We start from the raw sequence: 56,726 nt of genomic DNA on the forward strand, positions 1-56,726 counted from the left end.
ACTCGCCACATTTCAACTGCATCAGCTTCTACAAAACTTGCAAAGTCTATATGTGGATACCGCCTAGCTTTTCTTGTTGTCATTCCCGTAGGGAATCTGCTGTTGCTCTTGCTCTTGCTCTTGCTTTTCTAGTTGTCATTCCGAGGCGCAGCCGAGGAACCTGCTTCCTCCCGCTTTTCCCCCTATAGCGGCAACAATGCCAGGCCAAACAAAGGGTCTCAACACAAAGCTTTTGAAAACACACCAACCCGTACCGCAACCCACTGGGACTTTCCCCACCGGGGCTCCATCGCAAACCAGGAGCTCTAACTCGCCGTACCAGGCCCAGCGAGACGGGCACATCAGGTTGTGAACTACTCGAGAACTACTATGCCACATGCGGGATAGCAGTCCAAGCAAATACCAGTTAGAAATCTCTACGAAGGCATTCCTGAGCTTCAGCTCTAAATAGACCGTTCGTACCCGGTATCTATCCTGCGACAGGCTTTGCTTTGAAGGGTACGGCCTTCAGGCCGTACGTCAGGGCTCAATAAAAGCGGCTTCAGCCGCGGAGGGAACGATGCTTGTCTCGGCGAAAACCTTGCCACTGAAGCATCTACAGCCAGTGGATCAAAGGTCTACCCGCTTTCCATTGCGGATGCCCACTTGGCATTGCCCGCTCAGTGGCTAAAGTCACGGCATAGAGCGATCTTTATCGAAGGTTACATCGCTCAAGACAGGGGATCATCCGTTCATTTCGCAAATATCCCATAGCCAATCAAGATCAGGAGGGCCACTAAAATCAATACCCCATAAGCTACACGCAGCCTTCTGAACGTTCCGATGAATGTTTGATTCTTTGTGCCCCGGGATTGCATCTTATCCAGAACCGCCCCGAGCCGCTTCCAGTCCGCCTCGTAAAATCCGCGAGTTGCCGTATTCTCTGCAAAATGTCGTAACTCAAAATCGTAGAAGCGGCGAATCGTCTCGACATCCATCTCTCGAATCATGTCCGGCACGTCGTGAAGACGATCGGCTTCCGCGGCACATTCCTCTACTCTTCCGTTCCATCCCCATACACGGATACGAAGCAAGCCAACCTGAAGCAAGTCAAGTAAGATCGATCTGAGTTCCTCTTTATCTGACATTAGCAATCTCAGCAGGCATCATGCGCTTTTCCATCCCCAATCAAAATCGCGCCATGCTCCAGCGGGCTAAATCCCTCCGGCCAAACCGTATGCTTATCAAATTTAGCGCCAGCGAAATGTGCGCTGTCTAGGTTTTCCGCCAGCATAATGGCTCCCCGCAAATCGCAATCTTCAAAATGGGTGTCTTTTACTGCTGCCCCACTGAAGTCGGCTCCCGACAAATCGGCGTGATCGAAGTTGGCATAATAAAGCAGGCAATGAAACGTTGACTTCCGTAACTTTGCTCGTTGCAGATCCGCCATAACCAATGATGCATTACTAAAATCGCACCCTATCGCATCAGCATCCATTAGGTAGGCATTGCGAAGATCGGTTGCAACAAAGGATGCACCATTCAAAAACGCATTCCGGAGATCGACACGATGTAAATTCATACCATCGAAATGAAAACCTTCCAGCGTGGTCGCATCCACATTGACTTCTAAAGCATTATTCTCGTTTGGAACATAGTAGGAGATTTTCACATTACACCTTATGCTTTGGCATTCATTCAACGGTTAGCTCCTGTGGTTAGATCCGTGACATGCTGAAAGCCGGCCCATTACCAATCTTCAGGGTCAACATAGATCTCCTTAAACGGCTTTGTCGGAATTCCCTTCGAGGACGACCAACGCTGCTCGCGCGGCGGCTTACCCTCCATCTCGCCAGCCGCAACCCGATGACTCCCATCAACAAGCAAATCTTGATCTACATGGACTGCGGGGGCCTCCTCTCCTGCGCGTAGTTTATCAATATACTGATTGACTCTAGGGGCCGAAATACTTTTCTGAGAGGTCAGGTACCGTAAGTCTGAATTTCGTAACGCATTCTGTATCTGCTCCGACGTATAGTTGGCCTTAAGCAAATCAGGGGGCGCTGGAGAGAGGGACACAGGAGCACCACCAGAGATGCTTGAGACATTGTCTGGAGGTAGGCCAACACCTAAATTTCTGGCAGACGTATATTGCCTAACCGGCTCAAAACCACTGTTCCCCACCTTCGCTGGCCCACTCACCTCCAGTGGCTTAAGGATGACACCGCGAGCCGCACCAAGCGGCCTAGAAACCGCGTCGCCAATTGCATTCAGCGGCCCGTCCCAACCAGCCGCCTTGAGCCTTTCCGCTGCAGCCGGAGCGGCCTGCAATGCCATACCCGTCAACGTCCCCATCGCTTTAGGGCTGCTCCACACCTTACCTACGTTCTGCCAGTAGGAGTTCCCTGGATCGCCCATGCCGTTCTGCGAGGCATACTCGATCCCTTTCTCGAGACCTGCGCCAAGAACAGGAATAGCCCTGAAGGCATGGACACCTGCTCCGGCATAATTCGGTCCGTATTGCGGGGTCTGATACCCATAAGGAGTGATCCCCAAATCGTTGAAGGCTTGCCCAGTCTCCATTAAACTGTTCTTCGCCGTCCCAGCCAGACCCCTAAGTTCGGGAACCCCGAGCATTGGGTTATCGATCGTCGCCCGTTTCAAGGCAGTCTGAAACGGATGCTGATCCGCCGCGGCCTGCTGCTGCATCTCGGACATGGCCTGAATAGGATGAGCGACCTGATGCGCGATCGACGCGACTCCCAGGTTATCGGCCAACGCATGAGCATATCCCCTGACACCGCCCTGCCCAGCACCATGCACTTGTGGATTTTGCAAGGGTGCTACCTGCGGCTGTGGCTGCTGTGCACCCGAAGCTGCAGCACCACCAGGAACAGATGGCCTCATCGCAGGCGGGAGCGGCAAAAGTGGATACACCTGCGCATCCGCTCTAAATCCATCACCATGCAATAAATTGATAGACCGCTGTTCCAGCTGATTGCCCGCTTGCCCTAATAAGGAACTCAGCGGATGCAGGTTCTGGGCCTTCTGCGTATACATGTCCCAAAAGGACGGCTGTTGCGGCGGCGCACTCGCCCCATTCGTACCGGCCGGATTGAATCCATAACCACCCATCGTCGCCTCCTGCTCTTTGCAATTGAACCGGCATCTCTTACTTCTGCCACCGCGACCACCCTAAGGGTTAGTCAGCTCCCAGTCCTCGGTTTACTATTTTTCTGTTTCCTGTTTCCTGTTTCCTGTTTGCTGTTTCCTATTTCGCCCTACCACCGCACCTGCTCCGCTCTCCCTTTCACATACGCCTTGCCATCGAGCACATCGCGCCGCGACGTCCGCGTCCAATCGATAGCATTGGAATCCGGCTGCCTACCCGGCTGCGCCGCGCGCCCTGTACCTATATCCACAGGAGCTTTAGCCACCGGCCTCGTCGCCCCATAGAACTCGCGATGCACCTTCTTCACAATCTCCGGCAGCCGCTTACTAACCTCAGCCTTGTAGTTCGTAAGGATTTTGTTGCGATCCCCTTCGGCCAGCAAACGGTCACGCTTCTGAAGAAAGGCAGCATCCCCACGCAGAGCCGCATCGAGCTCAGAAGTAATCACGCCCTTGAGGCGAAACTTCGCCTCGGACGAAAGCTTGCTCCCCGAAAGTTGATCGATGATCTTATCCGCCTGCGCTCCACCATCCACTTCGATCTCTTTCACAATGCCGCGCTGAAACTCCGCCGTCTTCCCTGCCTCAAACTGCTGGCGGTCAGCTTCCAACCGTCTACGCTCCGGCTCGACTCTCCGCTGTGGCGCGTTGTGCAGCGTCTGGACCAACGGGTTGTACCAGTTCGCCAGATGTTGCGCGAGCCCCGCAGTCGTCTCATGCCCCGCCAGCACCTGATGAATCGCCTCCATCAGGCCACCTGGCATGTTCCCCGCAATCATCACGCCAGCAATATGCTCGAAGTGCTCAGGACTCGTCTCCGCCAGCTTTGCAATCGCAGACGGCACCAGCTTCGCGAAGCCCTCAGGAGCCACGCTCGCAAAATGTTCCAGCACCTTTGCATCGCCCGCGACTAACTGCTGGTCGAGATTCTGAAAGTACTGCCGCTCCTGCTCGATCTGTTGAATCCCATCGTCACCGCCGAGCCGCTCCTTGAACTCCCGCAGCGCCCGCGCCTCATTCAGCCCGCCAGGAAACTCCTTCTTCAAAGCCAGGTCCGCGAACCAAACATTCTTCAACCGGCTAGCCAACTTCGGATCGGTCAACCGCAGATCATTGAGCGCCGAACGCAACGCCGGAGGAATCTGCCGCCCATCACCTGCTACATCGACGTCTGCATCCACAGCGGCTTTATCGCCAGGATCGGAAGTATCGTCGCGCCCCTCTTCATTCGAAGCAACCTCCGGCGCCACATCTTCTGTGCCAGCCACCGTCGCATCATCATGGCTAACATCTGCCCCAACGTCCACCCCATCTACATCAACCGGCTCTACTACCGTTTCATTCATTGCCATCTAGCTCTTCTCCCCGGCAACCTCAATCACTGTCGCCAGCGTGAGAACGCCAATCACCTGCTTGTTGAGATCCAGTGCGAGTAACTCATTCACCGGAACCTTCTCATCAGCGAACAAGGCCTTGCCACCAATCGACAGCCCCACCGGCAACGCAGCTCCATTCGCAGCCTCGCTACTATCCACAACAATCCCCGCCGAGCGCAGCACAGCAAGATCTGCAGGAGCAATCTGCACATAAGCCAGCGAAGAACCCGTCCTTTGAAGAAAGGACTCCACGATCGCCAGCGTAAGCGCTCCATGTACTGTGTTTTCGACCATAACTCTCCTAGGCCACCACCTTAAAAGCTGTGACAAGTGACATATTTTCTGTAGTTTTGTCATTCTTAGGACTTACGCAAGAACCTCGAAGCAACAAGGAGGCAGCCCTGAAGGGGCGGCATATCCCAGCCTGGGGCGCAAGCCCCAGGTGTGCCGTCCCATAACGAATCAAGGGCTGAAAGCCCGGTATATCTCGCCGGTGCAGGCTAGATATACCGGGTTTTCAGCCTTTGATCCATCGTTAGTTTTCTTACCTGGGACTTAAACGCAAAGCGCGCCACGGACATTGGCATCGTGCTCTGCATCAGGTGCTTGCTGCGTCGAACACACCATCTAACGCTATCTCTGGCATTCCAACGTCAAGAAATAAGAAGGGAGAATCCAGAGACCTTCAGGCCCAGAGATTCACCCCCTCCACGAAACACAATGCCAGCAGCATAAAATGTCTTAGGGCTAAATCACCTTCTTTGCCTTCGTAACAGACGATATCTACCCCCTGCAAAGTGGAAAATCTCGTCTCGCATGGTTGTCTCAATATAACTAGTGGTTATTCGCGGATAACCTGAAGCGTCAGGCTCTCCAATCTGGAACCAATCTGCTGTAACTTCTAAGATCACTTCAGGCTTGCGCTCCCCTCCGTGATTATCTACCAGCCAGAATGTAGTCCCATGCGCTCCTTCAAGTGGAACCTGTCCAACCAGCAAATAAAGCTTATCGTCCGAGTTGGCCCTCGATACGCGATTGCCAATGAACCATTCCTTGGGAACCGGCTTTGCAGGATGAACGGCCTCTTCCAAATTTTGCCGGATAAATTCTTCTTTCGATAAAAGAGTGAGAATTGCCAATGGAACAGGAACCGGATTGTGTGTTTTAACAAACTCGATCGCAAAGATCTTCTGTTCTTTGGGATAACGCGCGAGCGTGCCCTGATGGAACAACACGTACTTCCCCGCAACAAAGTGGAAGATCGTCTGCGTCACCACAGTCTGCTTCTGTTCAACAGTGGTCAGCACCGGATAACCAGAGGCATCAAAATCTCCGATCTCCAGCATATCTGTAGTGCCTTTGAAGATCTCTGCAGGCTTACCGTCTCCGCCATCGTTCTGCACCAGCCAGAACTTAATCTCAGTTGCATCGTCGACGATCGCACTACCGATGATCAAATAAAGTTTATCTTCGGAATTGCCTCTCGATACGAGACTGGCTGAGTACGAAGCTCTCACATTGTGGTACTTGATAGAACCACGAACATCTTCGTCTTCCTTCGCTAAAAGACTAAGAACCGAAGGAGGAATAGGCACCTTGTGAGTCACTTTCTCCTCGGTGTCGAACAACTTTTGTTCAGGCTGTGCCACCGGTTGGGACTGACAGAATAGAGCGCCCCCTGATAGGGCCACAATAACGGCAAGAACTCCCAGAACTCTGCAATATGTCCTCATTTGCACTCCGGAGCAGATTGTATCGCACGGTCAAACGCAGCTTTTGTTTCGTCTGGATCTTTTCCACCCTGATGATGGTAGTCGCCTGGGAGACTTGCCCATGTCTTCCTCCCATTGGCAAATACGGCTCCCCAATCTCCTCGCATTGCAGGATTCACCATATTTAGTTCCCCCAGCATCTTGTTCATTGCTGCGTCCTGGCCCGCTGGAGAGAAATCGGTAAAGTGGTGCCTGGGATCGTCAGCCGTTACATCCAGAATCTGGTATCGGCCAAAGGCCGTTGTGGGTGGAATCACCTTGCCATCTCTGCGGTTTAGCTTAACCGCAACACCTGGGTGACCGGTGAGGGATGCAGGGTCAGCTATCCTCGCATCATTGGACTTCATATTGACTGCTATGCCGTTCAGATTCCGAGGGTTCGCGACAACCCTCCCATTAGCTGCGAAGCTGCCATAGCCGCCATTAGGCAAGAGATCCATACCCTCGTCGTGCGCGACCATCCCCCGCAAACCTGCCAGCACACAGGCTCTGCTATAAGGACTCATCTGCCCCGGAGTCTGGCTGTGCCCCTGATCATTGGGCACCGGGTTTTGCACCAACCCACCTCCCGCCGTTATACCTCCACGAACCGGCGGAGGCGGCGGGGGCCGTGCAGCAAGCGCCTGCGGCGGAGGCGGCGGTGGATAGGCCTGGGCATCCGTTCTAAACCCATCACCGTGCAGCATATTAAGAGAGCGCTGCTCAAGGTTATTGCCGGCCTGCTGAAGGGTACTACCCAGCGGACGCAAACTATAGGCCTTTTGTGTCCACGTATCCCATAAGGAGGGCTTTGTGGCAGGCGCACCTTGCTGCGGCGTTGCTCCTGCCGGGTTCGTCCCTGTTGGATCGAAACTAGTACCACCCATCATTTCCTCCTTGTGCCACTGTAATGATTCGCCCTACCCAGCCGACTGCTGTTGTTGCGCAGGCAGCGCAATCCCAGCCTGCGCCGCCATCTGCGCCTGTCCTTCCGGAGGCATGTCCTTGAAATTGATGCTCTCCTGCGGAGGCTTCTTCACCGGCGGCTGCTGTTGCTGGGCCTGTTGGACCTCCATAGCCTTCTTATGCTCCAACCCATGCAACCGCACATTCGCAAACCCCAGCGGATTCTGCGCCTTCGCCTTTTGCCCATCAGGACTATTCACAAACGTCTGCACCTCGGCAAACTCCACCTCATGCATATCGAAGTCCGCATCCACCGGAATCGAACTAGACTGAAACTGCTGTTGCGACGGCGGCTGCGGACCCTGCTGTCCTGTAGCCTGAGCCTGCTGCGCGGTTACCTTCCACTGCTGCAGGGCAGCCGCATACCCCTGAATATCCGGAATAGGCGTAGCAGCCAGTAACTCATTGATCTCAACCAACTGCTTATCCCGCGAATCCGCTCCAGGAATGACTAACTCTTCCAATCCCAGCAGGTTCTTAGCAAACGCCTGGTTATCGGGCTGCTGCAAAATAGCCTGCCCTGCCGCCGAGCTCCCAAACTGCTGCACAAAGGCATTAAATTTATTCACCTTCTCCGCATAGGAGTCGGGAAAGTTCTCATCCGTCTCCGGAGTCCACTTAGCTTTCCCCTCGCGCAGCGCATCGAAGTCCACCGAGACCGTCTCACTCTGCCCCTTCTTCCCGCCTGAAGGCACCAGCGCCGAAAGAACTCCCGTCCTCACCTCAGCCGCCGCGCGCACCGCCTGCCCCATCACGGTCGACCAGAACTGCACATACGGCATCCAATTCAATCCCATCACTCCCATCGCCTGGTTACGCGCCATCGAATAACCCGACGCCGTCTGCTGCGCATCCATCTCCGCCCCGAACAGCGAAGGCTGCTGCCCCGTAAGAAACTGGCACAGCGGCCCCTGCACATCCTGCATAAACGACATCATCGAAGGCGAAGGCTCCGCCGCAGCCTCCTGAAAGAAGTGGCTCTCTGCTGAGGCATCATTCTGCCGCTCGAACGGCAGATACATCTTCGGCTTCGACTCCTGCTCCGTAATCGCATCGATGTCGATCGCATCCTGATCCACCCACGTCGAAGGAACGCCATACTCAAACGTCTCCTGCGCCAGGTTCATCATGTCGTTGAACGCTTCCTGCGCACTCATCATCGACTTACCCACCGACGGCCGATGCATCCCATCCCCCGGCAGCGCATGGCACAGCGCCAGGTGGTCATCCATCGACTCATTGCGGCTCTCGCAGTAAGTCTCCCCGGCAAAGCCCACATAGCAGCCATCCGGAAACGCCTCCTTCAGCGCATCCTTGTCATCGCCATCGGGTAACTCCTCAAACACCCACGGCCGCAGCCACGTCCGGCTGAACGTCGCCAGGTAGGCATTGGAGTTCCCACTATTCGACTGCTGCTGATTCATCCCCTGCGCCACCGACAGCCGCGAGATCCGATCGAACTCATCGCCACTATCACTGGCAGTAATCCTGCTCGCCGCCTCCGGAAACTTCGACTTCAGAAACGCAACATCGTGCTCCGTGTTGATCTGTCCATAGCCACACTCCGCAATCGTGGCAGCCGTCATCGGGAACCGCGTCTCGAGCACACCAAACAGATCGATCTTCTCTCCCGGCTTGCCCTCCCTATCCGTAACCGAGCGCGTATAGGTGACGATCAAACCATCAGTCCACAGCAACCGCGCCGCATCGATCTGCAACGACTTCGGAGGATTCTGCTTCTCGATAATGCGCCGCGCCTTATTCGCCTCAGCCGCAGCCGCAATATCCAACGGACTCTTCGGATCATCCGCCTCGGCCCGCGAGTTAGGAGAGTTCTGGCTAAACACCGCCATAAAACTCTTCGCATAAGCCTGGTAGATATTAAACGTCTGCCGGTAACTAGCCGAAGTATCGGCATCCCCTGTCACCGTAGCCAGGCCGTTGATTGACACCAGTGCCTGGTCCTTCGCATCCCAGGCCAGATACTGCAAGCCACGATAAAAGAATCGCTGTGTCCGCGCATCCAGCACCTGCACACGCCGCGCGGTAGAGTCCCGCGTCGCCTGCTTACGCACCAGCGAAAGCAAAACGCCTTGCAAATGCTGATCGATATTCCCCTGCTGCTGTTCTTCGCCCACTTAGTCCTCCAGGAAAGCCCGGAACAGGCACAAGCCCGCCCAAACTCACAACTACTCATGCTGCTGTTTCACTTTTGCTTTTCTTTTTGTCATTCCCGAAGGGAATCTGCTTCTGTTCTTGCTGTTGCTCTTCTGGTTTGTCATTCCGAGCGCAGCGAGCGAACCTGCTGTCTCCCGTTCTTCGTTAGTACAGCAACAAGCGTTATGCGCCAGCTCAAGCGCGACCGTTGCAGTTTAGACCTATACATTTCTGCACGACACAAGCAAAGAATGGACTTTAGCCCCTAGGACATGCCTTCCTCTGCCATGGCAAAATGTCAAAGAAAGGCCCAACCCTGCGTCTTTACTCACAATGCCTACAACCGATTCAAACCCTTCGGGACATGTTCCTCTTCCAAATCGTCCTCATCATCATCACTCCCCAACACCTCACGCAGATGCTCCATCACACTCCGCAGGTCAGGATGCTCCCGCTCCTCCGTCCCATCCGGCCCATGATGCACGCACTTATACCCATCGAGCATCTTCTCGACCTCGCACTTCCCGTCACAGCCACCACGATCATCCCAACAATCGCGATCCTCATCCGATACATCCGAGCTGCTCTTTTCCCTGGGCCAATCCCCCATGCTTCGGGCAATATGCCCACTCCGGTAATACTTGCCTGATTCACCGACCATTTGCGTCTCTCCTCTCTGTTGCTTTTGTCTTTCTTTCTGTCGCGCACAAAAGAAAACGCCAAGACCCTTGCGGGCTTGGCGTTCATTGTTATCTTTTGCTTTGAAAGAGCGGGGGCTTCAGCCTCACCGCTCATGCGCTACTACCTACCGGAAACGCACCTTATGGCTACTGACTCCCCACAAACGACTTGCAGATAACACCAGGAGACGAAGCGGATAGCTCTTTTACATCGAATAGAACTTCCGGCCGCCGTTCCGCTCGCCTAATAGCCCTTATAAGATGCCGCTGTGTCCAAACCCCTCCAAGCGGAGGATCTACAAAATCGATCTTGTTTCCCGATCTCAGAAAGCTGCTATTGTTTTGTACATCGAATATCGTCTTTCGGCCCCTTTGGTGGTAGATCAGATCGAATATTTTCCCGCTGGCACGGCCACTATCGGCATAAGCCACAACATAGATGGTGCGCTCTCCCGGATAAGATACTGTGTCGATTGCATAGCTGACACGGACAGACTTCGCGTGAGATTTTTGGACTGAGAGCCAATCTGTATCTTCGACAACCAGGCAGTGTGAAGCGCCACGCAACAACTCAGAGCTATTGCTTTGAGAATGGGCAGCAAGGCCACTCCACAATATCAACGGAAATAAAATCGAGATCTTGAGCATCATTGTTCTTTATCTACTTTTATGCCATTCATCTTGGGCTGCCTTTTCTATTTCGCGTAGATATTCAATATGCAACTCAGTTGGAAGCGGAGCCTCTGAAAAGAATTTGTTGTCATCGAATTTGATGCCAGCGCGTTGCTGGATTGAGAAGGGAGCAATCCCATACTTTCGCGTCCGAGGATCATGCCCAACAACAAAGTTCATGGGGTGGTAAACAATCTCTTCGCCAAAAAGCTCAGACACTTTCTTTCCAGTCTTCTCTGCGATTTTGTCGAGGGGAGAACTAAGAGCCTTAATCAGAGGAAAGTCTGTGTTGAAGCTGATGTGACTGACATATGCCCAGTGGCGAATCATCCCATCGGTATAAGTCAGCCCTAAATTCTCAGCGCCCCACTCCAAAAGATCAATTAGAATCTTATGGGAATCTTCAGTTGTGCTGAGGGATTCAACGTAGATAAGTCCCGAATAAATCTTGAGTTCGTCAATGACGATGCCACCTAGGCGTCCAGAAGCAAACACAACGCCCTTATCGTTCAGGTCGAAGTCTTCTATCTTTGTTGGAAAGATCTTAAAGTCATACCGTTTTGCGATCTCTGGCACGATATCGGCCAAGCGTACTCGGCCGCTTGTGTTAAGTTCGTCGATTTCGATAAACCCAAGCGTTCTTGCCTTGACGATTGCTGCTAGATTCATGCTAAAGCTCCCTGATTAAACCACTGATTCCCGCCACCTTGAAGAGAACCATACCCCTTCTCGTGCTGGTCTGTGCTGCCTATGAGGGCAGTCTCTTGGAGATCACGAACAACCTGTGAAGGTGTAGGCACAGGAAGCGAAGTTGGAGGTATGGTGATTGAATTAGATTTGTGCATGAGGGGGACAAAATCAACTCCCACTCCCACAGCGGACAACACTGAAACCAAGGTGCCCCATGTGGGGTTTCCTTGCTCTGAAAATGAGCGATACAGTGTTTCTCGCTGCACGCCAGAATCTCTAGCCACCGTAGCCATCTTTCTAGCCTGCGCTACCTGCTTGAGAGCAGAAAGGAAGTTCTCTGGCGAGTTCTTTTGCGTCGCACTAAGGTACGCGGCTGCAACTTCCGGGTTTGCCAGCCGTTCCGTGCGAATCTCTCGAAATGATCTTGTTTTTCTAGTCGTGCTCATTCCATAACCTCTGGGCCGCGAAAATGTCTTGTTGTTGCCGCTTCTTCTGGCCCCCACTGATTAGATGAATGACAAGGCCCACCTGTCCGAAATATATGCGGTATCCAGGCCCGTAATCGATTCGCAATTCTGACACTCCACCTCCGACCGAGGAACAGTCCCCCAATAAGCCTCTCTCGACCCGATCAATTCGTTCAATCACGATACCTTCCGTTGCGGGATCAAGCGTGTTAAGCCATTCAGTGAACGGCTCTCGTCCATCATCGGCTTGGCATACGACAACTTCACGGGGGAAAGCTTCCAATGGCGCAACGCGGCTATTTATGTGACGTAAAAATCACAGCAAGGATAGCACACGCCCTCATCTCTCTCAGACTGACGCCCTATTATGCTATAAAGACGGAAGCGGAAGCGGAGGGAGTCGAACCCTCAAAACCCTGCTAGGGAGTTCGCGGTTTATAAGACCGCTGGGCTTGGCCGATGCCCAACGCTTCCGTGTGACTTTTATATCACACATATGCGTAAGTTAGCTGCCCGCAACAGATACGGCTCCCCGCCGGGAGCCGCTGTTGCAAAAATTTATGTTGGCCTGTTACTGCAATTCCAGCCCGCCTAAGTTGGTATCTCCTTGTAAAAGTTATACTTACCCGATTTACCGATCATCTGGCCCTTGCTTCGCAAACCTCTCCACCCGCGCAGAGGAGACCCGCCGAGGATCGTGCGCATCCTCAAACTCCCGCCTCACCTCACGAAATCCCTTGCGAGCACGAAACGGCTTCGGCCTGCATGCCATCGTTCTTGCTTTTTGAATTGATTAGATCTTCGTCACCCACGTCCCGCCGGCACAGAACGACGCATGACCGTCCTGCGAGAAAACCCACGCGCCCTTCGTAGAACAGGAACCAGAAGGAGCGGCGGAGGGGCCGTAGTACAACGGTGAAGTAACCGACGAACCGAATGCAGCATCGCCCGTATGCTTAAGGCTCCACGCCGCCCCTTTACCGAGAGCAACATCCGTAACAGGAGTATTGCCAAAGAGGTCATCTGACGTATTGGAGTTCCAGATGAAGTGAGCATTCTTCTCGTCAATCAGCCCACAGACACCGGGTAATCCAGCTCCGTTCCCCGTCCCCCAGCAGCCGAGTGTCGTTGAATTCACGCCAGGTGCAATCAAATTGATCGCGATCCCTTGATCATTGCCTGTGGTCTTCAAGTTAAGTTGGGCAACACCATCGGTTACAACATTGACCGTCCCCGCATTAACCGCTCCACTAAACGTCCCATTCTTGGACGCCATGTTTATAAACGACATGGCTCTCCCCTTCGGATCGTATATTTGCGCAGGCACACCGGGGCCTTCAGAACCCTCTTCATTTAACCCTGGCATCGAGAAAACCGTAAAGGGCGCTCCATTCCCTTGCGCCGTGTGCTCCACGTTTATCACGGATGGATATTCGTCAATGGGATCACCATCCGCAAATGGGCCACTTTGGATGCGTATAAATTCACCAAAGGGCCCAATGAGGTTCATAGCATTAGGAAGCATGATCGGACTGGCAGTTCCTGCATTGTGATACATCGACAGGGGATTAGTATTTTCGAGTACAAACGGTAAGTATCCTCTGTCAATTCCGGTACCTTCGGCCTGGAGAAGCATCAGGTCAGGTCTTAAATTTCCATTACTCGGGGTATATTGGTGATCCGTAAACCAGAAGGCATGACCTCCGCCAAATGGATAATGAGGATTTTCTACAACGTCTCCCACAGCCCAATTCACTGAATTGGGTTCCAGTGTGGGGTCAGCGCCAATTGAGTTATTCCTGACAACCTCTGCTCCAGGGAAGAGATGAAACCCGGTACCGTATCCAGATAGCCCATATTGATGGGCTTGACCACCAAGAAGATTGGTACCGCCAATCAAGTCGGAGCCCGTCAAAGAGCCATAGGCATAATCCGACGTTCGCATCTTTGTGTAGACGAGGGAGTCGTCAAAACTGACATACTGTCCGCAGACGCCACCTTGAAAAATCGCAGATCCGGCACGGTTAGGGTTTCGCCTGCTGATGGTAATGTCCTGTGACGTGCCCGAAGGCTTTGAGACCGCGGTGATCGGCACTTGTTCCGGGTAATACACTCCCGCAACGCATACCGTTCCTCCTTCCGTGAATGCAGGCGTAGACGAGCCAATCGGCTGCAGGGTAACGGTCAAAGTTATAGGAACATTGATATCCGCAGACTGCCCTGTAGGAGGAATATTCGACTTTGTAATACCCCACGCCTTCGTCAGTGGCAGCTTTGCATTGGTGGGATAATCCTGCAAAACGGTCCCAGGAACGGTCTTCGATCTCCCCGTCAAACTCCCAGACACCGCACCTCGAGTGATATCAAGCAGAAAAGCTCCATCGGTGGTCCAGTTATTTCCCGAAGTAAACCTAAGTGCAGGCGTATAACTTCCGGCCGCGATGGAGGCAACCGTTCCGTGAAAGTAATTTTGATTCTCTCCACCCTGTGATGTGATTTGGGTATGACCTTCATCCGATTGCGCAGTAACGCCTTGGTCTCCGAAATTGTAAAGATAGATGCCAGCATCATCGCCGACGGCATGTTTGTTACTGCCGCTTGTTTTCAAGAAAGTTTGAGATATCCCGCGCGTAGCAACCAGCAATGTTTCGTTTTCCACCCCTAGCTGACGCCAAAGCCCGCTGTTTCCAAGGCTCAGACCGCCACCGTAGGCCGTGAAGCTGTTCGTGAAAAGGTCTTGCCGTTGAACGACAGAGCTATTGGGCTTTGAAGCCGTAGCATTGAATGCCGATGCTCCTCCAATCACCGAAACAAACGTTCCGACCTTCGAAGTCGACCCTCCGGCTGCCGTATTGTCTCCCGCCAGCACCGCGCCCGCCCCTCCTTCAAGAGCGACATCGCTGATTGTCGTCGTCGTCATTCCTGTCGCGCTCATCGTTATATCGTAGTGATTGGCCGTAGAGGCATAAAAGCTGATGAGCGCGTTCGACTGTGCCGTGAAGGGATTACTCAGGGGCGTACCAGAAGAGTTGGAGTAAAGCGTAGCCGGCATGGTCGTACCGGTGAGGTAGACATGCACCATACAGCCAGGAAAGGCTGATATCTGTTGGTTGCTTGAAGATACTCCCGATACGACAGCTCCCGTAGCACCCTGCGTGCAGACGCCGTGATACGCAGCCGTCTGACCGTAGCAAATAGATGCTGAACACATCGTCATAAAGAGCAATATCTTCTTCATCACTCACCTTCCCCGTTGAGTGAAATCCGTAGGGCACAAACCCCTAATCCTGATTCCCCTCCCCTGTTGCTTGCTCCTTTATAAACCTCTCAACCCGAGCACGTGACAGCCTTTGTGGATCGTGCGCATCCTCAAACTCCCGCCTCACCTCACGAAACCCCTTCCGCGCACGAAACGGCTTCGGCCTGGACACCGGCTTAGGCTCTTCCACTGCGGCTACCTCAATCGGCACAGCTTCATCCCCCCGCCCCGGCCAAAGCACAAGCAGCACTGCATGAACAACCACCCCCACGCCCAGCAATAGATCGACCATCTATATATCCCCCCATCACTCCCAGGCTCACCACAGCAGCCGTCGCGAAACGTAGCGAACCTCAGCGCCCGTTGCGTCAAAGCTCTTCCCTCTCCCCGCCCTATCTTCCAACCCTGAACCCAACACCCTTCTTACGATTCCTCTTCTGAAAATCCAGATGAGCGAGATGCTTCGCCGTCATATCCTGAATCGGCGCCAGCGTCTCCCGCAGTCTCACTTCATAAGGTTTGGCACTCGGCCCCAGCATGGAAAACAACCCATACCGCACCTCATCCGCGATATCGTCCGAGACCTTATTGGTCTTCAACACGTCTTCGAGTTTTTTGTCGTCATAGATCAGCGAAGGAATCGCCGTTAGCGCCCCCTCGCATCGATCCGAGCAGAACCACCTGTCCTGTTCGATGAGCGTATGGATAAACCTCCACCCATTCACACGATCGTTGCGAGCCTCCTCCGGCTGCGGCAACCCATGATCCCGAAATATCTTGCGAAAGGTATCCGCCACAGCATTGCGCTGCCCAAAAGTTTCAGGCGACATAAAAAATCGCGAAAGCTCCCGCTTATCGTCCTCATCGCATCGGTCCACAAAGTCCTGCGCCAGTAACATCTCCGGACGCCCCGCCACAACATGCTCGCGATACGTAATCACCACCTCGCGAGCCTCGTCCCAGCTACGCCCCAGATACTTCCGCGCATCCTCCGGAGAAACCAGCCCCGAAGCATGCCAGTGGATCGACGCCGCATGCTGATAGCCCCAATCGCACGAGGCCCACCGCGTCCACCACGGCTGAATCAGTTGTCCCACCTGCGCAGCCTTCAACTCCCGCTGCACGCGAATGAAGTTCGGATAGTACTGTCCCTCGAACGTGTTCCAGTCGCCAAAAAGATGAGCCTTGCGCTCCTTCTCCGGCAATTGGTTCAACTTAGCGCCGTAGTTAGAGTGCGCAATAAAACACTGGAACCGTTCCTCGTCTGTCCAAACCTGGTAATACTCATCATCGGAGATGTCCTGCTCTTGCAGATAAGGCCGCACCCACTCGATGTTGTCCCAACCCTGAGCCTGCACAAAGGCAACTGAGTCAGGCTCTTCATGCTCGAGAAATCGTCCCTCTTTAAATTTCCTCTTGATGTAATCATGTCCCCGGCTGCCGGGATTGCAGGTATACAGCATCTTCGGAGTAATCCCAGAAGGCCCTGTCCAACGCAGCGCCGTAGGCAGAAAGACCAGCTCTTCCTCGTTGAAGTGCGTAGCCTCTTCCACAAAGATGTCCGCATACTCCGGCCCCTGCGCGATCTTCCGGATATCATCCATCGTGTCGGCCGACGCAAAGTATAGACGTGAGCCATTCGGAAAAGTAATGTGCTTCTTGTCGCCGCCAACATACCAGTCAGCCATAAAAGGGTACTCGCGAAACAAGGGCTCTAAGTGGTTTCGATAGAGCTGTCCCCACACCCGCATAAGAAAAAGGCCATTGGTCTGGCCATACTTGAGCCGGCGCATAAGCATAATCTTCCGCGCCCCAGCCGACTTGCCACCCCCACGCGCTCCGCCATAACCAATCTCAGTGGCACGCGAATTCTCCACTAGCCCAAAGACTTCCAGTTGCTTAGGCTGCAACCCAAGACCGCATTCGATCCCCGTCAATGGATTCCTCCTGAACTTAAACCCGTCTGGAAACCGGCGGGGACGAGGTCTTTGTTGCTGTATCTGTCACTGTCGATGCCTATCATGGCAGCCATTGCGGTTGACGTTGCTTTTCTTTTGCAGGCCGGGGTCCTCAGAGAGCGTTCTTTGCTCTCTGGGGTGGAAGCGAATCTGCTTTTGCTTTTCTGGTTTGTCATTCCCGTAGGGAATCTGCTGTTGCTTGTTTTTCGCCGTCATCCTGAGCCAAAGGCGAAGGACCCCCTGATGCAGAGCGCGATGCAGATGCTTGTGGCGCGCTTTGCGTCAAAGGACCCCCGCATTAAGTGGCGGCACAGATGCACCAGCGGCAACACAAATGCCGGGTCGCTACGACCTCTCAGGATGACGACGAAAAACAGACACCAACAAAACCTCTTACACCTTCAAAACACCCACCCCAGGACTCGAAGCCGCAGTCTCCACTGCTTTCAGCCTGATAATCTCGCCTTTAGCATCCCGGAGCTGGCCCCCACCCACCGCCACAATATTCACGCGCATCTCCGGCACCTCGCGCTCCTCTGCCGCATCAACGCTCATGATCTTGCACGCATGCTGGATATACTTCAGCCGCGTCTCGAAGTCCGCCACCAACTCCAGCGTCGCCGGCTTACCCTGACCACCGGACACCGACTGCACCTTCGTCGCATCCAGTCCTTCACCCATCTTCTCCGCCAGCCGACTCAGGGTAACTCCCGCATCCATCAGTGCCCGCAGAATCAACGCCTGTGTAATCGGCCCTTCGATACGGTTCTTTGCATCCTCCGCCTGGCTTACAGAGAACCCAGCATCCAACGCAGCCCGTCTCCTCGTCTTCCCATCCATCAGACCCTCCACATACCGCTCACGTCGACTTTTACAGGATTCTCCAGAAGGTCTCTGAGTCAACGCCTTACGAACTAACTCCTGACTCAACAGACCCTCAATACGGTTCTTCGGATTACTCGCGTGGCTCTTGGAAAACCCCGCATCCAGCGCAGCCTGCGTTCTGGACTTGCCTAGCATCAGCCCTTCTACATAGAGCTCATGCTGACTCTTATGCCCCGGCCTCTCGGCCTTCAGATCTGTCTTATCCATCACGCAAACCCCGCCCGCAACTGCCGAGTCTTGATCCGCAAACTCCCACCACCCGGTAGAAAGCTGCGATTCACACTCTGCCAGGTGTGCTGCAGAACATAACGCACCTGCTTGGGCCCCACCCACTCCGCAACCGGCTCAGAGGCCTTGCCATTGCGCTGCATATAGATCGGTGCGGTCATGCCGAAGGCTTCATCAGCGCTTACATGTTTGTGTTGATGGCAATAGACCGGACGTCCCGCCCGAAGCTCTTCCGCCTCTCCATCCGAAAGGATGCAAACACGACTCGAAGTAGCCATTTAACTTCTCCTTGGGGTTAGTTCTCGGTTGTCAGTTCTCAGCTCTCAAATTCTTCTGACAACTGAGAACTGATAACTACAACCGTGGAATGAGAGGGGAGCTAACAGAAGACAGCTATCCGTACCGCAACCCACTGGATTCTTCCACCGGGACTCCATCGCAAATCAGGAGCTCTAACTCGCCGTACAAGGCCCAGCGAGACGGGCACATCAGGTTGTAAGTACCGCTCGAAAACTACTATGTCACGCTGCCTGCAATAGACCAAGCGAATACCAGTTAGAAATCTCCAGCAAGCCCGCAACAATTACCCGGCAACTCGAAACGTCTTTGCCTTTGCTTTTCTTGTTGTCATTCCCGCAGGCCGGGGTCCCCAGAGAGCGTTCTTTGCTCTCTGGGGTGGAAGCGAATCTGCTTTTGTCGTTGTTTCTGCCGTTGCCCTTCAGGAGTAGCAGCGGCCTTTAGGCCGCGGAAAACAAGCCCCAACCCAAAAGGGCTTTAGCCCTGGGCCTCTCGCCTATGCCAGCGAAAAACCCATGGCTAAAGCCACATCATGCTGCGGATTCTCAGCGAATCATATTGTCTCTGGAAATTTGAGACGAAAACTCCTCTGCCGTGATCGCCCAACGTTGATGATCGCGCCACGCTCCATCAATGAAGAGATACCGCGGAGAAAAACCTTCAAGACGAAACCCGATTCTCTGAACAAGAGCAATGGACGGATGGTTTTCCGGTTGGACATTTGCTTCAACGCGATGAAGTTTGATCTCAGTAAAAACAATAGAGAGAACAGCAAAGAGAGCTTCCGTCATAAGCCCACGGCCGGTCTTACCAGCCATCGCGTAGTACCCAAGATAGGCGTTATGAAAGGCTCCCCGAACGATCTCGTTGAGATTGACGATACCGACGATGGAGTTGTCGTTCTGTTCGCGAACGACGAAGCCAAGATGAGTAGGACTTGCAAGCCTTTGCATCCAGGCGTCAAAGCCTTGATGGTCTGTAAAGGACTTAACCCACGGAAGATGCAAAGACTGGCTGCACAGGTTTGCGCGGATAAGCTCTTCAGCGTCGGCCTCAGAGGCCGGAGCCACAGAGACACGCGAGATGTTTTCGTCGATCATGGCCATCGTCTTTTGTCATAGGAGGAAAAGCGACCTACGCACCGGGGTTTTCCTCAATCGAACGAATGACCTTAGCGGGCACACCCCCAACCAGGCAGTTCGGAGGAACATCCTTCGTGACAACCGCTCCGGCCGCGACCACTGAATTTTCGCCCACAGTAACGCCGCCAAGAATGGTGACGCCTGTTGCAATCCAAACGTTCTTCTCAATCACAATTGGCTTTGATTCAACATAGGCGCGTCGCTGGGACGGTTCCAGCGGGTGACCCGCGGTGATAATGTTCACGTTTGGTCCGATCATCACTAAATCGCCAATGTCGACACCGCCCATGTCATAGATAGTGCAGCACTGGTTGATGAATACTTTACGTCCAACCCTGATATTAAGACCGCCTGATGTGTAGAAAGGTGGAATGAGCTTAAACGTCTCATCAACTTTTTGGCCGGTTAGCTCGCTGAATATTTCCTGCACGCGTGCAGCATCGTCAAATGAAAGCTTGTTCAGCTCTGCCGTCAACTTCATAGCTCGCGCGTAGGCATTAGCCTCCGCGTCCCATTCCGGGCTGCGGATTTGCACTCGTTTGGCAGCGAACGGCCTATCGGTATCCATGTAGCTTTTCTCCCAATCCCAGTGGAGAAATCTAACACAGGAGTCCCTTCGGAAATTCCAACCTATCGAAGCCGCAGATCTAGTTCTCCAAAGATCGTGCGGTCGACACCTAAAGCTTGTTAGTTCGGAGCGAGCCGGTGATGAGTATGTCGACGAGACGGCGGGCGCTTTGCTCCCAGCCCGGTAGGGCCGTGGTATGGAAGACGCCGATGAGCGCGCGCACGAAGTCGTTAGGGTCGGTATCAGCGCGCAGTTCCCCGCTAGCGATGGCGCGTTCCACCAGGGTAATAAAAGCAGTGTGAATGAGACTGCGCGCTCCTTCCATCAGCCGCATTGAACCGCCCGCTACAGTGTCCATCGCAGGGATGATGAGCTTTTTGCCGACCACATGGTCGATGAACAGGAGCATCCACGCGCGGAGGGCGTCAAGCGAAGACATCGTCGCGGAGAAGCGCTGTTCGGCTGCTGCAAGCTTTTCAACTTCGCTCCGGTAGACGGCTTCGATCAGAGCATCGCGAGTTGGAAAGTGGCGATAGAGCGTGCCGGCGCCGACGCCGGATCGGCGTGCAATGTCGTCGAGGCTCGCCGCTGCCCCATCGCGAGTGAAGACCTCCTTGGCGACCTCAAGGATACGCCCACGGTTGCGCTCCGCATCGGCGCGGGGTTTGCGTTCAGGCGGAGGTGGCGGAAGCTTCTTTTTCGGCATACGAAGAACAGGTGGAAAATTTTCTGCAACCGGAGACAGCCTCCGGTTATCTATCTATTCGGAGACTGCCTCCGTTTTATTCCGCGGAGACGCAAATGTCAATGAACGCGATCGTCACGGGGTCGCGTCGCAACCGCAGCAGGAGGATGAAAATGCGTGTATTTGTAACAGGATCAACGGGTTTTATCGGAACAGAACTGGTGAAGGAGCTGATTGCAGCAGGCCACCAGGTGCGCGGGCTTACGCGCAGTGATGCCGGCGTAGAACAACTGAAGGCGGTGGGCGCGGAGGTCCTTCGCGGCAACCTGGAGGACCTCGACGGTCTGCGCCGCGGCGCGACAGGGATGGATGTGGTCGTGAATCTAGCGTTCAACCATGACTTCTCGAAGTTTGAGCAGAACGCAGCGGACGAGATCAGCGCGATTGAGGCGCTGGGATCGGTGATGGAGCCGGGCAAGCTGCTGGTGGTGACCTCGGGGGTTGGATTAGCGAGCGGCAAGCCGGGCCACTTGCGCACGGAGACTGATCCTCCATTGGTTTTGCCGTCTATTCCCCGGAGACCCGAGGCAGCAGCGCGCTCTGTAGCGGAGAAAGGTGTGCACGTGGCGATTGTTCGCCTGCCCCAGGTGCATGACACGCGCAAGCAGGGTCTGGTGCAGTGGCTGTTGCAAGCGGCACGTGAGAAGAGTGTGTCGGCCTATATTGGCGAGGGTGCAAACCGCTGGGCTGCAGCTCCGCTAATGGACGTCGCGCACCTGTACCGGCTGGCCGTAGAGAAGACCGGACAAGGCGTGACAACCTACAACGCAGTGCAGGAAGAAGGTGTATCGATACGCAAGATCGCAGAGACCCTCGGCAAAGGACTGAAGGTGCCTATCGTTTCCCTTACCCCCGAGAAGGCTGGCGAGCACTTTGGATGGATGGCGCACTTTGTAGCGTTGGATATGCCGGCCTCCAGTGAGTGGACGCGTAAGGCATTGGGCTGGGAGCCCACTGGACCCGGGCTGATTGAAGACCTCACGAACATGAACTATTTCTAACCAGGCTTTGGGTGCCCACCCATAACGATAAGGCCGTCATGAATGGGTACCCAGCCTTTGTTGTTGTTGTCTTTGCACTTGCTGTTGCCTTTCTGGCTTGTCATTCCCGCAGGGAATCTGCTTCTGCTTCTGCTTCTGCCTTTGCTTTTGCCTTTGCTTTTCTGGTTGTCATTCCGAGCGCAGCGAGCGAACCTGCTTCCTCCCGTTCTTCGGTCGCGTCACCCAGAAGATCGTGTGCAACAACCAAGGCGAATAGCCCACACGCAACCGATCCGATGCAGCTTCGATCTACACCCGCCGCGAGGCTTCAATACCTCTGAGGATGAGATCGATCCCGGCTAGAAAATCCTTACGATCGTCATGATCGCGTAACTGTCCGGCCATGCTGCGTGTGAACGGATACTCCTCCGGATCGAGCTGAGACCAGGCAGTCGCCAACGCCTCCAGAAAGTCGGACCTATCGAGGCTTCGTGTCCGAGCGAGCTGCCCGTTGGCCGCATTCCGCCCACCAACGCCAAGGATGTAGTCCAGCAACGCAGACACTGTTGCCCGCTCTTCTTTCGCCGGCACACCAAGAGCGCGAACCTGCTGGCCTAGTCGTTCGAGGATACGCACAATGGGCAACTCCCCAGGAGCCTGTGTAAGCGCCGAGCCAACCCACGGATGCTCGTCGATCGCATCAAACATACCCAGCGCGAGGGCCCGAATCGTTGCCTTCGGCTTCGCGCCGGCCACGAGCGCCTCCATCGTGCGCGCCACGATAGCGTCGCAGGCCGCGGTCAACAGATCGCTCTTGTCGGCGATGTGCCAATAGATAGCACCAGGACCGGTCGCGAGCCGCTCGGACAGCGCGCGGAACGTCAGACCACCTTCCCCGCTACTATCCAAAAGCTCAATCGACGCCTCAATGATGTGCTCCCGTGAGAGCGATTCTTCCCGTCGCTGACTGGCACGCGCTTTTTTGGCCATGCTCTATCTTGACACATATGGAACGTCATTCCACAATAATGGAATGACGTTCCATTCCTCTCAATGGAGTTCCCTGCAACGATCCCCGACCATGAAGGCGTCAGGATGAATACTCCAGCCACACACGATGTCATTATTTCCGGCGCAGGGCCTGTAGGCTTATTTCTTGCCTGTGAACTGGCCTTGGCCAAATGTTCCGTCCTCATCCTGGAAAAGGCGCAGAATCCGCACTCGTCCTTGAAGCAACTTCCGTTCGGAATGCGGGGACTCTCGACACCCACGATCGAAGCGCTGTACCGTCGCGGCTTGCTAAAAGAACTTGAGATCCACAAACGCCTTAAAACCTCAACTCCCGTACAGGCGCCACGGCGTCAGGGAGGACACTTCGCCGGCATCCCCTTTCTTGACAGCAATATTGACACCTCACAGTGGAGCTATCGCCTGCCAAGCTCGACCGATACTAGTTTGATCTCTGAAATGGCGGAGCTTGAATCTGTGTTGGCTCGTCGCGCAGAAGCTCTGGGTGTCGCGATCAAACGCGGCCTTGCCATTACCGGCTTTCATCAAACCGAGGACGGAGTAACGGTTCAGTCCGGCGGCCAATCTTTTCAAGCGAAGTGGCTCGTGGGCTGCGACGGAAGCCGTAGTGTTGTTCGCAAGGTCGGTGGTTTTGAATTCGCCGGCACGGAGCCAGAATTTACCGGCTACTCTGCTCAGATTGACATTGCCGATCCGGAGAAACTCAGTCCAGGCCGCAACCTGACATCAACTGGCCTGTACTTCCAATCGCAGCCCGGTTATCTGGTGATGGTGGAGTTTGATGGCGGGGCCGCTCATCGTGCAGAACCACCCACGCTGGAACATATTCAAGGAGCGCTACGCCGCGTCTCGAACACCGACGTTACGATCAGCGCCTTGCATGCCGTAACCACCTGGACTGACCGGGCCCGGCAAGCCACAACCTATCGTAACGGGCGGGTATTTTTAGCCGGCGATGCCGCGCACATTCACGCGCCGCTGGGAGGCCAGGGATTAAACCTTGGTCTGGGCGATGCGACGAACCTGGGCTGGAAGCTCGCCGCAACCCTCCAAAAGAGAGCGCCGGAAGGCTTGTTGGACAGTTATCAAACGGAACGACACCCCTTGGGCGTTCAGGTTCTGGATTGGTCACGAGCCCAGGTTGCCATCATGAACCCAAGCCCACAGGCCCGCGCGCTGAATGCAATCATCCGCGACCTCATGAACACATGCGATGGTGCTACTTATATGGCAGCAAGGGTGTGGGGCGTCTTCACTCACTACGATCTTGGGGGCAATCACCCTCTCATTGGCCACAGCGTTCCCAACTTTGAGTTTGAAGACGGTGCAACCATCGGCGAACTCATGCACGATGGCCACGCGATACTGCTTGATTTCGAAGGGAACGCTTCCCTCAAAACTTTGGCGAGTGAATATGGCGGCCGAATCAAATACGTTTCAGGCCGCGCGAAAGAACAGTTCGGCTTAAGCTCTGCACTCATACGGCCTGATGGGTTTATCGCCTGGGCCTCTGACGGCACTCCGGACGGCAGCGAGTTCCAAAACGCTGCCGCACGCTGGTTGATGAAGGAGTCAGTATGAACACTCCAGTCACGATCATCGGCGCCGGGCTCGGCGGCCTCACGCTTGCACGCGTCCTACACGTCCACGGCATTGCCGCAACGGTCTACGAAGCCGAGGCCTCGGCGAACGCGCGCACGCAGGGCGGCATGCTCGACATCCACGAATACAACGGGCAGCTCGCCCTCAAGGCAGCGGGGCTATTCGATAAGTTCCTCGAGATCATCCACCCTGGCGGTCAGGCATCACGCATACTCGACAAGCACGGTAACATCCTGCACGACGATCCCGACGACGGCACCGGCGGTCGTCCCGAGGTGCCTCGCGGAGAGCTCCGTCGAATTCTCCTTGAATCACTTCCTGCCAACACAGTCCGCTGGGGACACAAACTCACAGCCGCATCCCCACTAGGAGACGGACGGCACATACTGACCTTTGCTAACGGCTCTACAACGACCACCGATCTCCTCGTAGGTGCCGCCGGCGCCTGGTCAAAAGTTCGCCCCCTTCTCTCCGACGCGAAGCCAACCTATATCGGCACGTCCTTCATCGAGACATACCTGTTTGATTGCGACACTCGTCACAAGCCAAGCGCAGAAGCCGTCGGTGGTGGCGCGATGTTTGCGCCGTCGCCAGGAAAAGGCATCTTCGCGCACCGCGAGCCCAATGGCATACTGCACACGTACATTCAGATGAACAAGCCAAAAGAATGGATAAACAGCATCCGCTTCATCGACCCTGCAACAGCCTTGGCCCGCGTCGCCGAGGAGTTCGACGGCTGGGCTCCAGCGCTGACAGCGCTCATCACCGACGGTGAGACTGCCCCTGTGCTCCGCCCTATCTATTCACTCCCGATCGAGCACAGATGGGATCGCATACCCGGGGTAACACTGCTCGGCGATGCAGCACACCTGATGGCGCCGTCTGGAGAAGGAGCCAACCTCGCCATGTTCGACGGCGCTGAACTCGCAAAGGCCATCGCCGCCAACCCCGGTAACGTTGAAGCCGCACTCCTCGCGTATGAAACGGACCTCTTTCCCCGCAGCGCCTCCGAGGCTGCGGACGCGGAAGAGATCCTCAACGTATGTATCGGCCCAAACGCCCCCCAAAGCCTGGTTGATTTCTTCACAACCCCCCAGCCCATCAAGTAACCACCCTGCACACCAGCAAATCGTGACGGATTTTTTTTGTCATTCCCGCAGGGAATCTGCTTTTGCTTTTGCTTTGTCGTTGCTGTTGCTCTTGGGAGTAGCAGCGGCCTTTAGGCCGCGGAAACAAGATCCAACCAGACCGGGCTTTAGCCCTGGGCCTTTTGCTCATGCCGGCGAAAAACCAAACCTAAAGCAATATCCGAAAGGCCCACCCAAGCCATTCCCTTTTCGCATCATCACAAAATCGTCATCCTGAGCGCAGTCGAAGGACCCCGAAGAGCTTTGCTGCACCGATACCTTCCACACCATTTCAACCCGTATGACTGCACCCGGTGGGCAGCCATACGTACCCTACATCATCTGGGCACCCAGCTACTGAACTCTAGGCTCGCTTTTCCCGGCTACCCAATAGCTGCTTCTTGCCGACACCTGTAGTTCTGGGTAATTCCTCAAGGTCACCTGGATAGTATGCAGCCCAGGCGCTGGCGAGCGAGGAGTAAAGCTGAGCATGTAGCGATTCGAAAGCTGGTTGGAGATCGTGAACAATCCGCTTTCCAGACTCTTTTCATCCTCAAACCGCATAGATTCCCCACCGGTAAGTCTCGCAACAGCTTCCGCGGTGTTGCGCCGCAAGCCATTCACTCCGAGACGTGCCCCAAGAACGATCAGAGGAGTAAAGCTCACGCAACTGCCTTGTCGTGGATTGCCACCCACGGCTTGAGCTCCATGCTGATCGCACGAACTCGTCCCAGTTGGAGGCGCCTTGTTAGCCATCGCCGCACCCGCCACTGCCTTGTCCGTAGAGAACGTCATGCTATAGATCGCAGTGTTGCTTTCACTCACATCACGCAGCGCCTCAGCGATTCCAGTCACACTTCCATGATCCACCGCTTCGCTGATGAGCAGGATAGCCCGGCGGAACGTTGGAGGCTCTCTCTGCAGTAGCCTGAGAGAAAAGGCAAGACCATCCAGAATCGCTGCGCCTTGATCACCCGTTCGGAGGCTCTGCATGTTGGTGCCGATCTGGTTCAGGTCCTGCGTGAAGTCCTGAACCAGATGAGGCTTGCTATCGAAGCTGACCACGGCAACATGGTGGGGAACGTCGCCGATCATTGTCTCCAGCATGGTCTCCACGCGGCGAAGATCAGGAAGATGTTGACTGGCCACGCCACCCGTCTGCACAGCGACAACAAGACTAAGAGGCTGCTCACTCGAATCCTCGTCCAGAATCGCCCTTTGTTCCACCCCGTTGTCTTCAATCTTGAAATCCTGAGCGTTCAAGGCGTAAACGACTTCACCCGTCTTATTCGTAACCAGGGTTGGAACCAACACCAGATTCGACTGCACCGGGAGCACAGGCGTACTGCTTTGCTCTACCGGTGAAGCGGCGCCCTGCGCATGCCCTAATGTGTTGGCGAATAGAGTCGCGCAAGCAAGCGCGAATTGAGGACTGGTTAGGCGCCCAACATTCATGAACACTAGACTATTCCGAAGAAGCGTCGCTGCCCATGGCGCTAGCGCATAGTGACATTTCTATCCGACGCCAACACGATTTCCATGCAAATTTCGGGACACCTCTTAGCATCTCCCGAATCATCGCTCCGATAGAAGTCCCTTGATATTTGTTTCAACATTGTCCTTGTCTATAACAACACCCACATAGGCCACCGCTACTTTGCCCGACTTGTCGATCAGATAGGTGGCCGGATACGCATTCAAGGCATAGGCTTTGGAGATCGCATCGTCACCCATGGCTATGGGGTAATTGATCCCTTTCTTGGCCATGAACGGCCTCACCCTGCCCCATGCCTCGTTAGCATCCTTCAGCCCTTCATAGGAGATATCCATCGCGACGCCAACAGCAGTAAACCCCTTATCCTTGTAAGCCTTCTCCAGCTCTATGAACGATGGGATCTCCAGCACGCAGCCCCCGCAATCCGTAGCCCAAAAGTTAAGCAGAAGCACCTTGCCCCGGTAGTCGGAGACGCGCATCTTCCTGCCGTCCTGACTCACAAGTTCAAAAGCTGGCGCAGCCTTCCGGCTTGCAGGCGGTATAAGCGAAGCGTGTTTATCCTGCTGACCATACAGAGCAGGCACAACCGACATGCTTACGAGCGCTAGACCGCAAACAACAAGCCTCAGTCCTACTCTGAAAAACTTAGTTGTAATCATGCTTGGAGCTTTTCTCCGCATACTTCCCTCCATGTCCCATCGACAGTTCGCCCCATAACCTCTACAATGTAACACTAATGATCGGTGAATTCGAATACCTGTTGATCGCAGCGACTCACCGCCTCGGCGAAGACGCCTATGGCGCGTCCATTCGTCGTGAAGTCGAGGAAGCAACGGAGAGACCCTGCTCGATCGGCTCACTCTACACAACACTGGATCGCCTGGAAGCGAAAGGCCTGGTAAGAACATGGATGGGCGAGGCAACGGCACAGCGCGGCGGCCGCGCAAAGCGTATGGTCTCGGTGACGGCCAAGGGAATCGAATCAGCCTCCGCCTTCTATCGCGCTATATCGAGAGTCAGCCGAGACATTTCCTGGGAGGCGCAATGCCCATAATGAATTCCCTGCTGCGGAGTTTGCTGGGAGCACTCGACAGCGATGAGAGAGAAGTCGTCGCCGGAGACTTGCTGGAAGCGCACGAGTCTCCGAGCGCATCGGTGTTGCAGGTTCTTAGCCTGGTCGTCAGGAGACAACTTATTCAATGGGCTGGGTGGCAACCTTGGCTTGTCCTCACCACCGCCGCATTCCCATTGGCTGTCGTGCTCGCTCAGACCGCCAGATACTTCGCAGGTTGGAGTGCGGTTTATAGCTGGATGTTGATCAACAATACGGATGCGGTTCTGTTGAGGAATCCTGGCTTCTGGTATGGAGCGCGCGAGTACAGCTGGGAGGCAGCAAAATTTGCCTTCGTACTCTTCTGCTGCTCATGGGCCTGCGGGCGATTGATCGCACAGCTATCCCGCAAGGCACGCCTTTCGATGGCAATCCTGTTTGTGGTCACGTCTCTCTTCGTGAACATTGTTGGCATCCCCTCCCATGTACCGGCACCTCTTTTCCATACAAAGGACAAATACTTTCCCAACGGGCCCGTCTTCTCCCACGTCTTCTATCGCGTTTGGTTTCCGCTGATCGTCTATGCGATCACCGTGCTTCTCCCCTTCATCTTGGGAATCCTCCAGACAAAGTCACGTGTCCGCCAATCCAGGACACTCAGCATCTTCTTTCGTTGTTCTATAGCCCTCGTTCTTCTTGGTCTGATCGAGCAACAGTGGCTGCTGATGGAGCTGTGGAGCTGGCAAATCATACCGATCCCTCTGGTGCACCTTCCAAATCTATTGCCATTCGCATCGATAGGACCAGCTTGTCTTCTACTCATCGAACTTGGAAAACGTTCAGCATTGCGCAGCAGGACATACGCGCCCTGAGGACACACACACAAGCCGCAGACTGCCACGATCTCCAGCCCCAAAGGGGCGGTATATCCCAGCCTGGGGCGCAAGCCCCAGGTAACGGACCTAACAAGGAATCAAGGGCTGAAAGCCCGATATATCTCGTCTGCACTGGCGATATATACGTCGGGCTTACAGCCCTTGATTCCTTGTGGACCTCGCACCTGCGGTTTAGACGAAAAGCGTAATTATCTGTACCATCGCCTCTGTTAGCCCGTCTGGCAGAAAGCGGAACGCAGAACATGAACAACAACGAAAAACGAACCAGATTAGCCGCCGCACCGTACTGAAGGGAGTAGCGCTCGTTGCCACAGCCGCCGCCTTCGGTCGCGTGGGATGGGCCTCCGACAAGGGGCAAGCTTCTATACCGCAGGTGCGGCTCGGCAACGGTGTGATGATGCCAGTCCTTGGCTTTGGAACCTACGGTCTACGCGGTGATGTGTGCATGGAGAGCGTCGCAGACGCCATCACAGCTGGCTATCGTCTGATCGACACGGCCAAGGTCTATCAAAATGAAGAGGCTGTGGGCGCTGGGATCAAGAAGAGCGGAATCGACCGCAAGTCTCTCTTTGTGACATCGAAGATTTGGGTGGAAGATGCCGGGTACGAACCGGCAAAGCGCGCCTTTCAAACGACTCTCGACAAGCTTCAGCTCGAATACCTCGATCTTTATCTCATCCATCGCCCGCGTGGAGATGTGAACGGATCGTGGCGGGCCATGGAAGAGCTCAACACCGCCGGAAAAATCAAGGCAATTGGCCTGAGCAACTTCGACCAGACACAGCTCTCCAGCCTGACCGCTGGAGCGAAGACAAAGCCTGCCATTAATCAGTTGGAAACACACCCCTTCCTTCAAGAGACGGGAGAACTTGAGTCGTTGCGTACTGCTGGTGTGCAGATGGAAGCATGGGCTCCCTTCGCAGAAGGACGCAACGGACTCTTCACGAACCCAGTGTTAGAGCAGATTGGCAAAAAGCATGGCAAAACTGTCGCGCAGACTGTTCTACGCTGGCACCACCAGCGCGGGGTCATCGCGATCCCTCGTTCGTCGAACCCGGAACATCGCCGCGAAAACCTGGCCATCTTCGATTTCAAGTTGGACGCTGACGATATGCATAAGATCTCAGCCCTGGACGAGAATCGATCTCAGTTCCCCGAGTGGACCTAACTGATCCTCATCCATAGCGTGAGCCAAGCGTGTGGCCACACGCACCCTACATCACCCACACGCACCCTACATCATTAGAGGACGTGCATAAAATTCGCAGAGTGGCACGATACCCAGCCCCAAAGGGGCGATATATCCCAGCCTGGGGCGCAAGCCCCAGGTAACGAGCCTAACAAGGTATCAAGGGCTGAAGGCCCGATATATCTCGGCTGCGCTGGCGAGATATACCGAGCTCTCAACCCTTGATTCCTTGTGGGCCTCTTAGACGCAAAGCGCACCACAAACATTGGCATCGCGCTCTGCGTAAGCTCTATGAATCAATCCGGAAACTTTATTCCTTCTTTATATGTTTAAAGTTCTACTAAGAGAAAAGAGAAGATTAAACCCTCGAGGAGAGGCCATCTCTAATCCAAGTCAAACGGAACCTGAAAGTACCTCAACCGCCCTGGCAGACAATCCTCGCGACGTCTCGGACTGCTTAGTTCGTCCTTCAACTCCTGCAGACATGCCCTACGTCACAGCGATCTACAGCAGGTTCGTCACAACCAGCACGGCGACCTTCGAAATCGTCGCGCCGGATGAGTCGGAGATGTTGAGAAGACGACAGGCCGTTCTGGACCGTGATCTTCCCTATCTCGTAGCCGAGCTCGAGGGCTATATCGTGGGCTATTGTTACGCCTCGCAATTCCGCCCTCGCGAAGGCTACCGCTATACGGTCGAAGACTCCATTTACGTGCGCCCGGACTGTATCGGCCACGGAGTCGGCAAAGCGCTCCTGTCTGAGTTGATCCTGCAATGTCAGGCCAGGGGTTGTCACTCCATGGTTGCCTGCATCTGCGGCGTGAATGTTCCCTCTGTCTCTCTGCATGCATCGTTGGGATTTCAGCAGGTCGGTTTGTTACCGGAAGCGGGATACAAATTCGGGGAATGGCTGCGCCTGCTAATCATGCAGTGTCCGTTATAGGTCTGAATAGCACATCGCGATGTCAGCTTCGAACCTCGTGCGAGGTGATCCCCAATATCACCGTTGAAGCAGCCACTCGCCCCCCAGAAAGTACTTGCTATTTCACTGCAGCAGGTGCAATGTTGACACCAGCAACACAAAATCAACGATGGAAAGGAAGACCTTACACTATGCCCTATAGTCCATTACTGGTTAAAGCTGCGAAGAAGGCCCCGGCAAAGAAAGCTGCAAAGAAGGCAGCGAAGAAAGCTGCAAAGAAGGCCCCGGCGAAGAAGGCCGCAAAGAAAGCCCCTGCAAAGAAGGCTGCGAAGAAGGCCCCAGCAAAGAAAGCCGCAAAGAAAGCGGTCAAGAAGGCTGCGAAGAAGTCTCCCGTAAAGGTACGCATCGAATCACACCAGCCCAGCTAAGAAGTAAGCCGTTCTAACCCGTGGTTCAGGCAAGCAAAAGCGCCCGGCAACCTCTCACGAGGCCCGGGCGTTTTTGCGTCTCACCCTGCCCACATGTAATAAGGTAGAGCCATGTGTGGCCGGTACTATAACAAGCGGAAGAAACAGAAGATCGCCGAAAAGCTCAATGCTTCCAAAGTCTTCGCTGACCCTCTACCACCGAACTACAACATAGCTCCGAGCACCTTTCAACCCATCGTCCGCCAGCAACGAGACAGCGACGAGCGCGAGATGGTTCTAGCCAGGTGGGGCATGATCCCGTTCTTCGCCACAAGCCTCGCTGACTTCAAGGGAATTTCAACATTCCTTGCCAAAGCCGAGACGCTTTCCAGTTCACCCACCTGGAAAGGGCCACTCAAGAGCCGACGCTGCCTCGTACCTGCGGACGGTTTCTATGAGTGGAAGGTGTTGGATGATTCCAGGAAGCCGAAGAAGCAGCCCTATGCCATCAGCCTCACGGACGGCGAGCCCATGGCGTTCGCTGGCCTCTGGGATGCGTGGAAAGAGCCTAAGTCGTCCCCTCAGTCCGTAGACAAATGGCTGCAAAGCTTTTCCATTGTCACCACGGAGGCAAACGAAATCATGTCTCAGATTCATACGCGAATGCCAGCCATCCTGCTCCAGCGTGACTGGGCAGAGTGGCTGGATCGTGACAGCGTTCGACCTGCACCTCTGCATTTGCTCAGGCCCTACGACTCTGAAGCAATGCAATTGAGTCCCTGTAATTCGGCTGTGGGCAACGTGAAGAACAATGGACCGGAAATGCTACTCAGCCCAGAGCAGAGCCCGAGATTGCCATTGAATAGCGCATGATCAAACCCGCCGCGTAACCCATTCGCACCTCGAATCATCTGGGCACTCGCCGTTGTCGCTGCTCTTGGGAGTAGCAGCGGCCTTTAGGCTGCGGCAACAATACCCAACCAGAGGGGCTCTAGCCTGGGCCTCTCGCTATGGCACCCGACATAACCACACAATCGTCATCCTGAGCGAAGTGCGAGTTACGCAGCCGAAGGACCCCGAGGATCTTCCTCCCCGTGACAAGGGGTTGAGTTAGATCGACTTGAATGAGCTTCAATCCTGCTGTGCTCCTGGCGTTCTCTCTTATCTGGTTGTTGTGGTTGCAGCGAAGAGCCGGTATCTGTATCCATGCGTGTCTCTGGAACGCCAAACCGTTCTCCACACAACCACCTTCCACGAAGGCGTAGCAGAAACTCTGAATCAGGGGGGTAGCCCATGTACCCTACATCGTTTGGGTGCCCATGCAGAACAGTGTCGGACCTTTGCATGCGAACCAACCTAGCAGAGCCGATAGAGCGGCAGATAGAGTTCAAGACATCGTGGTGTATCCGAAACACCCGGATAAAACGCCCACATCCACCGAAATTAAGGAAGGAATCAATCAATCGGGCAATAGAAGAGAGCCCCGGTGTTTCGTTTACGTCACAGGCAGAATAGCGCCTCTTTCAACTGCGATTTGTATTTCAATCCCCCAAACATCGTCATGAATGGGGATAGAGGCAAAGTTATGGGGGCGACTACCTGAAGCCAGCGTACGTGCATAATGCAGGAATGGAGAGTTCCTACACACTAAGGACAGCTGGTGTAGCTGATGCTGGTGAGATCGCCAGGCATCGCGGCCTGATGTTTCTGGATATGGGGCTGGTGATCCAGAGCGAGGCTGAAGCGCTTACCGTTGCATCTGCGCCGTGGTTTGCCGATGTGATGGAACGCGGTCAATACAAGGGTTGGGTGGTTGAACTGGAGGGTCAAATCGTTGCGGGAGGTGGTCTCCACCTCTCGGAGGTCGGGCCTCTACCCGGTTGTCTTCGAGTGGTGAGGTCCGCGCACATTGCGAATATCTATACCCATGCGCGGCATCGCAAGCAAGGCATTGCGCGATCCCTGCTGAACGAGATGCTGAACTGGTGCCGCGAGTCGAAGATCGATCAAGTGACGCTGACCTCGTCTAGCGAGGGGCGTGCTCTGTATACGTCCCTTGGGTTTGCGCCGCAGCCGGATGGCATGCTGCTGCAGCTGGAACAGAAGCGTTGAGTGAGCCTACTTTTCCATGGCTGGTAGCCCACGTACCCTGCACCTTGGGTGCCTCATTCATGACGGCCACCGTCATGAATGGGCCTACTCCGCAATCTGCACGAGACCGTTCCTAAACGCCTTAGTACAGCGCGAAACAGGTTCACGGCGCGTCGCTGTTTTCGCGCGGATCCGCTGATCCTCTCTCGTGGCGATAGAGGGAGATCTGATCTCTCACAACTTCAAGTGCCCTGCTTCCCCACTGGTTGGCTGGCTCGATATCGTCATTGGTGTTGGCGTCCCATCCCTCATCAGGCGAATTGAATTCATTGAACTGATGGAGGATCAAAAAAATCGGATCTAGCTTTCGAGCGTCGGCCATGAACGAATCGAACGTCTCATACGAGTCATCTTTGCCATAGCGCAGAGCATCGTCGGGACAGTACGGCAACTCATTCGAATTCGGGCAGCCCCATCCACTCTGTCCCGCCGTGGCAATCGAAGCGGTGAAGTTCTCCACGCGAGAACCAACTCTGTTGTAGGAAGGGTAATAAGGACAGGACACAAGCGTACATGTCGTATTGAGCCTGTCCACCCAGCTCCAGAACCCAAACTCCGGATCGATTTCTACTGGCTTATCGGGAGTGGCTTGGTTAGTCCACAGTTCTGGTTGGCTGTCGAGATATCCCGCCATCATCCTGATGGTATATTTATCGGCAACCTGCGGATGGGCTATCAGGAACTTGCGGATCTGGAACCAGAGAGGATTGTCGGAAGGCACCGGGTCTTGCGCCGCGCCCAGATAAATCACCATCAGGGGCTTCCCCTGGTAAATCACTTCAAGGTTGGGATGCTGGTGCATGAGCTCACCAAAGTATTCGACTTCCTTTTCTAATGCCGTCTTTCCGTCCTGATCCTTGTACAAAACATCCTGGTCGATGCCGCCAAGCAGAGGCACCAGCTTCAGTCGGGTACCGAGCCTCGTCCATGCAGGATAAAGATTGCCCGTATTGTCGCGGATCGTTTGATAGTCGCTACGAAAAGGAGGACATGAGTTCTGGAGGTACTTCTCCACGAACCACTCGCTATTGAAGATGCAGCTCACATTATTGGTTAAGTCGACCAGGGCAGCATCGACTCCCATATGTTCCATCCATTCAGTATGCTGTCTGATCACTACCGGATCTGCGCTGTCGTAACCACCACCGATCGATTGCATGTCCTCGGACTGCAATAGGGGTTTGGCGGCACTGGTTTGAAACGTGACAGCATTGGGGCCAAACCATGCCTCATACTCCATGACGACTACGTGGCTGTCTTCGTGTACAAGGAGCGGACGCCAGGGGCTCGGTGCTTCCGCAATAGCAGGTTGTAATTCAGACGACGAAGGTACTGTCTGGGCGGATAATGCGTGCCCCTGGTATCCCCGGATAAGCGTGATCAGTGTAAGCGCAGCAACCGCTAATGCCAGACGTCGGCGAAGTATGCGAGTTATGACAACACAGGACATCGTTCCTCCAGGCTCAGATATCATCGCCACCCACTCATGACAATCACGCCGTGATGAAGGGTGCACCCTGCTTACAAATACATGACTGAATATTCGTAACCCAAAGGCCAACTAAAAGTTGGCCATAGTTCTGTTAACTGGCGAGAAAAATCGCCGCTGCCCTCATTGAGCCGTCATGGATAACCTGGATTCGGCTTCTCGTCGGGCAGTCCACGCATACCCTGCATCATTTGGGTACCACCCACAGTGCGAAGCGCAAACTTCCCTTGGAGTCAGATCGAACGGTGCAAACAGTTGGTTGAGGCACGAACCGGAAGGGCCCGGTTTTAACCGGGCCGTAAACGCCGCGCCAAAGGCCACACCTCGCTGCCGCAGGCCGGAGCGAAGCCCGAAGGGCGCAGCGACTAAATTGCCTTCTTGTACCGTGGCGAAACAATCTGCCTCAGCCACGGATACATCCTTAGCAACTCCCGCACAAACTTTGGCAAACCTTGCCACCACAAACTCCCACGTCGCAGAAACGAGATAGAGGGCACCCACTTCTATTAAGGAAGCGGTCCGAGTCAGAGCCTCCGCGAGACTCCATGTCGGCCCCGGCGATTCTTCTTTTCAACCCACAGACGGTTGTCTCGGACGCGTTCTCTATTGCCTGGACGACGTATTGGTTTCAGCACCTGGAAAAATATTTTCAGGATTTGGATAGCGTTTGCTAACTTATTCTCAGCACAAGACATCCTCTGATTTGATCCGTGGATTTTTGTTGGAATCGTTTCCAATAAACGGAGTCTCCCTCTTGACACTATGTCGGAAACCCTACGATCATGCAGGGTAACCGGTTTCATAAACCTTCCCTCCTTTCCATTTTTTGCGCTGGGATCCTAGCCACGATTTCGGTCACCCGAAATCTCAACCGATGAAACGCTCCATACTGCGTGCCGGGACCTGCAACCTTCTGGCCGAAGGGAAAACTGCGTGACTACAAAATATCAATCTCTCTCTTTCGTGGCCGGTCTTGCGGGCCTTGCTAGTGTCCTTGTGCTGAGCGGGTGCTCAGCGAACTTCGGGGATGCCTCCAACACTTCCACCGCGACGGCCATGCACATCCAGGGCGTCGTTCACGGTGGCCAGCAGTCGCTCAATGGCGCGCACGTCTATATGTACGCGGCCAGCACCACCGGGTACGGCGGCTCCGGTATCGCGGCTTCCACCACCAATGCCGCGACCTCCCTGTTGACCAGCTCCCCGGGAGTCACCACCAGTGACGGAACGAACTTCTACGTCACCACCGACGTGGCCGGCAACTTCAATATCGATGGAGCCTTCGCCTGCACCCCGGGGACCCAGATCTACCTCTATTCGACCGGCGGCGACCCGCAGCTCAATGGCATTGGCACCACCACCGGCAATAACGCAGGAGCGGGATTGTTGGCCGTGCTGGGCAACTGCGCAAGTGCTACTCCCAGCGGTGCCTTCCCCAGCGTCACCTTCGTGACCATGAATGAGGAAAGCACGGTTGCTACGGCCTTTGCGTTGGAGGGCTTTGCCACCGACCCCACCCACATCGGAGCGCCCACCTCGGTAGCGGGTCACTCACTCTCCGCGACCGGTTTGGCCAATGCCTTCACTACGGCGTTGAATCTGGTGAACCAGGCCAGCGGGCTCCCCAATGCAACGTTGCCGCTCAATAGCAATGCCTCAGTTCCCGGGTTCAGGATCAATACCATCGCGGACATCCTGGCCGTTTGCGTCAACTCCACCGGTACGGCCTCCTCCGGATGCGCCACGCTCTTCGGCGATACCCATAACAGAGCCGGTACCGCACCCACCGATACCGCAACAGCGGCCATTAACATCGCTCAAAATCCCGGCCAAAATGTTCAGGCACTCCTGAACACGGTACCGACTGTGCCACCCTTCAGCCCCACCTTTTCCACCGGCACCGACTTGGCTTTCGGTATCAACTTCACCGGCGGCGGCATCAGCACTGACGTTGGAATCGCGATCGATGCTTCGGGTAATGCCTGGGTGCCGAACCCTGGAACTAACTCCGTAACAGAGATCTCCAGCGCTGGTGCATTCCTCTCCGGAACCACCGGCTACACCGGCGGCGGCCTTGACGCGCCAGGTTGGCTGGCGATCGACGGATCGGGCAACGTCTGGGCAGCTAATTTCTCGGGTAACTCCGTGACCAAGCTTTCCAGCACCGGGGCAATCCTCTCTGGCACCACCGGCTTCACTGGCGGCGGCCTGAACAAGCCAGGTGGGATCGCGGTCGACGGCCAGGGCAATGTCTGGGTGGGTAATTCGGCCGCTAACTCGGTGACCAAGCTTTCCAGCACCGGGGCACCACTCTCCGGAACCACCGGCTTCACCGGCGGCAACCTGGATCCCAATATCCTCACGATCGACGGTGCAGGCAACGCGTGGGTGAGTAATGAGGGCAATAACTCGGTGACCAAGCTCTCCAGCACCGGGGCAGTTCTCTCCGGGACCACTGGCTACACCGGCGGTGGCCTGAGTACGCCATACGATATCCGGGTCGACGCCTCTGGCAGCGCCTGGATCGCGAATGCCAGAGGCACCGCCGTGACTAAGATCTCCAACACCGGGGTAGTTACCAGCTTCACCGGCGGCGACATCAGCGACCCAAGTGGAATTGCGATCGACGGCGATGGCAACGCCTGGATCAGTAATAACGCAAGTAACGTAGAGACCGAGCTTTCCAACACCGGGGCGCTCCTCTCCGGGGCCAACGGCTACAACGGCGGCGGCTCGGGCGCGGAAGAAGGAACCGCGATCGACGGTTCTGGCAATCTCTGGGTAACTCATACTGGAACTGCCGCAGTGACCGAGTACATCGGGTTGGGTGCTCCGGTAGTTACTCCGCTAGCTGCCGCTCTACCCGTTACCCCAACGACAGACGGAAGCAGCAACGCTGGTACACGCCCGTAACTACGTCGCTCCGTACCCTGACGCTTGAGCGTCAGGGTACGCGCTTCCCCTACACCCGCCGCCCAGCCCTAGGCCGGGCGGCGCAAACCTAACCTGCGTCGCCGATTCTGGCAGCGCGGTTTGGGTATCGCTGTCGATCTTTCGGACAACGTCTGAGCCATCCACTCCAGCAACAATATCGTCTCGGGGATCGTTGGTTCGGGAATGCCTGTTGTCACTCCAGGCGTCCATCGTATCCCCCCAATCTCATACCAGCCGCCAAGCCATAAGAGCCCGTCGCCAGGCCAGAAGAGCTGGGCTACACCAGTCGCCAAGCCATAAGAGCTGGAAGAGTTGTAACCCTCCCGCGCTGCTACTCCCTGGCAGCGCGGGTCTTTTTAAAGGGCTTGCAGCCTGGTTCCTTGCAGCCTGATTCTAGGCTGAGCTCGCACTTCCCCCAGACATCGTCATCCTGAGCAAAGTACGGGGTGGAAGACCTTTGCTATTGTTCTTGCCTTTGCTCTTGCAGTTGCTCTTGCAGTTGTCCTTGCTTTTCTTTCTGTCATTCCCGCAGGGAATCTGCTGTTGCTCTTGCCTTTGTTTTTCTGGTTTGTCATTCCGAGGCGCAGCCGAGCGAACCTGCTTCCTCCCGTTCTTCGGTCGCATCGCCCAGAAGATCGCGTGTAAGAACCACCGCGGGTGCCCCACACATACCCTGCACCATCTTGGGCACCACCTTCATGACGGCCCTATCGTCATGAAGGTCATACCCGCATGCGTTCAAAATTCCTTCCGGTCTACAACGCGCACCGCAACCCAGGTTAACAACGCGGCGAGGCATACCCATAACCCTGCTCTGACCCAGGGGATCGGCCCAACGAGGAGACTAGAGGAGCGGTTAAAATACTCGCCGCCCAGCATGAATTCCAGGGGGCTAAACAAGCGCATCTTCTGATCTCCAAGCGTCACAGCAATGAGCAATAGAACTCCAAGCGCCACAACAGGCGCTGTGTATTCTCCGCGCACAACGGAGGAAACAAGGAGTGCAATCGCAAAGAAAAATGCTCCACCCGCCAGTAGCAGCACAAGGTGAAACAAGTTTTGGGAGAGTGAAAACGGTTTACCCCAAATGCTTGCGATCACGCACATGGAGGCGGTGGGAATGATCGCGATGGCACTGGCTTCGAGCGCTCCAACTCCGACGCGAACCATCATGAGCCGGCGCCTGCTCACCGGAAGCCCAAGCGTGAAAGATGCCGACCCAAGCGCATGCTCCCGCAGCAGGCCGCCCATCATGAGCAGAGTCACAGCGAGCACCCACATCATGACCAGCATCCCATAGCCTTCAGTAAGTACGTAGTTGTAGTAGGAGAGAAGAGTCCCGGGCACGGCCTCTTGTTCTAAATGCAGTACGCAGTAAGAGCACAGAAAAAGAATTCCGAATAAGGAGATGAGAAATCGCGCACGCGTCTCCAGCCATGCCTTGTACCAGAGCATCGGTCAGTTCTCCTTCACTCTATCGAGGAAAATCTCGCGTAGCCCGATAGGGCTAACTTCGGTCGAACTTGGATAGTAAGCACGGGCCCGCTCGATCACCGATTCCGCGTTCGCGCTCACGATCATGCGGACCTGGTGTCCCCGAGACTCAATACGCTCAACACCTGGCATACGAAGTTCGTATTCATCAGGCAGCGCGTTAAAGACCAGGTCAATCTGCCGGTAGGATTCGCGCACTTCGTCCAGTGACGCATCCATCACAAGCCTCCCCTTGTGGATCATGCATACACGGTCAGCGACTCTCTCCACCTCGGCAATCTGATGCGAAGAAAAGAAGATCGATGTCCCCGTACTGCACTGTGACACCAGCGTCTCCAGCAACTGTTCGATACCAACTGGATCGAGACCATCGCTCGGCTCATCCAGAATCAGAAGATCGGGTTTTCGCGCAAAGGCCAGCAATAGCGCCAGCTTCCTCCGCATTCCCTTCGAGAGCGATTTGATCTTTCTATTGGGAGGTAGTTCGTACATACGCAGCAACGTCTTCTCGGTATCGGCACACCATGCCGGATAAAACGACCGCGTAAAGCGGATTATCTGTGCAACAGTCATGTAGTCATATAAGCGTTGGCTCTCACTCACGTAGGCCACACTTCGGCGTAGCTCCACGCTCTCATCGGAAGAATCAATCTGCCGCCCAAGGACTCTGGCTTCTCCTCCGCTCGGACGAATCATGCCGAGCAGCATCTTGATCGTCGTAGTCTTACCGGCCCCATTCAGCCCGAGGAACGCCGTGATGCAGTTCGGCATCACTCGCAGGTTCAACCCACTGACGGCATCGGTCTTCCCGTACGTCTTACTCAATCCAATCGTTTCAATCACAGGAGTAGGATTCATCACTCAGCTCCAATCTCGGCCCGATGGAAAAGCGCCGTCTCGAAGAGTCTCCAGATCTCGTTATCCTGCAGCCCCTCCTGATGCAGCTCTTCGATCAGGTCTTCCACTTTCCTGCTCGCAGCCTGCACGCGCTCTGTCAAACCACGCGCCCGGCGTTTGATCGTGAGAAACGCGCCAGAGCCCTGTCGCAGCTCCAGCAATCCTTCATGCTCCAACTCCGAATAGGCCCGCGCAACGGTGTTTGGGCTCACAACGAGTTCTTCCGCCAGAGTCCGAATCCCCGGCAGTTGATCTCCATCCTGCAGCGCACCGCTCTCCGCTGCATGGCGGATTTGTTGCATCAACTGCACATAAAAAGGCTGCCCGATCGAAGTGTTAAGTTTGAAAAACATCGTGTACACCACTGTACTGCTGTGATGCTACAGTTGTACAGCTGTACTGTCAATAAAGATGGACGCCCGCACGTACCCTGCATCATTTGGATACTCCCTGCATAATGGCTTTTACTGTTGCTGTTCTTTTTGTCATTCCCGCAGGGAATCTGCTTCTGCCTTTGCTGTTGCACTTGCCTTTGCTTTTCTGGTTTGTCATTCCCGCAGGGAATCTGCTTCTGCCTTTGCTGTTGCACTTGCCTTTGCTTTTCTGGTTTGTCATTCCGAGGCGCAGCCGAGCGAACCTGCTTCCTCCCGTTTTTCGCTCGTGCGACCAAAAACGTCGTGCGCCATACAAACCACGTCATTTCGGCTCTTGCCCACAGCGTGTCAACGCATTCGATCTATCCAGCAAGAACGTTTCACGACTGTTTATCTGTGCTCGATGAGGCGGCGATAAAAACCTCAGCCGAGAAGACAGCCCCGCGTGCGGGGAAGAATCGCTGGATGAGGCAATCGTGAAGCGCTGAGTCTAGGTCAGCGCAACAATCGCCGATGACCGCAAGACGGTAATCGGCGTCAGAAGCCTCGATAAGGGTAGAAAGGACAACCCCACTGGTCGCAATGCCATAAAGAACCAAGGTATCGATATGATTGGCGCGAAGAATCATCGCGAGATCCGTGCCGGCGAAGGCACTGATTCGGTGCTTGGTGATAACGATTTCATCGCCCTGCGGTGCGATGGCATCCGGGATAGCGCCAAGCGGTTCCCGAAATAGTCGCTGATGTTGCTCTGAGGATTTAATGGCTCCGAAGAGTGCATTTCGGGAACTGATCTCGGGGAGTCCCGGCCGAAAACCTACCTGGATGTGGATGATAGTCATGCCTGTAGCACGAGCATGCTGAAGAACACTTGCGACTCGAACTAGAAAATCGTCTTTGGCCTCTCGGGTGTAGATGGAAACGATGCCGGCTTGACAATCCATGCTCAAGACGGCCGTGTGGGCCGGATCAATTGTGAAGGTGTCAGCCATAGGAAGCTCCTTTGGGCGCAGAACCCTGCCGGTGAGAATTGTAGTTTAGAGTGAAGTACGCTCTTCAATTGTCTGCCGGGTCGCCCACACGTACCCTGGAAGACGAGGACTTGTTGTTATGAATTTATGCCTTGAAAGATTGAGCCTAAGCCGGAAGATAGCATTGGTTGCGTGTTGTGTGATGGCAGTTACAGGGCCAGTCGTATTCGACATAGCGAAGATAAGGCTTTTAAAAGCTGTCGAAGCAGGTGGCGACGGTCTTCCCGTTTTTTCGGTTGCATCCATTAAGCTGGAAAAGTCTCCGGACGGACCGTTCATGATGGGTTTTACGCCTGATGGATTCACATGCACCAACATCAAGCTCAGTGCCCTCATGATGCAGGCATATGGAGTGCAGAATACCCAGATCGCAGGCGCACCGAATTGGACTGATTCAACCGCTTACGATATTGAGGCAAAGGTGGACAGTGCTGATGTGGCTCGACTGAAAGATCTTACGCCGGATCAGCGAAGCCAGATGCTTCGACCACTCCTCGCGGACCGTTTCAAGCTCACTCTGCATTGGGGGACGAAGGACCTCCCTGTATATGTTTTAGCAATCGCCAAAAACGGCACTCACCTTAGAGAAAATGTAAGTCACCAAGGTGAGGGAGGGATGATGGGAAGAGGACAAATTCGTGGCACCGACGCACCTATCAGTGCGCTTGTCAGAAGCCTCTCTCACCAGGCTGAACTTGGTAGAAGGCCGATTCTAGATCACACCGGACTCACTGGGGATTACGATTGGGACCTGAATTGGACGCCAAATGACACATCCGGAACAGCGGAGATCCCTGATTCTTCCGGTCCGTCGATTTTCACTGCCATTCAAGAACAATTGGGACTGAAGCTTCAACCGCAAACAGCTTCGGCGCCAGTCATTGTGATTGACCATGTCGAGAAGCCTTCACAAAACTAGAGCAGAATCAAGGTAGCTGCACCTGCGGTATCCCAACTCAGATATCCTCGCCACCAGTTCCTCGATGCTCCAAACGTGGCCCGGCGCACACTCCCTAAATCTGGAGTGAGACCATTATTTTTTCACTTCCACAACAATTCTTCCTAACTTCAAGCACGCCTCTGGAGTCTAACGCACGTACGTCTCTGCATCTGCGTATCCGAAGATTACTTTGAGGAACCCTGCTTGCGACGGATTATCTGTAGCATCTTTCTTTTCTGCTCCGGTGTATTTGCTTCGGCTGCTTCGGCTACGCAACATATTGCGGCAGCCAATCTGGCCGTTGACGCCAAGAGAACGGGTACTCTCTCGGGCATAGTTGCCGACCCAACCGGCGCCGTCATTCCCGGGGCGGCAATCCATGTGGAACAGCACAAATCAGAGAACTCGAAGATCCCAAACGTTATCTCCGACGCGGTGGGCAACTATAGTATTGCGCTCCCACCAGGCACCTACGACATCACAGTAGTCGCTGACGGCTTTACCCCGTTCCGCTCGACGGTCACGATCTCCCACGCAAACTCGGTCACCCACCTGAATGCCGAGTTGGTGATCGCCACTGACTCTGAACAGGTCAACGTGTTCGCGAACCAAAGCTCTACCAGCGCAGACTCCAACAAGAGCGCGATGGTTCTTGGGCAGGCGGAGCTCGACACCATGTCGGACGACGATGCCACATTCCAACAGCAGATTGAATCCATGGCCGGATCCGATCCGACACATCCCGCCTCGATCTATGTGGACGGATTCTCCGGCGGCGCGATTCCGCCCAAAGATTCTATTCGCGAGATCCGCATCAACCAAAACCCTTACTCCGCGCAGTACGCTGAGATCGGTTTTGGCCGCGTGGAGATCTTTACCAAGCCTGGAAGCGACAAGATCCACGGCCGCATCATGGCCTATTCGACCGACAACGCGTTCAATACCCAGAACCCCATCACCGGCGCCCAGCCGCCCTATTACATGTTGACTGTGCGCGGCAACGTGAGCGGCCCTATCGGGAAGAAAACATCGTTTTTCATGAATGGTGTCTACAACGACCAGCAGAACAACTCGGTCATTAATGCAGCAGCTACGCCTACCAGCAACTCACCCTTTGTGACCGCCATTGCCAGCCCCACGGTCAATGGCGACTTCACTATCCGGCTGGATCGGCAGGTCACGGCCAACAATATCCTCACCGGCCGTTACGAGATCAATCATGTAACGCTGACCAACGGCCTGACGGCTCCGTTTAACTTCAACGCCCCGGCCCCGGTTGCCGCGCAGCAGACCTTGCAGACGCAGGCATTCAGTAGTTCGTCCACCACACAGACCTTACAGCTCTCCGACACGCAGAATATCGGCAAGAACAAAATTCTCGAGAGCCGCTTTCAATACATTCGCGCACGCGCCGGCCAGACCCCGCTCTCCACCGATCCCACGCTGGTAGTCCAGGGCTACTTCAACGGCGGCGGCAGTGCCGCGCAGTCTTCCCGGGACAACACAGACCGCACCGAGTTGCAGGAGTACTTCTCCATGCAGCACGGCGCGCACTTCATCCGTCTCGGTGGTCGCTATCGGACCATTCGCGACGGTAACTACAGCAATGCTGGCTATAACGGGCAGTACACCTACACGCCGGGTACCAATAACACGACCACCGCACTGGATAACTTCCATAGCGGGACGTTGAGCCAGTTCAACATCACGACCGGCACGCCCTCCGCCGAGGTATTCACAGGAGACCTTGCGCTCTACGCAGAAGACGAGTGGAAGGTACGCAAGAACATCACACTCAACTACGGCCTCCGCATCGAGAGCCAGTCCGCTATTCCAGACCACTTCGATCCCGCGCCCCGCGTGGGTGGGGCCTGGGCCATCGGACAAACCGACAAAAAGCCACCGATTGTTACGCTGCGCTCAGGGTTTGGTCTGTTTTACGACCGCTTCCAGAACGGCAATATTCTTACAGCCATTCGCCAGCAAACCGGCACGCTGCAGCAATCCTATGTGTTCGACAATCCGCCGTCGGCCTGCATCACAAACCCGGTGCCATCGTGCGCGGGAGGAGCGGCACAGCAACCGACGCTCTACAACATCTATCCCCATCTGCGTTCGCAGTACAACGTCATCGCTGGTATCAGCGCAGACCGCCAACTCGGTAAGATTGGCTCCGTATCCTTCAACTACCTGCGCTTCCAGGGCGATCACCAATGGGTCTCGCGCAACATCAACGCACCGCTTCCGGGCACATTTATTTATGGCGAGCCAGGTAGCGGCGTTCGTCCGCTGGGAGGAACGCAGAACATCTATCAGTTTTCCTCCAACGGTTCTTCCAATGAAAATTTAGTGTTCGCCAATGCGCAACTGAATCCCACCAAGAAAATCAATCTCTTTACCTTTGCCGGATACTTCGCAAGGAACGGCGACACCGGTGGAGCAACCAGCTTTCCGACGAACCAATATCATCTTGCCGCCGATTACGGTCGCGCTGCTTCGCCTACTTTCCGAATATTCACCGGCGGGAACTTCAATCTTCCATTGGGCATCAACCTCGGTCTGTTCGCCGCCTACTTTAACCGCCAGCCCTTCAACATCACAACCGGCACAGACCTCAACGGTGACAACCAATACAACGACCGGCCCAGCTTCGCTACTGCCTCCAGCCCGGCAGCATCCGTATACAAAACGGCCTTTGGCACATTCAATGCCGATCCTCAGCCTGGGGAGACGATCATTCCTATCAACTACGGCACCGGCCCCCGCTTCGTCTATACCGGATTGCGTCTGGAAAAAACCTTTCTCTTCGGCAAGGCGCCTCCAGCACCTCCAGCACCGCCGGCCAAACCTGGACCAAACGGCAAGCTCCCCCCGCCGCCGCCTCCTCCCCCCAAGCCTTATGGGCTTAACTTCCGCGTCGAAGTGGATAACGTATTCAATCACACCAACTACGGAACGCCAGTGGGAACCCTGGGACCGCAGTTCGGCGAGAGCCTCTCCCTCAACAATGCCTTCGGCGGCAGCCCGAACGCGAATCGCATCATCTACTTCGGTACCATCTTCAGCTTCTAACTACGTCAGCAAAGTCGAATTACTGATGTTACGCAGTAGCACGGCGTGTGGCCCTCGTCTGAGTTGAAACCAAAGTGGGTGCCACCCATCTCGCATTTGAGATGTGGGTTGTAGGCCTCGTTTGCGCATGGAGGGGTTTCGTTAAGGGCACGCGTTCACGCGTGCCGTAAATACTCACATTGCAACACGGCTTTAGCCGCCTAGTTCTCCGTCGGCTTATCGATGTGGTCGACTACCAGGATCTGGATATTGGCTTTCGCCGGTTCGAGTTTGAGTCCGAGTTGCTCCTGAACGGCGGTGAATACGCTGATGTCCTCGGATTCGGAATTTCTATCGATTCTGAATTCTGGCGTTGCCTCCAGCTTTATATCGTAGGTTCCGATCAGCCCCGTTCTATCCACTACCGGTCGATCATCTATAAAGCTGTTTGCGATGTCTGTGGCTAGAGACGCCATCGTTTCGCGGGGCAAGGATAGGGTCTGATTGCGGCCATGGACACCGATCAAACCCATTTCTGACGTATCGGGAGCGCTGGATTTAAATTTCGCACCACTCTTGCTGACAGTGAGCGCATACACATTTATTTCTTTGATTGCGAAATGAAATTTTAGGTTGAATCGCTGCGTCAGGAGCGTCTGGAGTAGTGGCCGAAATTCATCCCTTGTCGGACTGCTGTTACCTTCGGCGATCGCCGCGATGTCGAAGTAAGTTTCTTGTGATGGCAAATCGGGCCCAGAGGCTGAGACCTGATAGCCCTTCAGGTTGTATGCCTCCTCGATGAGAGCCATCCAGGTGTAGGCTTCGAGGGTCAGGCGAGGACCCGAGGAAGAGAATCCTCCAATCACGTGAGGAAGGCCCTGATGCGGACGGATGGATGCTACCTCAAACGCACGAGTTGGAGAAGCGGGCACACTGACTGTCGTTTGCGCCAGTGCAATGGACGTGGTGAGAGAGGTGGCCAGAAGCAGGAAAGTTCTGCGAATAATCATGGGAGGGCCTCTTGTCGAATATCTAAGTGAGACGGATGGGCAGTGGGCCCACATGTACCCTACATCATTTGGGTGTCACATTCATGCCGGCCTCGTCGTCATGAGTGGGGTGGAATCGCTCTTGGGGAAGATATCGAAATAAAACCTACGAGCCAAAGGCCCGAGATATACCAGCCCAGGGCAAGCCGACGTCACGACATCCGCATCGCGGATGGTGTGACGGAAAGCGTCGCCCTGGGAAACATGCCGCAATGAAGCCTGCGGGCTGAAAGCACGCGATATCTCGTCTGCGCTGGCGAGACATACCGAGCTTTCAGCCCTCGACTCGTTGCGAGCCTCGCACCTGAGCCTTAGACGCAAAGCGCGCCACAAACATTGATCGAGATCATTGTTCAGATAAGGGAGACGCCGATAACAACTGAAACAGAACTCACGCACCCTGAGGACATGCACAAACCTGCAGAGTGCCACGACACCCAGCCCCAAAGGGGCGGTATATCACAGCCTGGGGCGCAAGCCCCAGGTTAGGGACCTAACAAGGCATCAAGCGCTGAAAGCGCGATATATCTCGGCTGCACTGGCAAGATCCGTCGGGCTTTCAGAGGATGCTGAAGAAGTCATGTTTCGTTAAGGGCACGCGTTCACGCGTGCCCTTAAATGCTCCCATTGCAATGCGTTTTCGTGACTTATTCTTCATCTTGAGCAGAGCAACACCGGCTCAACTTCGATGGGTCATAGAGGAAAGTCGCATTGATTAAGATGCGATCGAGAAAGTAGCCTCCCCCACTGGCGAGCCTTACATGCTGTATCCAGGCTTCTTGTAAAGCTTCGCTTCATTGCCAACGATGTCGGGCTTGTGATTCGAGCGGCCCTCGACGGCGTCGGACTCGCCTACTTATCCGAGCACGATATAGCTCCCCATTTGGCAGCTAAGAGGCTGGTACCAGTGCTGCAGGACTGGTGTCAGCCTTACCCGGGCTTTTTCATCTACTACCCGAGCCGTCGGCAGCGGACTGCCGCTCTCGCGGCTCTGGTTAGTGTCCTTCGACACTGAAGACATCACTTCATTCGGTAACGGTGACGCTGAAATCCTTAGAGGTCGTCTTCTCGTCAGGCGGGTGGCCCTGGGTTATCGCTCACTGGCGCCAGAAGCCCGACCGGCTGAAAACAATCTCACGGGGCGGGAGTCCCCAAGGCCCACACATCCCTGCTGATCGTTAGACCCGGAAACGCGATCTTTCTGCCGTCCCGCGATGGCGTCGCCCAGATCAACGTCGAGCTCTCACGCAAAGACTTCACGTGTCCGGCCAGGTCGATACTGACCAGCTCGAAACCCACCTCGGTCCGGCACTCCACAAACAGCGACTTGCCGTCCGCAGCCCAGTTCGAGCCGAGGATCGACCCATGCCCGCGCAAAGCGATCTCATCTATATTGGTAGGCTTTGTCCGCAGCTTGGCCAGACTGATGCCTGGGCGAAGCATGTCGTGGTTTGCCGCGGCGACCGTCAGGCCATCCGGCGACAACCCCCAGTCTCCCAGCCGGTTTGGCTGCCACGGTGTTCGTCCCAGTTCCTGGCCCATTCCCTGCATCGGGTCCAACTCGTAGTAGACGAACTCCTTGTTGTCGGCAACCTCTCTCAGTACACAGCTGCCGTAAGAAGAGGCGGAGCAATGAAATTCCTCGATCTGTCCCTTGGTTGTCACCTGTTCGATCCGTCCCCCGCCGAGGGGGACGCGGAACACCCCTGCAGCTCGCTGCGGCCGGCCGGTAAATTCCAGAAATAGCACCCATCGGCCATCGGGCGAAAGCTCTGCCATAGCTGCGTTCTCCGGCATGCTGGCGATCAGCCGGGCATCGGAGCCATCGAGCGGTTGCTCGTAGACCGACCACCGCGACCGCGAGTCGTTCTCGATCAGAACGCTATTGCCATCGGGGGTCCATGCGTGCGGATAGTTCTGCATCGCTCCATGCGTCAGCGTCTTGACCTCTGCCAGCGCAGGACCGGGCTGGCGCAGCTCCGCGGCAAAGACATCCGTCCTGGTCACGTCCAGCACCGCAGCGAACCGCGCGCCACTCAACGACGCTGTAAGACTCCCGGCAAAACTCGCTTTGAGACCCCGGATGCGCGTCGGAGCTCCAAGCAGGCGTCCGTTGTGCCGGTCGGTCCGCACCATCATCAGGCTGCTTCCGCCGGTGATCACGTCCGGGGACCCGTTATAAGGAAAGTAGAACCGTCCGTCGTCGAGGATATAGCCAGACTCGGCGGAGAAGCCCTCCTCGCGATCCAGCAGGCGTCCAGATAGAGCATCGATGGACTCATAGGCATCGTGGTTAGCCGCATCGACGGGATACCTGGCCACCGCATCCCCTCTCACCGCATCTCCTCCCACCGTATCTCCCGGCGTTATCCTGTGGACCGTCGCCAGCAGCCGGTCTCCTGCGGGAAACCAAAGCACAAACCGGAAACTCTCCCCGGGTCCAACTCCGGCGAGCCGGCGCGGACTCTGGCCGTCGGCCCCCGCAAGCCAGAGCTCCCGATCCCCATCTCGTGTCCAGGCAATTCGCCCGCCATCCGGCGAAACCGTGGCGAGGTCGGCGTCCTCCGCGATCAAGTGAAGATACGCTCCCTGTAAAGGCACCAGCCACACCTGGCTGCGGTGCGTCGTCTCATCGGTCCCGCTCATCAGCAGTTGGCTTCCATCGGGAAACCATGCAATCCGGCGAGCCGTGAACGATGGCCTCGCACCCAGCAGCCGCTCCTGCCCCGAGGCGAACCAATGCACCGACACCCCGGAGCGATCGCTGTACGCAACGCTCTGGCCATCCGGCGAAACCGCGGAAGTCGTCACCTCGCCCTTTTCCGTCTCCGCAGTGATCCGGATGAGGGGCCCCAGAACTCCCGTCGCAGCCTGCGAAGATCTGTCTGCGCGCACCTGCCCCCAGCGGTGAACACCATACGCGATCAGAACCGCCAGCAGAGCGACACCGCAGAGCACAGGGACGGCAAACCTCGATAGATACCTGGCAGGAAAAGCCGTTCTCACAGGTATTGAGGTCTCGGACGTTGGTTGCCGCTGTTTGCCGCTGGTTTCGACCTCTATCGTTCCAGCCTCGGCGAACTCGGCCGCAGCTTGGGGCGCCTGCAGAGCAGCCGTGCCGCCTGAGGGGCTGGCCTCGCTCTCCGTCCCCTCAACCTGCTCCACATCGGCAACGAAGCGATAGCCCAATCCGATCACTGTCTCAATCGAAACCGGGCCTTTGGGCGAGGCCTGAAGGTGTCCGCGCATACGATTGATAGCCGTATTGATACCGGTCGGAACGTCGATGTTGTGCGCATCCGTCCAAAGCCGCGCGGCGATCTCCTCACGCGTCACCAGATCCCCGGGACGTTCCAGAAACAGAGTCAGCAGACGCAGCTGCGACGCCGACATCCAGATGCGATCGACTCCCTTTCGCAGTTCATGGCGGCGAGGATCAAATTCGAACGGACCAAACCGCGTCTTTCCGGGCCGAGCAAGCATGGAAGAAGTCCTGGTGGGCTGTTACGGGAAGACGTCCCGAGCGCTATGACCGGATTCGCCACTACAAACAAAAGGCTTACGCGGTTATCTGGAATTTAGATCGATTTTAGCTGGAATCGATGGACAAAGGTTACGCAATGACCTACGTTCGCTGTCGGGTCCGTCTCCAACACACATTTCAGAATACAAGGACGTATGCATATGCCCCCTCCAGTAGATTTTGCAGACTTTGAGATCGTTCACGAACATTTACAAGAGATGGAAAGGAACCTGGAAAAAGAGTTCAACAGGTTGGATAGTACTGTGCAGTCTTTGGTGCCCACACCTCAATCAGACGATTTCATTACCAAGTACGGCAACAGACCCTGGGCCGCGGCTGGCACTGCCGCGAAGGCGGGTGTCGGTGAACTGAAGAACGGCGCGCTCCTTGTCATGAAAGGCGACACCATGGGCGGGACTGCGGCCATTCTGAGCGGCATTGGGTCGGTCTCCGGTCTTATGTCATTGGCCGGGCCGGTGGGAGCCATCATAGCTGGCGTCATGGCCATCTTTACCGCGATCATCTCGGCGGTCCTCGATGCGCTGAAGCCGGCTACGCGCTCACTGGAAGACAAGATCAAGGGCATGCTCACCGACGAGACGCTCAAGGTCGATCGCGACATTCTCTACGGCGCCTATGAGAGTTGGGCCACGATTCAGGTCGAGCTCTCGTCGCTGGTTCAGGCTCGTGAACAGGCCGCGAAATCTATTCAAAATGACCTGACCCAAACCGACCCGAACAAAAAGCTCTCTGCCACGGCCCTGGCGGAGCAAATCAAGATCGCTGGTGGAATGTCGTGGACAAAGCTGACCAACTATTCAGGTTGGCGCGATCACCAGAAGACTATCTTCACCACCTTTTCTGCACTCTCCAGCCGTAAAGGACAGCACTCCAAGGAGTGGATGCCGCTCTACGATCTAACCATTCAATATGCCCTCAACTTCTGGGTTGGATTTACCAGCATGGCAGCGTTGGTGGACCATAACGGAGCAGAGACATATCGCGTGGCGCGCGAGACACTGGCAAAGCAGTTGCGCGACGAACTGTATGGGAGCCACTTTGCTTCGCTGAACGAAGGCGCTCTTTGGGCGATTTACTATTCGGGCCCTCCCTCCTTTGAATCGGCAGGCTATTCTCCCTATATCCTCGCTGCACACAACAATCTCTATCAATTCAGTGGCGTCTTCGGTGAAGGCGCAGTGCTGACCCAGGAAAATCTGGGCGGACAAGTGGTGTCTTTTGCCGTGTCTTCTGGCGGCACCATTTTTTCTGTTGGAAAAATCGACGGCTACAGACTCTGCGCAGGCCGGGGAAAGGCCGACGACAGTCCGGGGTGGAGGATCGAACCGAACAAACGGCTCTCCGATCAGGTATTTATTGGTGAAAGACACGATGGGATCATCAAGGTGATCTCCCTGCACACGAACGGACATAACTTCACCGTCTTCGACTACGACGATGGGATCGGCAAGAGCTACGAAAATAATCCCACGGCCTGGACTCCCAATGACCGGCGCTGGCTGAGCCACAAGACCTATGGGATACCTGACGGAAAGACCATCCTGTCTCTGGCGGTCGATCCCCGCTCGCTGATCTATGGAGAACCTCTCGCCTTTTACGCCTTTGCGCTGGACGAATCTGGCGGCGGCAACTGCTACCGGTACACGCTTGACGAGACCAAGGGCTACATCGCCGATGCTCAAATCTTTCACGAGACCTGGATGACGCACGAACAGATTAGAGTGGAGACCTTTGACGTCGGGCCCAGGGCAAACCGCAGCCAAATCAGTCCCTGCACCGTTTCCTGCACCGGCAATGGGATCTTCGCTCAGGTAGGCAACATGGCCTGGGTGTTTGAGCGCTCGGGAGATCACACTTGGCGAAAGTGGAATTTGCCGAATTACTTCGATGACTCCAGCCTGACCTTCCATCAGGCATACGGAGGCGACGATGGGGCCTTTGTGTGCATAACCAACAAGGGACTACGCATGCGCTACTGGAATGTGGAGACAAAACAGCCTGCCTTCGCCCGAGAGGACAAGATACAGACGGTTCGGTTCGTCCGGCAGGCCTCTCGCCAGGCAGACGTCATGCTCGAGCTGCTGGCAAGTATGGAATCGGTAGTTACGCAGGCGGCCAACGCGCAGGCGGTCGAGGCGCTGGCGTAAGTTGCCAGCTATAGGCGGGCGACCCAGGTCTGCGTTGGAACAAAAGTCGGTGCCCCACATCTCGCGCTTGAGATGTGGGGTTGCAGGATGACGGTCGTGTGTTCTTCAGCCTTTAAAGCGCTGAAGGCGCGGCATATCCCAGCCTGGGGCGCAAGCCCCAGGTAAGAGACCTAACAAGGTATCAAGGGCTGAAAGCCCGATATATCTCGTCTGAACCCTCCCACAAATTGTCATCTCGACCGGAGGCACGCTTTTGCGCCGTAGTGGAGAGACCTGCAGTTTGCCAGGCACGGTAGTTTCGCGCTCTGCGTCAGGGCTCGCGCCCCCGGTGTATGGCCTAACAATAGATCAAGGGCTGAAAGCCCAATATATCTCGTCTGCACTGGCGAGGTATGCACCACCCACAGCGCGAAGCGCAAACCGTGACGCTTCCGCGTCGCGGGACGGAGTAGCCGTAGCCTTTAGGCTACGGAATAAAGCCACGCAAGAATCGGGCTTTAGCCCCGGGCCGTTTGTTCGCAGTCGAAAGAAAGCCCGGGCTTAAAAACCCCGGCACCCTCCGTCTCCCTAACGGCCGGCGCCCCACACGTACACTACATCATTTGGGTGCTTATGAGACACGCTCAAGCGCCTGTCATCAAACTTCCCTTAGAGCCAGATCGAACTGTGCAAACAGTTTGTTGAAGCACAGACTTGGAAAAAACCTTTCCAATGCAAACTCTCACATCTCACAAACGAGAGGGGTGGCACCCACTTCTAAGAAAGCGATCCGAGATCTGGGCCACCCGCCCTATCCTCGCCTTCTCGCGACAATACGCCGGACACCGCAATGGGGTTGTGCCTACTCCCTTGGTTTTAAAATCGCTCCTGCGAGGGCTGCGAATATCGGAATCGAAGCTGTAAGGCCGATAAGCCAAGCAATAGGATGGTGTGAAAACTTCAGAGCACAGTAAGCTGCAATCAAAAGGACCACCGCGTATATCCCTATACCAGTTGACTGTCGCATGGAAGTCTCCGTACAGGGTCTAAGTATACAGAGCAGCCGATTAGGGCGGTTCTCAACTCCTCGGCTTCGCCCGATACCACTTCAGCCCTCGCCTTCTCTTCATGCGATTGCCCTGCTAACATTCGCGCTAACCTTCAAGACCCACCCACCGGTGGTGGTCGCGGCAATCTCCATGGTTGGCCACATATATCTACAACAGATCGAGCTAATTCGATCCACAGAAAGAAGTTACTGCAGCAGTAGCTTCCTATTCACATCTTTTCTGCGCCGCACTATCGGTGAATTAACCCGAACTCACTTGCCAATCCAGTCCTGATTCAAGGACTCTCTGGTAGGTAATACCATTCATAGAATTCATAATTTATTACGGAGTAAGCTGATGAAAGATAAGGTCCGCAGACCCCTTAGGGGCGCTCGTTCGCTATTCGTTCTGGTTGCCGGTGTGCTCCTCTCTGGTGCATCTCTCTTGAGTACGCCTCTATCGGTGGAGGCAATGGCCGGAGCAACGCCGGTCTCTGCACGGATGAACGCGGCTATGGCAAATGGTTTTCAAACAACTGCAGATTGCACGCCAGCCTTACGCGTGGGAGATGTATTCGCAATTAACGCAGGTGGTTCTGCTGCAGGTTGTTTCTCCGCGGATTCGAACTTCGCCGGTGGTAGCATTTACTCGAACACTAGCCAGCCGATACTTTTTGGAGAAGCTGCTAGTTTCCCAGTTCCCGCTCAGGTTTACCAGGACGAGCGCGAAGGTAGTCAATTCAGCTACATCTTTACCGGGCTCCAGCCTGGTATCACGTATGCGGAGATACTACACTTTGCTGAGTTGTACTGGACCTTGCCAGGGCAGCGAGAGTTCAATGTCGCGATCAATGGGACCCAGGTACTGCAAAATTTTGACATAGTTGCAACTGCCGGATATCCCTTCCGGGCAGTAGATGAGGCTTTTTTCGTACGAGCCGATGCCAACGGAAATATCGAAATCGACTTCTCTAGAGGTGCTGTTGATCAGCCGCTGATCAGCGGCATCGAGATAGTAGCTGATACTGACTGATCAGCGAACGGCGGGTCGCCCACACGTACCTCGAACCCCTTCGCCACCCCATTCATGATGGCCTCATCGTCATGAATGGGGTGGCGACAACATTGTGGGGCACCCAACTCCAGCCTCTTGTCGTTGCTCTTGCTTTTCTTTTTGTCATTCCCGCAGGCCGGGGTCCCTGGAGAGCGCGCTCTTTGCTCGCTGCGGTGGGAGCGAATCTGCTTTTGCTCTTGGGAGTAGCAGCGGCCTTTAGGCCGCGGAATAAAACCACGCAAGAATCGGGCTTTAGCCCCGGGCCATTTGTTTGCAGCCGCAAGTAAAGCCCGTACCCCACGTCTGAGTTGGAACAAAAGCGAATGCCCACACCTTGAGGAAGTGCGCAAAATCCGCAGAGTCGCACATCACCCAGCCCCAAAGGCGCGGCATATCCCAGCCTGGGGCGCAAGCCCCAGGGAAATGTCAGGCTGAAGCCCCTTCCTACCTGCCGGAGGCTGGAGTGCAGCGCGAAGCGCGAAACGACGGAATTGTCTTCTTTTGTGGTGGCGAAACAAGCCGCCCCAGCCACAGACACATCCTTGGCGATTCCCGTACAGACTTGGCAGAGACCTTGTCGCCGCAAACTCCGCCGGTCTACCAGCGGATCGTCAACAACAGTCGGAAGCGCCACATTATCCGGGGCGTGGGCTTTTTGACTGCATAAACAACCGTTCGAATCCAGCATCGAGAATACGCGGAGCCACTACCAATCCACTCTCCTTGTCATTCTACTAGTAGAAGATGTATGCTCCCCTTGCATGTCTACTAGAAGCGACAACACGCGAGTTGAACTCCTTCAGGGAACTCTCGATTTGCTGATATTACGAACTCTCATTCTGGGGCCGGTACACGGTCACGCGATTGCGAAAGCGATCGAGCGGAATTCAGAAGACGTGCTTGTGGTTGAGCAAGGCTCCCTTTATCCAGCACTTCACCGGCTGATGAAGAGAAACTTCATCTCCGCTGAGGATGGTATCTCCGAGAACAATCGTAAAGCGAGATTCTACCGTTTGACGGCAAAGGGAAAGAAGCAACTTGCTCTGGAGACGACTCGCTGGGAAAAGTTAGTACGCGCAATCGGTCAAGTTCTCCAGCCGAATAGTTAGGAGGTAAGCGATGCGGAAGCAGACACCCTTAGACCATTTGGATCAGGATATCCAGGATCATCTTGACGCTATGACGCAAGAGTATCTAGATCGCGGGATGAACCCAAATGAGGCACGGCGCGCAGCACGGCGGGCTTTCGGAAACCTATCGCTCATCCGTCAGGAGACCTACAACGTATGGCATCCCGTCTGGATACAGCAACTCCTACAAGATCTCAAATATGCATTCCGATCCTTGTTGCGCAACCGCAGATTCGCTGGAACAGTGATTTTCACACTTGCCCTTGCGATTGGTATGAACACCGCTGTCTTTAGTGTCATCGAGGCAGTATTGGTTCGACCGCTGTCTTACCCCGAGGCCAGTCGGCTTGCATGGCTAGCAGCCTTTGATCGGGACTATCAACCTGAAAATGACAACTGGATAGAACGTGCTGATTACACGGCCTGGAGCAAACAAACCCGAGCATTCGAGAAAACTGCCGCATACGGCAATAGAGACTTGGCTGTGATGATCCATGGAGAAACCGGTCAGGATCGAGTCCTGTCTCTGGCGGGCGACTTCTGGGACTTAACTGGCGCTCAGCCCGAGTTGGGTCGGCTGTTCCGACCTGCGGAGACTCACGCCATGGTGATATCAGATGCAATGTATCAGCGAACTTTTCATGGAGATTCTTCGGTCATAGGTCAAGTTGTAACAGTGAATGATTATCCCTTTACGATTGTGGGGGTTCTAAACAAACACTTCC

General features: G+C 55.2%; 47 protein-coding genes, 1 tRNA gene and 1 pseudogene. 18 read left to right on the forward strand and 31 right to left on the reverse strand.

The annotated features are described in order from the left end of the window. Window positions 1-731 precede the first annotated feature (731 nt). From GSQ91_RS05810 to GSQ91_RS05910, 21 genes are all read right to left on the reverse strand, one after another. The gene (locus GSQ91_RS05810; protein ID WP_158820325.1) at window positions 732-1,127 is read right to left on the reverse strand and encodes a hypothetical protein; all 396 of its coding nucleotides are present in this window, start codon (window positions 1,125-1,127) and stop codon (window positions 732-734) included. An 8-nt stretch (window positions 1,128-1,135) separates the two neighbouring features. Then, window positions 1,136-1,651: a pentapeptide repeat-containing protein gene (locus GSQ91_RS05815; protein ID WP_158820326.1), complete on the reverse strand. Its 516-nt coding sequence runs from the start codon at window positions 1,649-1,651 to the stop codon at window positions 1,136-1,138. A 77-nt stretch (window positions 1,652-1,728) separates the two neighbouring features. After that, window positions 1,729-3,114 carry a hypothetical protein gene (locus GSQ91_RS05820; protein WP_158820327.1) on the reverse strand — a complete coding sequence of 462 codons (1,386 nt, stop codon included), beginning with the start codon at window positions 3,112-3,114 and terminating at the stop codon, window positions 1,729-1,731. 146 nt (window positions 3,115-3,260) lie between these two features. Beyond that, window positions 3,261-4,502, reverse strand: coding sequence for a hypothetical protein (locus GSQ91_RS05825; protein ID WP_158820328.1), 1,242 nt, complete (start codon window positions 4,500-4,502; stop codon window positions 3,261-3,263). Next, window positions 4,503-4,820: a hypothetical protein gene (locus tag GSQ91_RS05830; protein ID WP_158820329.1), complete on the reverse strand. Its 318-nt coding sequence runs from the start codon at window positions 4,818-4,820 to the stop codon at window positions 4,503-4,505. It abuts the gene before it with no gap. 458 nt (window positions 4,821-5,278) lie between these two features. Then, on the reverse strand, window positions 5,279-6,175 hold the full coding sequence (locus tag GSQ91_RS05835; protein WP_216845084.1) for a hypothetical protein: 897 nt from the start codon (window positions 6,173-6,175) through the stop codon (window positions 5,279-5,281). Window positions 6,176-6,255: 80 nt separating this feature from the next. Continuing rightward, window positions 6,256-7,164 carry a hypothetical protein gene (locus GSQ91_RS05840; RefSeq protein WP_158820331.1) on the reverse strand — a complete coding sequence of 303 codons (909 nt, stop codon included), beginning with the start codon at window positions 7,162-7,164 and terminating at the stop codon, window positions 6,256-6,258. Window positions 7,165-7,197: 33 nt separating this feature from the next. Beyond that, complete coding sequence (locus GSQ91_RS05845) at window positions 7,198-9,381, reverse strand: hypothetical protein (RefSeq protein ID WP_158820332.1); 2,184 nt, start codon at window positions 9,379-9,381, stop codon at window positions 7,198-7,200. A 356-nt stretch (window positions 9,382-9,737) separates the two neighbouring features. Beyond that, window positions 9,738-10,061 (reverse strand): hypothetical protein, encoded by a 324-nt coding sequence (locus GSQ91_RS05850; RefSeq protein ID WP_158820333.1) that lies wholly within the window; start codon window positions 10,059-10,061, stop codon window positions 9,738-9,740. A 166-nt stretch (window positions 10,062-10,227) separates the two neighbouring features. Next, on the reverse strand, window positions 10,228-10,731 hold the full coding sequence (locus GSQ91_RS05855) for a hypothetical protein (protein WP_158820334.1): 504 nt from the start codon (window positions 10,729-10,731) through the stop codon (window positions 10,228-10,230). A 6-nt stretch (window positions 10,732-10,737) separates the two neighbouring features. After that, window positions 10,738-11,421, reverse strand: a complete 684-nt coding sequence (locus GSQ91_RS05860; protein ID WP_158820335.1) for a hypothetical protein — start codon at window positions 11,419-11,421, stop codon at window positions 10,738-10,740. Further along, window positions 11,418-11,888, reverse strand: a complete 471-nt coding sequence (locus tag GSQ91_RS26200; protein WP_158820336.1) for an addiction module antidote protein — start codon at window positions 11,886-11,888, stop codon at window positions 11,418-11,420. Before GSQ91_RS26200 ends, GSQ91_RS05860 begins: the two co-directional genes overlap by 4 nt. After that, window positions 11,875-12,192: a type II toxin-antitoxin system RelE/ParE family toxin gene (locus GSQ91_RS05870; protein ID WP_158820337.1), complete on the reverse strand. Its 318-nt coding sequence runs from the start codon at window positions 12,190-12,192 to the stop codon at window positions 11,875-11,877. Before GSQ91_RS05870 ends, GSQ91_RS26200 begins: the two co-directional genes overlap by 14 nt. Before the next feature lie 102 nt (window positions 12,193-12,294). Further along, window positions 12,295-12,383 (reverse strand) — tRNA-Ile (locus tag GSQ91_RS05875). A gap of 319 nt (window positions 12,384-12,702) precedes the next feature. After that, window positions 12,703-15,147 carry a hypothetical protein gene (locus tag GSQ91_RS05880; RefSeq protein ID WP_158820338.1) on the reverse strand — a complete coding sequence of 815 codons (2,445 nt, stop codon included), beginning with the start codon at window positions 15,145-15,147 and terminating at the stop codon, window positions 12,703-12,705. A 413-nt stretch (window positions 15,148-15,560) separates the two neighbouring features. Next, entirely contained in the window at window positions 15,561-17,105 is a 1,545-nt protein-coding gene (locus GSQ91_RS05885; RefSeq protein ID WP_158820339.1) for a phage terminase large subunit, read from the reverse strand. Window positions 17,106-17,519: 414 nt separating this feature from the next. Beyond that, entirely contained in the window at window positions 17,520-18,218 is a 699-nt protein-coding gene (locus GSQ91_RS05890; RefSeq protein ID WP_158820340.1) for a hypothetical protein, read from the reverse strand. Continuing rightward, window positions 18,218-18,517: a hypothetical protein gene (locus GSQ91_RS05895; RefSeq protein ID WP_158820341.1), complete on the reverse strand. Its 300-nt coding sequence runs from the start codon at window positions 18,515-18,517 to the stop codon at window positions 18,218-18,220. Before GSQ91_RS05895 ends, GSQ91_RS05890 begins: the two co-directional genes overlap by 1 nt. A gap of 564 nt (window positions 18,518-19,081) precedes the next feature. Further along, the gene (locus tag GSQ91_RS05900) at window positions 19,082-19,636 is read right to left on the reverse strand and encodes a GNAT family N-acetyltransferase (protein WP_158820342.1); all 555 of its coding nucleotides are present in this window, start codon (window positions 19,634-19,636) and stop codon (window positions 19,082-19,084) included. A 34-nt stretch (window positions 19,637-19,670) separates the two neighbouring features. Continuing rightward, the gene (locus tag GSQ91_RS05905) at window positions 19,671-20,246 is read right to left on the reverse strand and encodes a sugar O-acetyltransferase (protein WP_158820343.1); all 576 of its coding nucleotides are present in this window, start codon (window positions 20,244-20,246) and stop codon (window positions 19,671-19,673) included. A 109-nt stretch (window positions 20,247-20,355) separates the two neighbouring features. Beyond that, window positions 20,356-20,952, reverse strand: a complete 597-nt coding sequence (locus tag GSQ91_RS05910) for a TetR/AcrR family transcriptional regulator (RefSeq protein WP_158820344.1) — start codon at window positions 20,950-20,952, stop codon at window positions 20,356-20,358. 152 nt (window positions 20,953-21,104) lie between these two features. Here GSQ91_RS05910 and GSQ91_RS05915 point away from each other — a divergent pair, with 152 nt between their 5' ends. After that, window positions 21,105-21,992: an SDR family oxidoreductase gene (locus GSQ91_RS05915; protein WP_158820345.1), complete on the forward strand. Its 888-nt coding sequence runs from the start codon at window positions 21,105-21,107 to the stop codon at window positions 21,990-21,992. 288 nt (window positions 21,993-22,280) lie between these two features. Here GSQ91_RS05915 and GSQ91_RS05920 read toward each other — a convergent pair whose 3' ends face one another. Next, entirely contained in the window at window positions 22,281-22,961 is a 681-nt protein-coding gene (locus GSQ91_RS05920; RefSeq protein WP_158820346.1) for a TetR/AcrR family transcriptional regulator, read from the reverse strand. A 105-nt stretch (window positions 22,962-23,066) separates the two neighbouring features. Between GSQ91_RS05920 and GSQ91_RS05925 the strand changes: the two genes are divergently transcribed. Both GSQ91_RS05925 and GSQ91_RS05930 read left to right on the forward strand, forming a co-directional pair. After that, window positions 23,067-24,581 (forward strand): FAD-dependent monooxygenase, encoded by a 1,515-nt coding sequence (locus GSQ91_RS05925; protein ID WP_158820347.1) that lies wholly within the window; start codon window positions 23,067-23,069, stop codon window positions 24,579-24,581. Continuing rightward, on the forward strand, window positions 24,578-25,711 hold the full coding sequence (locus GSQ91_RS05930; protein WP_158820348.1) for an NAD(P)/FAD-dependent oxidoreductase: 1,134 nt from the start codon (window positions 24,578-24,580) through the stop codon (window positions 25,709-25,711). The genes GSQ91_RS05925 and GSQ91_RS05930 overlap by 4 nt, the downstream gene beginning before the upstream one ends. A 372-nt stretch (window positions 25,712-26,083) precedes the next feature. On the opposite strand, the gene GSQ91_RS05935 is transcribed toward GSQ91_RS05930, so the two are convergent. Then, window positions 26,084-27,184 carry a VWA domain-containing protein gene (locus GSQ91_RS05935; RefSeq protein WP_158820349.1) on the reverse strand — a complete coding sequence of 367 codons (1,101 nt, stop codon included), beginning with the start codon at window positions 27,182-27,184 and terminating at the stop codon, window positions 26,084-26,086. A gap of 120 nt (window positions 27,185-27,304) precedes the next feature. Further along, window positions 27,305-27,883 carry a peroxiredoxin gene (locus tag GSQ91_RS05940; protein ID WP_158820350.1) on the reverse strand — a complete coding sequence of 193 codons (579 nt, stop codon included), beginning with the start codon at window positions 27,881-27,883 and terminating at the stop codon, window positions 27,305-27,307. 77 nt (window positions 27,884-27,960) lie between these two features. On the opposite strand from GSQ91_RS05940, the gene GSQ91_RS05945 reads away from it, so the two are divergent. The 7 genes from GSQ91_RS05945 to GSQ91_RS05975 all read left to right on the forward strand — a co-directional run bounded on the left by GSQ91_RS05945 (window position 27,961) and on the right by GSQ91_RS05975 (window position 33,801). Continuing rightward, complete coding sequence (locus tag GSQ91_RS05945; protein ID WP_158820351.1) at window positions 27,961-28,278, forward strand: PadR family transcriptional regulator; 318 nt, start codon at window positions 27,961-27,963, stop codon at window positions 28,276-28,278. Then, window positions 28,269-29,147 (forward strand): hypothetical protein, encoded by an 879-nt coding sequence (locus GSQ91_RS05950; protein WP_158820352.1) that lies wholly within the window; start codon window positions 28,269-28,271, stop codon window positions 29,145-29,147. Before GSQ91_RS05945 ends, GSQ91_RS05950 begins: the two co-directional genes overlap by 10 nt. 418 nt (window positions 29,148-29,565) lie before the next feature. Next, window positions 29,566-30,339, forward strand: a complete 774-nt coding sequence (locus GSQ91_RS05955; protein ID WP_254064381.1) for an aldo/keto reductase — start codon at window positions 29,566-29,568, stop codon at window positions 30,337-30,339. 505 nt (window positions 30,340-30,844) lie between these two features. Beyond that, window positions 30,845-31,303: a GNAT family N-acetyltransferase gene (locus GSQ91_RS05960; RefSeq protein ID WP_254064382.1), complete on the forward strand. Its 459-nt coding sequence runs from the start codon at window positions 30,845-30,847 to the stop codon at window positions 31,301-31,303. Window positions 31,304-31,473: 170 nt separating this feature from the next. After that, window positions 31,474-31,710: a hypothetical protein gene (locus tag GSQ91_RS05965; RefSeq protein ID WP_158820354.1), complete on the forward strand. Its 237-nt coding sequence runs from the start codon at window positions 31,474-31,476 to the stop codon at window positions 31,708-31,710. 111 nt (window positions 31,711-31,821) lie between these two features. After that, a complete protein-coding gene (locus tag GSQ91_RS05970) occupies window positions 31,822-32,562 on the forward strand; it encodes an SOS response-associated peptidase (RefSeq protein ID WP_158820355.1) in 741 nt (246 codons plus the stop codon). 741 nt (window positions 32,563-33,303) lie between these two features. Then, window positions 33,304-33,801, forward strand: coding sequence for a GNAT family N-acetyltransferase (locus GSQ91_RS05975; RefSeq protein WP_158820356.1), 498 nt, complete (start codon window positions 33,304-33,306; stop codon window positions 33,799-33,801). A gap of 142 nt (window positions 33,802-33,943) precedes the next feature. Here the strand turns inward: GSQ91_RS05975 and GSQ91_RS05980 are convergent, their stop codons facing one another. Continuing rightward, window positions 33,944-35,290 (reverse strand): hypothetical protein, encoded by a 1,347-nt coding sequence (locus GSQ91_RS05980; RefSeq protein ID WP_158820357.1) that lies wholly within the window; start codon window positions 35,288-35,290, stop codon window positions 33,944-33,946. Window positions 35,291-36,262: 972 nt separating this feature from the next. On the opposite strand from GSQ91_RS05980, the gene GSQ91_RS05985 reads away from it, so the two are divergent. Next, window positions 36,263-38,242 carry an NHL repeat-containing protein gene (locus GSQ91_RS05985; protein ID WP_158820358.1) on the forward strand — a complete coding sequence of 660 codons (1,980 nt, stop codon included), beginning with the start codon at window positions 36,263-36,265 and terminating at the stop codon, window positions 38,240-38,242. A 759-nt stretch (window positions 38,243-39,001) separates the two neighbouring features. Here GSQ91_RS05985 and GSQ91_RS05990 read toward each other — a convergent pair. The 4 genes from GSQ91_RS05990 to GSQ91_RS06005 all read right to left on the reverse strand — a co-directional run bounded on the left by GSQ91_RS05990 (window position 39,002) and on the right by GSQ91_RS06005 (window position 42,020). After that, window positions 39,002-39,718, reverse strand: coding sequence for an ABC transporter permease subunit (locus tag GSQ91_RS05990; RefSeq protein ID WP_158820359.1), 717 nt, complete (start codon window positions 39,716-39,718; stop codon window positions 39,002-39,004). A 3-nt stretch (window positions 39,719-39,721) separates the two neighbouring features. Then, window positions 39,722-40,615 (reverse strand): ABC transporter ATP-binding protein, encoded by an 894-nt coding sequence (locus tag GSQ91_RS05995; protein ID WP_158820360.1) that lies wholly within the window; start codon window positions 40,613-40,615, stop codon window positions 39,722-39,724. Next, complete coding sequence (locus GSQ91_RS06000; RefSeq protein ID WP_158820361.1) at window positions 40,615-41,007, reverse strand: GntR family transcriptional regulator; 393 nt, start codon at window positions 41,005-41,007, stop codon at window positions 40,615-40,617. Before GSQ91_RS06000 ends, GSQ91_RS05995 begins: the two co-directional genes overlap by 1 nt. 401 nt (window positions 41,008-41,408) lie before the next feature. After that, entirely contained in the window at window positions 41,409-42,020 is a 612-nt protein-coding gene (locus GSQ91_RS06005; RefSeq protein ID WP_158820362.1) for a cysteine hydrolase family protein, read from the reverse strand. Window positions 42,021-42,201: 181 nt separating this feature from the next. Between GSQ91_RS06005 and GSQ91_RS06010 the strand changes: the two genes are divergently transcribed. Together GSQ91_RS06010 and GSQ91_RS06015 are read left to right on the forward strand one after the other, a co-directional pair. Beyond that, entirely contained in the window at window positions 42,202-42,978 is a 777-nt protein-coding gene (locus GSQ91_RS06010) for a TIGR03435 family protein (protein ID WP_158820363.1), read from the forward strand. A gap of 225 nt (window positions 42,979-43,203) precedes the next feature. After that, the gene (locus GSQ91_RS06015; protein ID WP_158820364.1) at window positions 43,204-46,071 is read left to right on the forward strand and encodes a TonB-dependent receptor; all 2,868 of its coding nucleotides are present in this window, start codon (window positions 43,204-43,206) and stop codon (window positions 46,069-46,071) included. A gap of 200 nt (window positions 46,072-46,271) precedes the next feature. Here the strand turns inward: GSQ91_RS06015 and GSQ91_RS06020 are convergent, their stop codons facing one another. Further along, complete coding sequence (locus tag GSQ91_RS06020; protein WP_158820365.1) at window positions 46,272-47,060, reverse strand: TIGR03435 family protein; 789 nt, start codon at window positions 47,058-47,060, stop codon at window positions 46,272-46,274. Between the two features lie 796 nt (window positions 47,061-47,856). Between GSQ91_RS06020 and GSQ91_RS26205 the strand changes: the two are divergent. Further along, a pseudogene (locus GSQ91_RS26205) lies at window positions 47,857-48,114 on the forward strand (LysR substrate-binding domain-containing protein); the annotation flags it as partial. Between the two features lie 119 nt (window positions 48,115-48,233). On the opposite strand, the gene GSQ91_RS06030 reads toward GSQ91_RS26205, so the two are convergent. Further along, window positions 48,234-50,492 (reverse strand): winged helix-turn-helix domain-containing protein, encoded by a 2,259-nt coding sequence (locus GSQ91_RS06030; protein WP_216845088.1) that lies wholly within the window; start codon window positions 50,490-50,492, stop codon window positions 48,234-48,236. A gap of 393 nt (window positions 50,493-50,885) precedes the next feature. Between GSQ91_RS06030 and GSQ91_RS06035 the strand changes: the two genes are divergently transcribed. From GSQ91_RS06035 to GSQ91_RS06050, 4 genes are all read left to right on the forward strand, one after another. Then, window positions 50,886-52,790: a hypothetical protein gene (locus tag GSQ91_RS06035; RefSeq protein ID WP_158820367.1), complete on the forward strand. Its 1,905-nt coding sequence runs from the start codon at window positions 50,886-50,888 to the stop codon at window positions 52,788-52,790. Between the two features lie 1,385 nt (window positions 52,791-54,175). Next, window positions 54,176-54,850, forward strand: coding sequence for a malectin domain-containing carbohydrate-binding protein (locus GSQ91_RS06040; protein WP_158820368.1), 675 nt, complete (start codon window positions 54,176-54,178; stop codon window positions 54,848-54,850). Between the two features lie 782 nt (window positions 54,851-55,632). Further along, the gene (locus GSQ91_RS06045; protein WP_158820369.1) at window positions 55,633-55,980 is read left to right on the forward strand and encodes a PadR family transcriptional regulator; all 348 of its coding nucleotides are present in this window, start codon (window positions 55,633-55,635) and stop codon (window positions 55,978-55,980) included. A gap of 10 nt (window positions 55,981-55,990) precedes the next feature. Further along, window positions 55,991-56,726: ABC transporter permease (locus GSQ91_RS06050; RefSeq protein WP_174240654.1), on the forward strand; the 736-nt coding region annotated here is incomplete at its 3' end.

The sequence above is a fragment of the Granulicella sp. S156 genome, assembly GCF_009766105.1.
Classification (GTDB): Bacteria; Acidobacteriota; Terriglobia; order Terriglobales; family Acidobacteriaceae; genus Granulicella.

Coding starts and splice junctions, on each gene's coding strand:
- GSQ91_RS05810 (WP_158820325.1), bottom strand. CDS start 1,127: ATGTCAGATAAAGAGGAACTCAGATCGATCTTACTTGACTTGCTTCAG.
- GSQ91_RS05820 (WP_158820327.1), bottom strand. CDS start 3,114: ATGGGTGGTTATGGATTCAATCCGGCCGGTACGAATGGGGCGAGTGCG.
- GSQ91_RS05825 (WP_158820328.1), bottom strand. CDS start 4,502: ATGGCAATGAATGAAACGGTAGTAGAGCCGGTTGATGTAGATGGGGTG.
- GSQ91_RS05830 (WP_158820329.1), bottom strand. CDS start 4,820: ATGGTCGAAAACACAGTACATGGAGCGCTTACGCTGGCGATCGTGGAG.
- GSQ91_RS05840 (WP_158820331.1), bottom strand. CDS start 7,164: ATGGGTGGTACTAGTTTCGATCCAACAGGGACGAACCCGGCAGGAGCA.
- GSQ91_RS05850 (WP_158820333.1), bottom strand. CDS start 10,061: ATGGTCGGTGAATCAGGCAAGTATTACCGGAGTGGGCATATTGCCCGA.
- GSQ91_RS05855 (WP_158820334.1), bottom strand. CDS start 10,731: ATGATGCTCAAGATCTCGATTTTATTTCCGTTGATATTGTGGAGTGGC.
- GSQ91_RS05860 (WP_158820335.1), bottom strand. CDS start 11,421: ATGAATCTAGCAGCAATCGTCAAGGCAAGAACGCTTGGGTTTATCGAA.
- GSQ91_RS26200 (WP_158820336.1), bottom strand. CDS start 11,888: ATGAGCACGACTAGAAAAACAAGATCATTTCGAGAGATTCGCACGGAA.
- GSQ91_RS05880 (WP_158820338.1), bottom strand. CDS start 15,147: ATGAAGAAGATATTGCTCTTTATGACGATGTGTTCAGCATCTATTTGC.
- GSQ91_RS05890 (WP_158820340.1), bottom strand. CDS start 18,218: ATGGATAAGACAGATCTGAAGGCCGAGAGGCCGGGGCATAAGAGTCAG.
- GSQ91_RS05895 (WP_158820341.1), bottom strand. CDS start 18,517: ATGGCTACTTCGAGTCGTGTTTGCATCCTTTCGGATGGAGAGGCGGAA.
- GSQ91_RS05900 (WP_158820342.1), bottom strand. CDS start 19,636: ATGATCGACGAAAACATCTCGCGTGTCTCTGTGGCTCCGGCCTCTGAG.
- GSQ91_RS05905 (WP_158820343.1), bottom strand. CDS start 20,246: ATGGATACCGATAGGCCGTTCGCTGCCAAACGAGTGCAAATCCGCAGC.
- GSQ91_RS05910 (WP_158820344.1), bottom strand. CDS start 20,952: ATGCCGAAAAAGAAGCTTCCGCCACCTCCGCCTGAACGCAAACCCCGC.
- GSQ91_RS05915 (WP_158820345.1), top strand. CDS start 21,105: ATGCGTGTATTTGTAACAGGATCAACGGGTTTTATCGGAACAGAACTG.
- GSQ91_RS05920 (WP_158820346.1), bottom strand. CDS start 22,961: ATGGCCAAAAAAGCGCGTGCCAGTCAGCGACGGGAAGAATCGCTCTCA.
- GSQ91_RS05925 (WP_158820347.1), top strand. CDS start 23,067: ATGAATACTCCAGCCACACACGATGTCATTATTTCCGGCGCAGGGCCT.
- GSQ91_RS05930 (WP_158820348.1), top strand. CDS start 24,578: ATGAACACTCCAGTCACGATCATCGGCGCCGGGCTCGGCGGCCTCACG.
- GSQ91_RS05935 (WP_158820349.1), bottom strand. CDS start 27,184: ATGAATGTTGGGCGCCTAACCAGTCCTCAATTCGCGCTTGCTTGCGCG.
- GSQ91_RS05940 (WP_158820350.1), bottom strand. CDS start 27,883: ATGATTACAACTAAGTTTTTCAGAGTAGGACTGAGGCTTGTTGTTTGC.
- GSQ91_RS05945 (WP_158820351.1), top strand. CDS start 27,961: ATGATCGGTGAATTCGAATACCTGTTGATCGCAGCGACTCACCGCCTC.
- GSQ91_RS05950 (WP_158820352.1), top strand. CDS start 28,269: ATGCCCATAATGAATTCCCTGCTGCGGAGTTTGCTGGGAGCACTCGAC.
- GSQ91_RS05955 (WP_254064381.1), top strand. CDS start 29,566: ATGATGCCAGTCCTTGGCTTTGGAACCTACGGTCTACGCGGTGATGTG.
- GSQ91_RS05960 (WP_254064382.1), top strand. CDS start 30,845: ATGCCCTACGTCACAGCGATCTACAGCAGGTTCGTCACAACCAGCACG.
- GSQ91_RS05965 (WP_158820354.1), top strand. CDS start 31,474: ATGCCCTATAGTCCATTACTGGTTAAAGCTGCGAAGAAGGCCCCGGCA.
- GSQ91_RS05970 (WP_158820355.1), top strand. CDS start 31,822: ATGTGTGGCCGGTACTATAACAAGCGGAAGAAACAGAAGATCGCCGAA.
- GSQ91_RS05980 (WP_158820357.1), bottom strand. CDS start 35,290: ATGTCCTGTGTTGTCATAACTCGCATACTTCGCCGACGTCTGGCATTA.
- GSQ91_RS05990 (WP_158820359.1), bottom strand. CDS start 39,718: ATGCTCTGGTACAAGGCATGGCTGGAGACGCGTGCGCGATTTCTCATC.
- GSQ91_RS05995 (WP_158820360.1), bottom strand. CDS start 40,615: ATGAATCCTACTCCTGTGATTGAAACGATTGGATTGAGTAAGACGTAC.
- GSQ91_RS06000 (WP_158820361.1), bottom strand. CDS start 41,007: ATGTTTTTCAAACTTAACACTTCGATCGGGCAGCCTTTTTATGTGCAG.
- GSQ91_RS06005 (WP_158820362.1), bottom strand. CDS start 42,020: ATGGCTGACACCTTCACAATTGATCCGGCCCACACGGCCGTCTTGAGC.
- GSQ91_RS06010 (WP_158820363.1), top strand. CDS start 42,202: ATGGCAGTTACAGGGCCAGTCGTATTCGACATAGCGAAGATAAGGCTT.
- GSQ91_RS06020 (WP_158820365.1), bottom strand. CDS start 47,060: ATGATTATTCGCAGAACTTTCCTGCTTCTGGCCACCTCTCTCACCACG.
- GSQ91_RS06030 (WP_216845088.1), bottom strand. CDS start 50,492: ATGTCGGCGTCGCAGCTGCGTCTGCTGACTCTGTTTCTGGAACGTCCC.
- GSQ91_RS06040 (WP_158820368.1), top strand. CDS start 54,176: ATGAAAGATAAGGTCCGCAGACCCCTTAGGGGCGCTCGTTCGCTATTC.
- GSQ91_RS06045 (WP_158820369.1), top strand. CDS start 55,633: ATGTCTACTAGAAGCGACAACACGCGAGTTGAACTCCTTCAGGGAACT.